Genomic DNA, 57,671 nt, shown 5'->3' with positions numbered 1-57,671 from the left:
GTGATCTTCACGTTCGGCGCATCCATGCGAAGGATGATTCTTCATAGCTTTGCGCAAATCCGCTAACTCGCCTTCCATGTGTCCGCGTTGCCTGTTGTCGAAGGTCTTGCGTTGATCGCGACGACTTAACAAAACTTCTACCTCTTTAATCGAACGACGAAGTCGAGCATATTCAGCAAAATCACCAAGGTGACAGGCTGAATCACGGACCAACTCTTCTATTGCGCTCTCATTTTTTCGAATCTGTCGTGCTAATCCAACAACAGCGCGGTCAGCTTGAAATTGTGCAAATGATGATTCCAGCGATCGACGTGCGCGTTCGCGACCAAACTGTGCAATCAAATTGATTGACATATTGTATGAAGGTGAAAAAGAGGAACGCAACGGATATGTTCGTGTTGATGCTAAGCCTGCCGCCGATGCTGAATCCACAGTTGGTGACCATTGAATAACAGCATTGCCTTCTATGTCGATGCCACGTCGACCTGCTCGTCCAGTTAACTGCGTGTACTCTCCCGGAGTGATTGGAACATGCGCTTCACCATTGAACTTAACAAGCTTTTCTAAAACAACGGTGCGGGCTGGCATGTTGATACCTAAAGCTAGAGTTTCAGTCGCGAAAACAGCCTTTACGAGCCCTCTTTGAAAGAGATCTTCCACTGCTCCTTTAAAACTAGGTAATAAACCCGCGTGATGCGCCGCGATACCGCGCTCTAATGCGGTGAGCCACTCTTTGAAATTTAAGACCTCTAAATCCTCTTCTGCAATATTTTGGGTATATCTCAGTGCAGTGCGCTTAATTTCCTCGCGCTCTTCAGGAGATGTCAGACGCAGTCCTGCATGCAGACATTGCTTCACCGCCGCATCGCAACCAATGCGAGAAAAAATGAAAGTGATTGCAGGTAACAAACTTTCACCCTGCAACTTCTCAATGATGTCAGCACGAGACATTCGGTCACTTGGCTCAGCAAAGCGACCTCTGCGATTTCTCCCTAAAGCTGCACGTCTAGTCATTTCGCGTTCACGATTTAGCACTTCGGGATTGACACGGCCTGGTGCATCGAAGAGATCTAATAAGCGATTTCCAATTAATACATGCTGGAACAAAGGAATAGGCCGAATTTCGCTAACAATTACTTCAGTTTCACCACGAACCTCTCCCAACCATTCACCAAACTCTTCGGCGTTAGAGACAGTTGCAGAAAGCGAAATAACTTGAACGCTCTCCATTAAGTGGATGAGAACTTCCTCCCAGACCGCACCTCTGAATTTGTCAGCTAAGTAATGGACCTCATCCATCACAACACACCCCAAATTAGTGAGCGTGTTTGAACCTGCGTACAACATGTTGCGCAGCACCTCTGTGGTCATGACAAGGATTTCTGCTTCACCGTTAATGCTGGTATCACCAGTAAGTAAACCAACTCTGTCCTCGCCAAATTTAGCTACAAATTCGGAGTACTTTTGATTAGATAAAGCTTTTATTGGCGTTGTATAGAAGCATTTCTTGCCAGCTTGTAATGCGTAATAGGCTGCAAATTCTCCAACAACCGTCTTGCCTGCACCTGTTGGTGCTGCAACGAGAACGCCTTTACCCTCTTCGACAGCGTGGCACGCCGCGATCTGAAATGGATCAAATTCAAATTCGAAGGTAAGCAAAAAATCTGTCGTTATCGGATGTTTACCCCGCAACTTAGCGGCCGCATAACGCTCGGCAGGTGTACTCATGCGACCCACGTTTGTAATGCATTATGAATGCATTCTGCAGCAACCGGTAATTGCCCAATGCGTTCTCCATCGGCATATGCCACAGCCTCTGACTCGATACCTACATATTTACTACGAACGATCTCGACCGCGGGATGTGAAATATGCGTACCTGCGAAAACTTGAGGGAAAACCTTCATGAACTCCAATGTGGAAATGGGATGCAGGACCATAACATCGAAAACTCCGTCATTAATCTTTGCATTTGGACAGACAAGCATTCCCCCACCGTACGATCTACCATTTGATACTGCAATCAACATGGCTTCGGTGGAAATCGTGCGGTCGTCGAGAGTGATTTCATAATGACGTGGCTTAAAGCGCGGCAGTTCCAGCGCTATTGCGGCGTTATATTTCATCGGTCCTTTAGGCCAGTTCATCGTATTGGCTCTTTCATTAACAATTGAATCAAAACCAGTGGACAGAATTGCCCCAAACCATTCTCCATCGACAAGACCTAAATCGACAGGTGAAGGCTTACTAGAAATAACTGCCGACAACTGAGCGTCAAAAGAATCTAAACTCCATCCCAAAGTACGAACAAAATCATTACCGGTGCCGGCAGGAATGATTGTGAATGGTATTTGCGCTGGAACCACAAGCTGGATAATTATGTGCATCAATCCATCTCCGCCCACTGCGATAACACCTTCGCATTGTGGGTTTTTATCGATAAAAACCCGAAGATGATCGCTCAGCGAAGTTGTAGAGTTACCGGTGATAATCGTGAAAGGTGTTTTTTTCTGATTCAAATACCCTGCAACATAAGTTCCGACCGTGGCGCCCATACCCTGACCAGATACAGGATTGATCACTAGCGCCCACATACGCTGACCTTATCGGCTATTCCTTGATAGGTGTTGGTGCCTCAATCGCCATCGAGCCAGTTTCGACCAAGAGCTGTTTCTTGTCTCGTCTTTTGTCGACTAGAACAGCGATACCGCCGGCCATGAAGTAGAGAACAATTAAAGGAGCCGACAACAAAATCATGCTGAGTGGATCTGCTGTTGGGGAAAAAGCAGCGACCACGAGAAAAATTCCAAAAACCCAAGCACGCCACGGTTTAAGAATAGTTTTGCCACGCATGAAACCGATCAGATTAAAAGTTAATAGGAAGATTGGTAATTCAAAAGCCAATCCCACCAGCAGAATCAATCTGAGAACAAAATCCAGATAATCATCAAATCTTACTAAGTTACTAATTGAGTTCGGAGTGAAACCAAAGAGCGCTTTGATAGCAACAGGGAGAATTAAATAACCAAGTGTCGCGCCCATAGCAAAAAATGGAGTAGCAGCAGCGACAAAAAGTACGCTAGTTCTTTTTTCTTTTCTATGAAGGGCTGGAGCGATAAAAGCCCATAATTGATATAACCAAAATGGAGCAGAAACAATTACACCGGTTAGCAAAGCAACCTTTATCTGTAAATCTAATGGTCCTAAAACACCGCTGATATACAAAGCACCACAACTTGCTGACCCTGCTTGTTGCGCGGCTTTTAGATCACATACCGGTTTAGCCAGGGTGGTGATAATCGAATTGTAGAAATACCACCCGCCACCAAAAGCAACCAAAACCGCAATTGCAGAACGAAGAACTCTCTTTCGTAATTCGCGTAAGTGGTCTAGCAGTGGCATCCGTGCTTCATTTGCCGGGGCCATCAATTACTTCTCTGTTTTGTCGTTTTCTTCTATCGCGCCGTCATCAGCTTTCATTTCCTTCATTTCGCTTTTGAAGATACGCATTGAACGACCAAGTGATCGTGCTGAATCAGGTAAGCGCTTCGCGCCAAACAGAACGAGGACAACAATTAAAAGAATAACAATCTCTCTTGGACCTAAATTCATAGTACCTACTCCTTGGCTGATGATTAATCCAAGGCTACACCAGAGGCCTGGTGGTGAAAAGCGGAAATTATGCTTCTTTGTAACGATTCAGCATCAGTCGGGCCTTCTTCGCCACTTCGGCACGAATATCTAAAGGCGTTTCTAGGATTGCCGCCCCACCTGAGGCCATCACCGATCTTTCGATCCACTGTTTCGAATATGAGGAGAGAGCTACGGATGTTCCCATTTGCATGTTAGTGATTGCAAAACGTTCAGCCACATCTCTGGCTGTCTTAAAGATTGTCAAAGAAAAATTGATTTTCTCGGAATCTCGATCTTTGCGTTCAAAGGCACGAGCAACTACCACTGGCGTTGCCTGCACTATTCGATCGATACGAAAATCTCGGTAGTCCAGCGCGGTAAGACAGTATGCCCGCAGGTAATGATTGTTGCCAGATTCATATACATCAACTGGGATGACGGTACGTTCTGTAATCAGATCCTTATACATCGAGTGATAACGGATATCTAATCCTTTATTACTTTGAACCGTTTGTGCGATAACTGCCGATACTGTGCCAGAGGTATTACTCGCAGCCAACAACTTAATGGGTACGTCAACTATTTTTGATAAGCGTTCTCTTAAAGATTTGATTGCGGACAACAAGTCTGTGCGTTCATCCGGTAAAGAGGAAGCAATTAAATCGAGTCCTAACAACAATGCAACACCCTCTTGGAAAGTGATTGTTCGAGGTTTTGACAAAGTTTCGGCGTTCCTAATGCTCACAAATCCAGACTCGAATTCGAGATCCATCAACTCAAGTGGCGTGTAACCCGGTAACCCACACATCCACAAAGTTGTCAGATCGGCGCTCATTTGTGCCGGTGATACATCAAAATGCTTAGCTAATTCCTTAAGAGCTATCCCTTGATGTGTATTTAGAAATGGAACCAAGTCCAATAATCTTGCCGTTCTTTGAAGAGGCGCAGAAACATTTTTACTCATGATTGGCAACCAAAGCTTGCAGCTGTTCCACTATGTACTCGCGCAGATCAGTAGGTTGGTGAACAAATACATCTTCCCCATGCCACAGAATTTCGGCCGCAAGTGTTTGGATCGAATGAATAGGAACTTTGATTTGATCCCACTCCCCCAAATCCTTTGTAGATTCAGAGAGAGTTCTTAGCGCATGACCCTTACCTTTTCGAACATCTATTACAGCTAATCGATTAGGCGCGGTCACATTAACTAGATCAAAGTCAAAGTCAGCTGGAAATTCAAAAGCGCTTTTGTTTTTAAGAACTTCGATAGCACCGATAATTCGATCTAATCTAAATGTACGTACTTCCTGAATCTCTTGATCGACCCCTGATACATACCAGAATCCTGATCTATTTGATAAGGCAATAGGAACTATCGTGCGCTCTTGTGCTTCCAAATTTGGTGATAGGTAATCAAAGTGTAAGAAATTAGAGTGTGCGATCGCATCTGTTACAGCCACTAAATCTGTAGAACTGTTTGAAAGCTTGGGTGATAATCCTGGAATATCTATTGGATCAGCAGGAACACCGGTTGAACTTAATTTGAGAATTGCACTCTGCGCCGCATCTTCAAGTGCTGCACCCTGCCAGGCTTCCGCGGCTAAAGATAAAAGCGAGATCTCTGTTGAGGTGATTTCACCAAGATCAAGTTGATAGTTTTCAGACTTAATTCGGTAGCCAGCTTCATCGCTAAAGAGTGGATCGAAACTGCCTACATCAATTGTTATGCCTAAATTGCGTAAATCATCCTTATCACGTTCAAACATTCTCTCTTTAGTTTCAGCACTACCTTCGTAGCCTTCCACGGTTCTAAAAATTTCAGATTTTGTGAGGTACCTCTTTGTGGCAAGTAGAGCGATTGTTAGGTTGATTAACCGTTCAATCTTCCGAGACACCGTACGCACCTTTCGCTGGACGACGTCGACGTGCAAGCACTTCGACTCCGGGTGCCATGCGTCTGCTTTGAATCAAAAATCCAGTGTGTCCAATCATTCGCTGTTGTGGGCGGACAGCTAAACCTTCGTGGTGCCACCCACGGACCAAGGTTTCAGAACTTTCAGGTTCAGTAAATCGACCATCTTCCTTTAGCGCTTCGGCGGTGGCTGACAATTGTGTAGTCGTTGCCACATACGCTAAGAAAACCCCACCTGGGCGCAGAGCTCTTGCGGCTATATCTACGCATTCCCAAGGTGCCAACATATCTAGAATCACTCGGTCATATTCGGAATCAAAGTCTTGATCTTGCAAATCACCTACGACCAAACTCCAGTTGTCAGGAGCGCTCTCAAAATAAGCGTCAACATTTGAACGAGCGTTGTCTGCAAAGTCTGTACGTCGCTCGACTGAATGAACTTTTCCGGTAGGTCCCGAGGCTCGCAGTAGTGAAATCGTTAATGCTCCGCTACCTACTCCGGCCTCTAGAACTCGAGAACCCGGATAAATATCTGCAACTCCGATGATCATTGCGGCATCTTTTGGATAAACAATTGTTGCTCCGCGTGGCATGGTTAAGACGTAATCAGCTAACAATGGTTTGAAGGCGGTGAACTTTAATCCGGCCGTGGTGCTAACTACTGAACCTTCTGGCATACCAATGAGTTCATCGTGAGTAATCCAACCCTTGTGGGTATGCCACTCTTTGCCTGGCGTAATAGTAAAGCTGTACAACTTTCCCTTTGGATCGGTCAATTGAATGCGATCACCGGCTCCGAAATACCCAAGATTAGACACGGGAGCATCTTAGGCGAAATTAATGTAGCAAGTACGAGTATCTTCAGCCAGGTGAGTAACGAACAGTCTTTGCGGCTATCGCCTAGCGCGGTCAGCGAGTACGAGAACTGTCCCCAGCAATATAAGTACCGCAAGATCGATAAGTTGCCCGAGCCACCTTCTTTAGATGCCGAACGCGGAACATTAGTTCACACAGTTCTGCAAGATCTTTTCGAAATTCCCGCAGCTGGCCGAACTATTGAGTCTGCCGTTGAGCTTTTGCCATCACGATGGGCCGCACAATTGGCGGACAAGCCTGCTCTGCTGGAAATGGTTACTAATGAAAAGGAGTGGTTGGATCGTGCCTCTGCTTTGGTGACCACCTATTTCTCGCTGGAAAATCCGACTTCTTTTGAAGCGACGCATCGAGAGATGCACCTGGAAAATGACTTTGACACAAACATATATTTGCACGGGTACGTAGATCGGTTGGACGTTGCTGCTACCGGTGAAGTGCGCATAGTTGATTACAAGACAGGTAAAGCTCCGAAACCCGGTTGGGAAGAAAAAGCACTCTTCCAATTAAGGGTTTACGCGCTCTTGTACTGGAAAAATAATGGAGTACTCCCCCGTCTGTTGCAGTTAATCTATTTAGGTGATGGCAAAGTTGTTAAGAGCAATCCAACTTTGTCTGAACTAGAAGCTACTGAGAAGGTTTTGCGGCGCGTTGCTAAGGACATTTTTATATCTATCGACAAGGAATACTGGCCACCTAAACCTTCACGTTTGTGTGATTGGTGCTATTTCAAAAGCATCTGTCCTGCGCATAACGACTAAGCTAAATTCAGTCCTCAAATAGCCGTAGCAAAGTTACTTCTTAGTTCACCCAATTTCGCATAAGACATTTGTTCCAAGGATTTAATAACTCGTACCCTTTCAGACTCTTCGATTGAGACCAGATGCGGAACACCGATCAGAAATGCGCCACTTGCTATAGCGGCGCTCATTCCAGTCAACGAATCTTCAAAAATCAAACAGTTTGAAATATTTGAACCCGTGATTGCCGCAGCTTTTAGATAGCCTTCTGGATTCGGCTTGGTGTTAACAACATCATCCGAACTAATTGAGAAAGGAAAGAGTTCGTGTCCTAAATTATCTAGAACGGCATCAACAATATTTCTTGGGCTTGCCGATACCAAAGCGGTTTTTACCCCGTGAGATTGCAGTTCCCGCACGAGTTCAATAGCCCCAGGCATGGTCGGCGTGTTTCCGCGCATCCTTGCCACTTGGGTATCGATGAGAGTTTGAGTAAAGAATTGTGGTGATTCTTGTTGCCCACATTTGTCGTGCATGTATTGGCCAACTTTTGAAAGAGGTCCACCTAAGCAGGCAATTTGATCGGCTTCTAACCACCGATACCCATATGCCGCCGTAACTTCAGTTTCAGATAAAAGCCATTCGGGTTCAGAATCGACCATGAGGCCATCCATATCAAAGAAGACTGCCTCGAAAAAATTATTGGTCATAAAAATTAATTAGCGTTGAAATACTTGGCTTCGGGATGATGAACAATAATTGCTGAGGTTGATTGTTCAGGGTGCAATTGGAACTCTTCTGACAATTCAACTCCTACTCGCGCAGGATCCAATAGTTCGCAGAGTTGAACTTGTTGTTCAAGGTCAGGGCAAGCAGGATAACCGAATGAATAACGTGAACCGCGGTATCCCTGGTCCAGGATCCCTTGTAAATCAGATGAGTCTTCAGCCTTAACTTCTAGCTCTTCTCGCATACGAGCATGCCAGTGTTCGGCAAGAGCTTCAGTTAACTGCACGGATAGCCCATGAAGTTCGAGATATTCACGATAGTTGTTATCTGCAAACAATTTGGCTGAGGCTTCACTAACTGTAGAACCCATAGTCACGATATGAAAAGCAACCACATCAGTTTTACCAGATTCCTTCGAGGCAAAGAAGTCGCTGATGCATAGTCGGCGATCACGACTTTGACGTGGGAAGGTAAAACGAGTTCTTTCTTTGCCCTTGTTCTCGCCTTCGTGATGAAGAATTACTAAATCATTTCCTTCGCTGTAGCAAGGGAAGTATCCATATACAACTGCGGCATTGAGCCAACCTTTTGACTGAACTTCATTGATTAGTGCGCGCAAACGAGGGCGCCCTTCGGCCTCCACCATGGATTCATACTCACCACGGTTTCCCTTAAGTCCCCACTGGCCAACAAAAAGCGCGCGCTCATCCAGCATTCCTGCGTAATCAGATAGTTGAATTCCCTTGATTACACGTGAACCAAAAAATGGCGGATGGGGAATCGAATTGTCAGAGGCAACATCGCTACGACGAGTATCGATGGGAAGCTCCTCTGTCTTGATTCTTGTATTGGCTACGCGTCGCTCGCGTAGGGCAGGTAACGCTGCGCCTTCGTCTCCACGTTTTACCGCCATGATTGCATCCATCAAACGTAAACCTTCAAAGGCATCGCGGGCATAACGAACTTCGCCTGGAAACATAGATGCAAGATCTTGTTCGACATAGGCACGAGTAAGTGCTGCCCCACCTAAGACAATTGGCCAACGTTGATCTAATCCGCGGGCAGTCAACTCTTGAAGGTTTTCTTTCATAATCACTGTCGATTTAACGAGCAAACCGCTCATTCCAATTGCATCTGCATTGCTTTCGGTAGCACCATCAATAATTTGATTGATGGTCTGTTTAATACCGATATTGACAACTCGATAACCGTTATTGGTCAAAATAATATCGACCAGATTTTTTCCGATGTCGTGCACATCTCCGCGAACAGTTGCCAAGAGCATGGTTCCTCGACCGTCATCACCAGTTTTTTCCATGAATGGTTCGAGCATCGCAACAGCAGTCTTCATCACTTCAGCGCTTTGAAGAACGAATGGCAGCTGCATTTCACCCTTACCAAAAAGCTCGCCTACCACCTTCATGCCTTCAAGCAAATGTGAATTGATGATTTCTAAAGGCGGAGTGCCTTGGGCCATAGCAGCCTTGAGATCATCATCGAGGCCAACTTTTTCGCCATCAATTATGCGGCGTTGTAGTCGATCAAACAAAGGTAAAGCCGCTAGCGCTTCTGCTCGGGCATTTTTACTTGTAGCAAGTTCTACCCCATCAAACATCTGTAAGAACTCTTGCAGTGGATCGTATGTACATTCATCACCATCAAATACTCGGCGATCGTAAACAAGATCAAGTGCGACCTGCTTTTGACGCTCATCTATGCGGGCCATCGGCGTGATCTTAGAAGGATGGACAATCGCCGAATCAAGCCCAGCCTGAACGCATTCATGCAAGAAAACAGAGTTAAGAACCACGCGCGCAGCGGGATTGAGACCGAAAGAAACATTACTAACACCTAGCGTTGTTTGAACTTCTGGGAATTCAAGCTTGAGCTTCTTGATCGCCTCGATGGTTTCTATTCCATCGTTACGCGTTTCTTCTTGACCGGTTGCAATTGGGAAGGTTAGGCAATCGATCAAAATATCGCCAATATTCATTCCCCAGTTATCGTGTAAGTCATGTATCAAGCGACGTGCGATACGTAATTTCCATTCAGCGTCTCGGGCCTGACCCTCTTCATCAATGGTTAGCGCAACAACACTTGCCCCGTGTTCTTTCACTAACGGCATAATCTTGGCAAAGCGTGACGTCGGTCCATCTCCGTCTTCGTAATTGACCGAGTTGATAACACATCGTCCACCTAGATGTTCTAGACCAGCCTTCAAAACATTTGGTTCTGTCGAATCAAGCACGATAGGCAACGTGCTTGAAGTTGCAAACCGTGATGCTATTTGACTCATATCTGCTGCGCCATCGCGGCCGACGTAATCAACTGATAAATCCAGCATGTGTGCACCATCGCGGATTTGATCACGCGCAATTTCTACACATTTTTCCCAATCTTCAGCTAAGAGCGCATCACGAAATGCTCGAGAACCGTTGGCATTGGTTCGTTCACCAATTGCTAAATACGTTTTATCTTGTCTAAACGGAACATATTGATAAAGAGAGGAAGCGCCTGGATCAAGGGCTGGCGTGCGAGTTGTAATTTTTCTCTTGCTCAGTTTAGAAACAACCGCGGCCAAATGTGCTGGGGTTGTTCCGCAGCATCCGCCGATTAGTGAGATTCCATAATCAGTAACGAAACCATCCAATGCGGTTGCTAATTCGGCAGGTGCTAATGGGTATGTCGCACCATTGGGACCAAGTTGGGGTAATCCTGCATTAGGCATAACCGAGATTGAAATCTTTGCGTTCTTACTTAAGTAACGAAGATGTTCAGACATCTCTGCAGGTCCAGTTGCACAATTCAAACCAATTAAATCAACCCCCATTGGTTCAAGTGCATTTAGCGCTGCTCCAATTTCAGAGCCCATCAACATTGTTCCGGTTGTTTCTACTGTTACTTGAGCAATCAAAACTATGTCGTTAACCGCTTCAAGGATTGCTTGCCTGCATCCATTTACAGCGGCCTTTACCTGCAACAAATCTTGGGAAGTTTCAACGAGTAAAGCATCGCATCCTGAATCAGCCAGACCTTTTGCGGCGGTGTAGTACGCAACCTTGAGATTGTCATAGGTTGTATGTCCAAGACTTGGCAACTTGGTGCCAGGCCCCAGTGAACCTAAAACGAATCGGGGTTTATCGGGTGTAGAGAATGCATCCGCTGCCTCACGAGCGATCTTTCCACCGGCATAGGCCAACTCGTAGATTCGATCTTCAATTCCATAGTCGGCCAAGTTGGACCAGTTTGCGCCAAAAGTATTTGTTTCAATTGCATCGACTCCGGCAGCGAGATATTCATCATGGACTGATCGAACAATGTCCGGGCGGCTGACATTGAGAATTTCATTGCAGCCTTCATGGTTTTCGAAATCCGCAAGGGAGGGATTTGCCGCTTGAAGCATGGTGCCCATAGCCCCATCGGCAATCACTACACGTTCGGAAAGGGTGCGCCGTAGCAGTCCAGCAGCTTTATTCGGCGTGTTCATCTGACGAAGGTTACCGTAAGGTTGCATTCGTGGAGATTCATAACATACCGCTGCTGCGCGACCCAGTCATGATCGTGGCCTTCACCGGCTGGAACGACGCCGCCGAAGGTGCATCTGGTGCGATTGAGCATTTGCTATCTGCCTGGCGAGAAAAAGATGACGATGTTGTGCCTCAATTAATTGCAGATGTTGAGGCAGAAGAGTTCTACGACTTTCAAGTCAATCGACCACAGGTGTCAATTGATGACTCATTGATTAGAAGTATCACATGGCCAGGCACTCAAGTGTTTGGACTGGTCGTTCCGTCGATGAACCGTGATTTGGTTATTGTTACGGGAGTCGAACCATCGATGCGTTGGAAGAGATTCACATCTGATCTGCTAGATCTTGCTGATGATTTAGAGATTTCGCTTGTAGTAACCCTTGGTTCATTACTTGCAGATTCTCCGCACACTCGTCCAATAACTGTTACAGGTACGGGTGCCCATCCAAACATCGCTGATCGTCTTGGAGTTTCAGTGTCAAAGTACGAAGGACCGACTGGAATCTTAGGAATCATTCAGGATGGCTGTATGCGACGCGGCATAGATGCGATTTCTCTTTGGGCGGCTGTTCCACATTACGCTTCAAATTCACCATCTCCTAAAGCATCATTGGCCCTGATTAATTCACTTGAAGATTTCTTGGACATTTCGATTCCACTAGGGACACTTCACACCGATGCCGAAGAGTGGGAAAAATCGGTGGATCAAATAGCGGCAGAAGATACTGATGTTGCTGAATATGTGAAGGCCCTTGAAGACAGCAAAGACGCAGCTGAGCTGCCCGATGTTTCCGGTGAGCTCATCGCTAAGGAGTTTGAAAGATATCTCCGACGACAAAGTGAGAGCTAAAGTTTAATTCCTAGCAATGCATCTAATGCCTCGACAAGTGGGAGTACTTCCCCACCGCTGGATCCAGATTGTGAATCAACAACCCAATTATTGATACGTTGCAAAATTGCTGGTGTGTCTAGATCATCAGCTAACAAATCAATAATTTGCGTAATCAGTTGTGACGTCGGAGCCACCTGATTGTGTTTAAGCGCTGAACGCAAAGCGGCAATTTCGATTTCAGCTTCGATCAATGACTGCTCGGTCCACATTCGATCCTTGCGATAGTGATCTTTCATGAGGGCCCAACGGATAGCCATGGGATCGCGTCCGGCTGCCACTAACTTTGATACAAAAACCAAATTCCCTTTGCTCTTACTCATCTTTTCACCATCAAGACCGATCATGCCAGCGTGCACATAGTTTCCTGCTAGCGGTTTTCCTGAAAGCACTTGAGCTTGTGCGGCACACATTTCATGGTGAGGAAAGATCAAATCCGACCCTCCCCCTTGAATGTCGATCAATGACATGTCATCAGTAACCGGTTCGAGATACTTGATGGCTATCGCCGTGCATTCGATGTGCCAACCCGGTCTACCAACACCAAAAGGCGAAGACCAGCCAGGCTCATCGGGTCGTTGCGACATCCACACTAGGCAATCCAGTGGATCAGATTTTCCTAAACGATCAGGGTCACCTCCACGTTCGGAAAAAATTTGGATCATTTGTTCTTTCGAAAGATGAGAGCGTTGACCGAATTCTTTATCAGCATAAACAGCGAAATAGAGATCTTTATCAACTTGATAAACACTGTCTTTGTTCATAAGAGCTGTAATCGCATCAGTAACCAACGGAATCGCATCGACTGCACCGATATAGTGAGCCGGAGGGATAACTCGCAAATTCACCATATCGCCGCGGAACAGATCAATTTGCTGGTGTGCTAAGTCGGTCCAATCAACTCCATCTCGCTTGGCACGCTCCAATAATGGGTCATCGATATCCGTAATATTTTGGACATAGCGAACCTCGGAGCCGCTTGCTCGTAGGTATCGATTGATCAGATCGAAGGTTAGATAGGTTGCTGCGTGACCCAGATGCGTTGCATCGTATGGAGTAATTCCACAGACATACATTCGATAAACCTTTTTGCGTGGTACTGATTCCTTGATGCCGGTAGCAGAATTGGTCAACTGTAGTTCTGAGAAATCTACGGTGGAGCGTATGTCAGGGATCGCTACTTCGCTCCAGGAATTCATGTCTGTATCGTAATCGGAAATCAAAAAGCCGGCCATGGGACTGCTGGCCAGTCCGGATTAGGTAAAGGGAATGTTCCATTCTCCAGAAGATCTGCAACTCTGCGTGCGGTCTCTCTAATCTCAACCTCTGTTAAATATGGTGAAAGTCGCTGCCCTAATTCTCCCGCGATATCAGAGTGTGCCCTTTCAAGTAAAGCTATCTCTTTATCAGTGAATGGTTCATTAGCCCATTGCCACAAAACCGTTCGTAACTTGTCCTCGGAGTGGAAAGTAACTCCATGATCGCAACCAAATACGGTTTGATTATTAAGCGGCAACAAATGGCCGATTTTTCGATCGGTATTGTTGATGATTGCATCGAACAACGCCATAGCTCGTAAACGTGGATGATCGGTTGCGAAAAACTTGGCTAAATCAATTCCCTCATCGATATCAACCCATTGTTGGACCATCCCGAATCCATACGGACCATCGCGCAAGATTGTTAATGGCACTAAATCGAAACCCAAATGATTACTCACCAGGTATGCGGCAAATTCTCGGTGGGCCAAACATCCGTCTGCGAAATCCCATAGTGGGCGCTCTCCCGCTATGGGTTTATAGATGCAAATGAGTGATTGATCTTCAAGAGTTACCGTTGCATACAAAGTTGCATTTGATGCATCGACCAAGCGACCCGTTACATTCAGCTCGCCTTCAGAGAGCAGAAGTAAATTATCGTCTGTAGCCATTTGCCCTCGGGCACAAATGGCCGCGTGGATCGATCGGTATTCCGCAGAAAGGACATGGCAATCGCCCTGCATTGACCACAGCTTTTGATCGGCTTGAAAACGCGGCCGCCATGCCAATCGAGATGTTTATTTCTACAACTTCGCCCTCTGAATCTTCTTCATCTTCTTCGAGTTCGTATAACTCTATTGAAATCAAGGCCGACTCTTCATCCCAAGCTAGTGACATTGCCCCTACTTGAAATTCCGCATCTACTGGTGATTCCAATGGAGCGTCATCAAGTGGAAATTTTTCAATGTTAATCAATGGATTAGATTTTCGAATTTCAGAAATCATGACATCTAATCGTGCCGTAATCGCTTGAACTTGGGCTTTTTCGACTGCAACGGAAAACAGCCTGGAGGATGTGCGAACTTGAATATAAAAAGCACGCTCCCCAGGTTCTCCAACCGTTCCAGCGATGAAACGCTCTGGTCGCGAAAATTCGTGTCTCATCGACCTGATCCACCGCCGAGTAAATTTCTCGATCTTTTTGGTTCGACAAGAAGTTCCGTTACAACTGATCGGGAATCGTTGAGAAGCAGAGTACGGGGCTTTATTGTGGAAAAATCCAGAATAGAAATCGACGCAGGGTCGATCACAATCCGTTGAAATTCATCCAGGTGCATGCCAAGGGCTGATGCAACGATGGATTTGATTACATCACCATGACTAACAATTACCGCCGAACCCTTAGCTTTCTTAGAAACCATTTCGTGAACAGATTTCATGGCGCGGGTTTGCATCTGTGCTATCCCTTCTCCACGTGGGAAGTACATACGACTTGGAGATTCTTGAACTGTTTTCCACAACCTATTCTTGTTTAACACTGCTAATTTTTTACCGCTCCACGTGCCGTAATCAACTTCAGTAAGTTCTTGGTCAATTACCGGCTCGAATTTAGGATTACTAGGCAGGAGCACGGAATGCATCCAGGGTGAAATAGTTTCAAAACATCTCTCCATGGGACTGATACGCAGACTCGATACTGGGAATTTTCCCAATCGAAGTGCTAATTGTTCCGATTGCTCTAGTCCTTTTTCGGATAGATGCACATTGGGTAACCGACCTGAAAGTATTCCGGCAGCGTTGGCTTCCGAATGTGCATGTCTAATCAAAACCAATCGCATAAAACAAAGGCTATCGCAGCTTTTGAGTCCCGCTCTTGCTAAGGTCGCCCCATGGAAAAACGCAGAGCAGGCATGAGTGGCTTAGCACTCTCGCGTTTGGGTTTAGGGACTATGACCTGGGGCCGGGATACAGATGAAATCGAGGCCGCTGATCAGTGCCGCGCATTTCTGGATGCGGGTGGTAATTTCATAGACACAGCTTCAACATACGGAGATGGCGACAGTGAGCGGGTAATCGGCGGGCTAATTGGAACCTTATTTAATCGCGCCGAAGTTGTAATAGCTACGAAGGCTGGAATTGGTTTTACAGATGGCGTCAGAAAAGTTGATGCATCAAGGCATTCATTGATTGCAGAGTTGGATCGCTCCCTTTCTCGCCTGGGCACTGATTTCGTCGATGTATGGCACGTTCATGCTTGGGACGATGCAACGCCATTAGATGACACTTTGTCTGCATTGGATTATGCCTACACAACTGGAAGAGCCCGATACGTCGGAATAAGTAACTATTCGGGCTGGCAGATAGCTCGCGCCGCAACTAAACAACAATCTAATTCAATGAAGGCACCGCTAACCACGGTGCAAAATGAATACTCGCTACTAAATCGAGCTGCCGAATCCGAAATTTTGGATGCGGCCGAAGAATGTGGATTAGGATTTTTGGCGTGGGCTCCATTAGCACGGGGAGTTTTGACGGGTAAGTATCGCAAGGGAGTACCTAGTGATTCCCGTGGTGCTGCTCCGCACTTTGCTAAGCACATCGAACCGTATCTGGACGGTCGATCAACACGCATTGTTGAGGCGGTCGTGGTCGCAGCAGAAGGTTTGGGGTATTCACCACTGGAAGTTGCACTCGCCTGGGTTAGAGACGCACCTGGCGTTACAACCTCTTTAATTGGTGCACGCACAGGCGCTCAGTTACGAGGCGTGCTCAAGAGCGAAGAGATCGCCCTACCAGACATTGTTCGCAGTGCACTTAATGATGTAAGCGCTTAAGCATTTTCTAAAAATTCTTTCAAAACGCGTGCACCGAAGGTCAATCCTTCGACAGGAACACGTTCATCGACTCCGTGGAACATAGCCATGAAATTAAAATCTGCTTCAAGTTTGAGTGGTGAGAATCCGTAACCAATAATTCCCAGATCGGCCAAAGCCTTATTATCTGTTCCGCCACTCATAACATATGGAACTGGGATTGCAACTGTGTCCTCTTTAATGAGGGCGTTGCACATGGCCTCCACTAGATCGCCTTCGAACGGCACTTCGAGAGCTTTGTCTCGAGTGATCGTCTCTACCGTTACATGTTCTCCAATTAATGACTTTATAGTTTCATTCAATTCATCTTCAAAACCTGGAATGAATCGCCCATCCACAACAGCACTTGCTGCACCAGGAATAACGTTTGCTTTGTAGCCCGCTTCAAGCATTGTTGGATTGGCTGTGTTCTGAAGTGTTGCGCCGATCATGGTCGCAGCAAAACCGATCTCATTCAACAAAGGACGGAGATCCTCTTCGTTGTATGGCTTGCCTGTTGCATCGGCTATTCGTTGAAAAAACGCCTTAACCGTTTTGCTGTAGCGCTGTGGCCATTCGTACTGACCAATTTTTGCCACGGCCTCGGCCAATCGAGTAACTGCATTTTCTCCATTCATCATAGAGCCATGACCAGCGCGACCTTCAGCCGTTAAGCGCATCCAGTGAATGCCTTTTTCCGCGGTTTCAATTAGATAAAGACGTTTGCCACCAGCAACAGTTACTGAAAAACCACCAACTTCCGAAACTGCTTCGGTGCACCCTGCAAAAACTTCAGGATGATTCTTAACCATGTAATGAGAACCGAAATTGCTGCCTGCTTCTTCATCTGCAAAGAAAGCCAAGACGATGTCACGTTCTGGTACATACCCTGTACGCGCCCAGTCCCGGACCGTAGCAATAATCATTGCATCCATATTCTTCATATCAACAGCGCCACGTCCCCAGATGAAACCATCTTTGATTGCTCCAGAAAATGGATCTACAGACCAATCGGCAGCATTTGCAGGAACAACATCTAGGTGACCATGTACAACTAGGCCAGGTCTGTTTGGGTTGGAACCTTTTATTCTTGCAATTACATTGCAGCGGCCTGGAGCTGACTCGTAAGTTTGTGTCTCTATGCCAGCTTCATTCAATAACTTGACAACATGTGCGGCAACATCTTTCTCATCACCTTTACCTTCACCGAAATTAACACTAGGAATTCTGATTAATTCTTGGCAAATACGAATGGTTTCAAGTTCAAGTTCTGAGTGTGTCGTAGTGGTCATTTCGCTATTCTCGCACCCAATTGCTATTCTTGCCGAACACTTAGTCCGGGTGGCGGAATTGGCAGACGCGCTAGCTTGAGGTGTTAGTTCCCGCAAGGGATTAGGGGTTCAAGTCCCCTCTCGGACACATGAATCTTGATGATGCCTTGTCGCTCATCCGCGAAATACCTGATTACCCAAAAGCGGGTATTCGGTTTCAAGACATCACCCCTCTTCTAGCCAACGGTGAAGCATTCATGGCGGTTACTGATAATTTCGCGGGCTACGCCGATTCTTCAATTGTGATTGCAGGAATCGAAGCACGCGGTTTTATTTTTGCTTCAGCTGTAGCAAATAAACTACATAGCGGGTTCGTGCCGATCCGTAAGGCTGGCAAACTCCCCCATACAACAATTTCGGAATCATATGGTCTTGAATACGGCACGGATACTTTAGAGGTTCATGTTGACGCCGTTGCAAAAGGCATGAAGGTCCTATTGATCGATGATGTTTTGGCGACCGGTGGAACTATTGGGGCGGCAATTGAATTAATGCATCGCTTGGGCGCTGAAGTTGTTCACGTATTGGCCTTACTAGAAATAGATGGTTTGCAAGGCAGGGCACTTCTTTCTGCAAAGTACCCGGACATTCCCATTTCCTCGCTGGTAGTTTCTTAAACGTGCATCTGCCTCAGATACAAGGCCTTCGAGCACTCGCTGCACTATTAGTTGTTTTTTATCACGCCGGATTTATTGATGGCGGCTACATAGGTGTTGACGTGTTTTATGTGATCTCTGGATTTCTAATAACAGGCTTAATCGTCAGAGAAATCGAGCATGCAAAAACCTTTGATTTCAGAGCCTTCTACAAACGTCGCATTATGAGACTTTTGCCCGCATCCTTCTTCATTGCCCTAATCACAGTAATTTTAACCTTTTTTGCTATTGCTCCATCGCTTCGAACACAACTAGCAAAAGAATTCTTGACGGCAAACACATACACTTCAAATTTTCTCTTCGCCTACTGGGACAACGATTACCAAAATCTAGATGCGCAACCGTCAGTATTTCTACATTATTGGTCGTTGGCGGTAGAAGAACAATTCTACTTCGTTTGGCCATTCATGCTGGTGCTGTTCTATAAGATTAAATCATTAGGAATCGGTAAAGGCGTATTGCTTACCGGGTTTGTCTCCTTCGTTATCTCAATCCTGTGCACATATCTCTACCCGGTCTGGGCCTTTTATTCACTTCCTACTCGCGCTTGGGAGTTAGCGGCCGGTGCCCTGTTGGCTATATATTCGAAAGGGTTGTCATCGTTTTCGCAAAGATCTATTCCATATCTGGGAGCCGCGTTACTAATCTTTTCCTCGTTCTATCTGAACAATCAGGATCGTTTCCCTGGTTATAAGGCCTTGCTTCCAGTTCTCGGCACTTTCCTGTTGTTGCTAAGCGTTAATTCGTGGCCATCATCATTGCAGCGCATTTTTACTTCAAGGATCGCGACATGGCTAGGAAATATCTCCTACTCAACCTACCTGTGGCACTGGCCTATATTAGTGTTGCCGGTACTTTACTTAGGACGCGAGCTCAATGCTCCTGAGCTGATTCTCTGTATTGTTCTAACTATCCTGTGTGCACATTGGACAACTAAGTACATTGAAAATCCAATGCGTAGTATGCCCATCAGTCAGATTCGAACAGCGATACTTCTTCTAACATCCATCTTGATTGCATGTGCAGTTTCTCTGTTTATCTCATCTACCAACAATTCACAGATAACTGTTCAGAATTCCTCCTTTTCATTTGATTTTGAAAAAACCATTCGTAAACCTCTGATCAATTCTGATAAGTGTCACGTAACTCATGGTCAATCATTTTCACCAGGCTGTTTATACGGTGATAAAGAAGGTGGAAAGAGTTTGGTTCTCTTCGGTGATTCTCATGCAGGACAATGGTTTCCAGCTTTGGACAATTTTGCAAAAACAAATGGATTTCAATTGTTTAGTTTCACCAAGTCTGCTTGCCCTGCCGCCAATGTAAAGTTGCCCGACAAAGGGGGCTTCAAAGACGCAGAATGTAAAAAATGGCGTCAGTCAATCTTGAAAAGAACCAAAGAGATTGCACCAGCTGCAATAATTATGAGTGGCTTTCAGCATTTCACACCACCCTCTAATGTGACTAGTGCAGAACTATGGTGGAAGAACGGGTTATCGAGTTTGCATAACGAGTTACAAGGTGTTGAGTCTCGTCTTATATACATCGGTGATACTCCTATTCCTATGGTTAATGTTCCGGAATGCTTGGCAAAGAAAAGTATTGCTGAGTGTTCAAAGGTCAAAAAAAGTCCAGAATGGAAGAGCTCAAACTTCCAATTTATAGACCCAACATCATGGCTGTGTAAAATAACTTGTCCAGTGGTTTTGGGCAACATAGTTGCGTATCGGGATAGAAGCCATATTTCTGTAGACATGGCGCTAAGACTTACCGAAAAACTATCTATGGCGCTGTCATCGAGACTATAAGTATTCGTTGTGGCAGGATACCTACATGGCTGAGTTGATCTACTACTGCGGAACTATGGATAGTGGTAAATCCACGCTCGCTTTACAGACTGCACATAACCACCAAAGTCGCGGACGTACGGGATTAATTTTCACAAATAACGATCGCGCTGGTACCGGAGTCATATCTAGTCGCCTTGGTCTTTCAAGCCCCGCAATTGAAGTCACTCCTTCCATGGACTTGCATAAACTCGTAGTGGACCAGTTATCAATGGGTGAACGTATTGATTACATTATTTGCGATGAGGCGCAATTTTACGAAAGTAATCAAATCGAACAATTAGCCCGAATCGTTGATGGTTTAAGTATTGATGTTTATGCCTTCGGAATTTTGGCGGACTTTCGAACAAAACTTTTCCCAGGCTCTGCCCGTTTGGTTGAGTTGGCAGATCGCGTGAATACTCTTCAAGTTGAAGCTCTGTGCTGGTGCGGTTCTCGTGCAACGCACAACGCCCGAACAGTTGGCGGAGTTATGGTTGTTGAGGGCGAGCAGGTAGTAGTTGGAGATGTCTCAACAGGTGCTGAAGTCGCCTACGAAGTTTTGTGCCGCAGACACCACATGCGACAAGTGACCGCCCGCGTCTCGGGTGCGGCACACACCTCATCTATTCCATTGCCCTTCAAAGAATAGATCGATCTCGCCTAAAGAGAATGAACGACCAAAGCCAGCAGAGGAGCAATGGCCAATGCCGGCAAGAGATTTCCAACTGCCACATTTTTTATGTTCAATAATCTAAGCGAGATGCAAAGGAGCATGAGGCCACCAACGACGGTCATCGCATCTACTTGATAGTCGGCAAGTATTTCGCCTAATCCGAAGCCGATGACAGTCCACACCGCTTGATAAATTCCGACTGGAATTGCCGAAACAGCTACTCCCCACCCCAAAGAGGTAGCAAAAGCCATAGCTGCAAAAAAGTCCAAAGTACTTTTCAGAATTAATTGGTCTATACCAGTACCCATGCCATCGCTAATACTTCCCAATATCGCTAATGGTCCGATAGCAAATAGTAATGAGGCTGCAACAAAACCTTCAACAAATGGCGAATCACTAGAGGCCTTGAATTTAACGCGAAGAGTCTCTCCCAATTTGTCTAAGCGATCCTCAAGTTTGAGTGCAGAACCAATCAATCCACCAATTAAAAGCGAACCAAGAATAACTAGTAAGGTCCATCCTTTAGGAAGTGCTTGAACATATCGATCTGACCATAAAGGAATCAATGCCGAGCCAGCTCCTAATAGCGTGACCAACCCCAGCACATCTGTGAGCAAAGTTCTCGTGCGAGAATTCATTCGATTACCCACTAGGACTCCAAGTGAGGCTCCTGAAATAATCGTTAGAACGTTTATGAGGGTGCCAGCGCCAGGAAACATATTCTGATTATACTCATGCAATGTCGAATCCATTTTTGGAATTCTTGCGTCCGCACAAGACGGTTCCACACGCACCATGGACCGCAAGTTCTCGATGGGATCTTGCTCCGCTTCGAACAGTAGTTCTCTTTTTTGGTTTGTTTGTTTTTGGATTGGGTGATTCATTATTGATCCAGAGTGAAATCGGAAACGCCCCATGGTCTGTTTTAGCGCAAGGTATTTCGAATCGTTTAGATATAACGATGGGTTGGGCCACCTTCGGAATTAGCACGCTTGTCTTACTACTTTGGATTCCACTGAAAGAAAAGCCTGGTTTCGGTACGCTGTCAAACATCGCACTGATCGCTATTGCCATTCAAGTTGGCGTCACTATTTTTCCACAGCAAAGTTCTTATACGGTCGGGATCGTTTACTGCTTAGTGGGTATCGCAATGGTCGGCATTGGCTCAAGCTTGTACATAACGTGTGGTTTGGGACCAGGACCTCGCGACGGCTTGATGACCGCCCTTCACCACAAATCTGGTGTGCGCATCGGTCGGGTTCGATTGGGTATCGAGGGCACGGTTTTGATTGCTGGTTGGCTTCTCGGAGGAACGGTTGGGCTCGGAACGCTCCTGTTTGCGACCCTAATTGGGCAATCAATAGCCATTTCCCTGGGAGTCGTTTCCCGAGTTACCTCTAAGTAGCCCATAGGATCGACTCATCTTCCCAGGGCTGTGCGCCCTTTCGCACACGGGGTCGCAAACACCCCCGACAACAAAATTAGAAAGGCATCATTCATGCTGGACTCATATTTTAAAATCTCAGAACGTGGCTCTTCAATCGCCCAAGAAGTTCGAGGCGGATTAGTAACCTTCTTCACGATGGCATACATCGTGGCGCTCAATCCGATCATCTTGGCGTATTCGCCAGATGCAAATGGTCAATTCCTCTTCGGAGGTGATGCTCCAGCTCCAGCGATGGTCGCGGCTACAACCGCACTCGTTGCAGGTGTGCTGACTATCTTGATGGGTTCTGTTGCGAACTATCCGCTTGCACTTGCGACTGGTTTGGGACTTAACACATTCGTAGCAGTCGGAATCGCTTCACAGATGACATGGGCCGCTGCAATGGGCCTCGTTGTTCTGGAAGGTCTGATTATTCTTATTCTAGTGTTGACCGGATTCCGAGTTGCAGTGTTCAAGGCAGTTCCGGCACAGATCAAGATTGCCATCTCTGTTGGAATCGGTCTGTTTATTGCACTTATTGGATTAGTTGACGCAGGTTTCGTTCGACGTACCGCTGCTGGCCCTGTCCCAGTGGGTTTAGGAGTTAACGGAAATCTCGTTGGCTGGCCAACAGTTGTATTCGTATTCGGAACTCTTCTTATCATGGCTTTGATGGTTCGCAAGGTTAAGGGAGCGATTCTTATTGGAATCGCTTCAGCAACTGCATTAGCGATCGGTATACAGCAGGCGTTTAACATCAAGCCTAATTTCACTCCAGGAAATCCACCAACCATCGTTGATGGCGGTTGGCAGCTAGGTATTCCTGCAGTTCCAACAGATATCGTTGCTGTTCCTAAGTTTGATTTCACCGGACAGTTTGATCTCTTTGGTGCTTTCACTCTGGATAATGTCTCTTTAATTGCAGCGATACTTCTTCTATTTACCCTTCTGCTCTCTGACTTCTTCGATACTGTCGGTACAGTTACAGCGATTGGACATGAAGCAGGCCTCGCGGACAAAGATGGCAATGTTGACAACATCCAGAAGATCTTGTTGGTCGACTCAGTAGCAGCAGCCGCAGGTGGTGCCGCTGGTATTTCTTCAAATACTAGCTACATCGAATCCGCAGCCGGCGTGGGAGAAGGCGCACGCACAGGCCTTGCTTCAATCGTTACAGGAATTGCATTCTTGTTGACAACGTTCTTAGCGCCCTTGGTTGCAATCATTCCTTATGAGGCAGCCACACCTGCATTGATCATCGTTGGATTCCTGATGATGTCACAAATCAAGAATATTGATTGGGATGATCTTGGAATAGGAATTCCTGCATTCTTGACAATCATCTTGATGCCATTTACTTACAACATCTCAGTAGGTATTGGTGCTGGTTTCATTACTCACGTAGTGATTCGCCTAGTACAGGGTCGTGGAAAGGAAGTTCATCCACTTCTGCTTCTAGTCTCAGGACTATTTGTGATCTACTTCTTGTCCTCTCCAATCAATGCTTGGATCGGCTAGAAAGTTTTAAAGCGAAAGGCCCTCGGGAAACCGGGGGCCTTTTTCTTGTAACAAACCAGGGTTACCACTGAATGGGTGTCTTTCCGTGGGCTTTTAAAATATTGTTGCAACGAGAAAATGGTCTGGATCCAAAGAAGCCTCGATAGGCAGACAAGGGACTTGGGTGCGCTGATTGGATTCGGTAACCTTCTGGAAAATAGTCCGATAACTCCCCCGCCGTCTTTCCCCACAGAATTGCTACCACCTGTCGCTCTCCAAGCTCTCGCGCAACAGAATCAGTTATTTCATTCCATCCAAGATCTGAGTGTGTGAGCGAAGAACCTGAATCGGTTGTCAAAATGCGATTGATCAACATCACTCCCTGATCAAACCAATCAGACAAATCACCACGATCTCTACTTATTCCGCAATCACTCAATAACTCCCTATAAATATTGCGAAGAGATGCAGGCAGTGGCGAAACACTATTGTCTACTGAAAAAGCTAGGCCATCGGCATGACCTTTGGTTGGATATGGATCTTGCCCGAAGATAACCACCTTCGTTGATCCAATGGCTTGTCCTAATGACCTGAAAACATTGTGAAACTCAGGTGAAATATTTCGGCCAACTAGCCCCTGTTCTATTCGTTCAATAGAACCAGAGTATGGATTTAAAACATCTTTCCAGTCAGGATGTAATTGGTTAAACAGTTGCGCGGGCAAAGAAGCGACCAGATTCTGGTGTGACCGTGATAGACGTGCCAAAGACAGCAGAGACATGATCCGAGGTGATGACCTGATCAATTGGACCCGAAACGGCGATAACACCGTCTTTGAGCAAAATAGCGTGCGTGCTTCCCACAGGAATTTCTTCTATGTGGTGTGTGACAAGAATGGTAGCTGGAGCGGCGGGGTCTGCCGAAAAATTAGCAAAACGATGAAGTAGATCTTCTCGTCCACCAAGATCCAATCCCGCGGCTGGCTCATCCAACAGTAAAAGTTCGGGATCTGTCATGAGAGCACGTGCAATTTGAACCCGTTTCTTTTCGCCTTCGCTGAGTGTTCCGTACAGCCGCTCTCCCAGCTCTCGGACTCCAAATGTAGTTAACAAAGCCATCGCTCGGGACTCATCCCAGAGATCATAATTTTCATTCCAACGCCCGACAATTGCATATGCCGCAGTAAGCACGACATCTTTAACAGTTTCATCATATGGAATATCTTCGGCGACCACTGAGCCGCAGATTCCAATCCGCGTCCGCAATTCGAAAAGATCTATCGAACCCATTTGTTTATCTAACACACGAACAACGCCCTGGGTCGGAAACATTTTTGTCGCAAGAATCTGCAAGAGTGTTGATTTACCAGCACCGTTCGGGCCTAAAACGACCCAACGTTCTCCTTGAGTAATCTGGAAGTTGATCGGCCCCAAAATGACTCGATCGCCTCTGCGAACTAAGACATCACTAAGGCTCAAAACCGTGGTACTCATAGATGCAAAAGATAGTGGTTGTGTGAGCGAACAGGGGTTAATGCCTCACCTTTAAGTGCGGTGATTCACGATAACCTTGCCTTCTTATGACAGAAAACAGCGCACAGACAGAGCAGTTCACCGGGTTAATCCTGCTAACGGGCATTGATAAGCCTGGCATTGCGGCAGCACTCTTTGAAACCCTAGCTCCCTTTGCTGTACATGTGATCGATGTGGAACAAGTGATCAATAACAGCCGCTTAATTTTGACTGTTCTGATCGGTGCTAATCCTGCGCATCAAAAAGCTATCGAAGAAGATCTCAACTTGTGTGCTTCTGCATTAGATGTTGATGTCGCTACCGTATTCGGAACAACGCAAGTTTCACAGATGGCGCTTGGAATACTTACCGCACGTATTACTTCTCCTAAAATGCATCCGCAAGCCATGGCATTAGCTACTCAGGCTATAGCAGCTGCTGGTGGAAACATTCATAGTTTTAGTAGAACATCAGACAATCCGGTGACTATAGCGATAACTATTTCAGGGCTCTCAAAAGAAGCGCTAGAAGCAGCCCTCTTACCTCTGAAATTTGAGGACGCAACCAATATTTCAGTGAGCGATCTCTGAACATATGACATTCGTAAAACGCTTGGTTCAACTTGATGTCGATTCGACTTTCATTCAGCAAGAGGCAATCGAACTGCTAGCCGCAAAAGCTGGCGTGTTGCAAGAAGTTTCTGCCATCACTGAGTCGGCTATGCGAGGCGAATTAGATTTCGAACAGAGTTTGCGTGCACGAGTCAGTCTGCTTAAGGGATTGCCTGTATCCGCTGTTGCTGATGTACAGCATGAAATCACATTAACTGATGGAGCTCAGGATTTAGTCAACACTCTGCACGGGCAGGGTCACAGTGTGGCACTGGTTTCAGGTGGTTTCATCGACATCATTGAACCGATGATTCGATCGCTATCGATCAAGTATTACAAAGCAAACAAGTTGGAATTTCTAGATGGATTTCTGACCGGCAATTTAGTTGGTCCGATTATTGATCGTGCCGCTAAGGCTGCAGCATTGCGTGAGTTTTCGATTGCCAGTGCGGTAATTTTGGAAAATACTGTGGCTATAGGCGATGGTGCAAATGATTTAGACATGATGGAAATTGCAGGTTTGAGCATCGCATTTAATGCAAAGCCCATAGTCGTTGCAGCCGCAGACCGTGCGATCAACGAACCATCTTTACGTTCAGTTATTGATTTGATTGGGTTGGCGTAAAACTACAAACGACAAGCGTGGATATCAGTGACCAGAATTCCACGAGCACCTATCGCCCACAATTCATCCATCACCTGGTTTGTCTCTTTACGCAAGACCATAGCTCGGACTGCAACCCAATCCTGCTTTTGCAAAGGAGAAATCGTTGGAGACTCAAGACCAGGTGTAATCGCACAGGCCTTCTCGACTAGATCTTTCGGGATGTCGTAATCAAGCAATACATATCGTCGTGCTGTGACTACACCTTGTAAACGACGAATCAATATTTCTAATTCCGCGGGAATCGCTGTGTTTCGACCAGCGATTACGACCGCTTCGCTTGTCAGGATCGGATCGCCAAATATCTTCAATCCAGCTTGTCGCAGAGTACTACCAGTACTGACTACATCTGCGATTACATCAGCAACTCCTAAACGCACGCTGCTTTCAACAGCACCATCGAGCCGAACAATCTGTGCCTTAATTCCTAGCGAAGACAGTGAATGTTCGACCAGGCCTGGATAGGCGGTCGCTACTCGCTTGCCGGCGATGTCTTGAACCGACCAATTCTTATCTGTTGGGCCAGCAAAGCGAAAGGTAGATGCGCCAAAATCTAAAGACAAAATCTCATCTGCATCCGCGGCAGAATCAATGAGTAAGTCTCGGCCAGTGATTCCTGCTTCGAGCTCTCCTGATCCCACATAAACCGCAATATCTCGAGGGCGCAAGTAATAAAACTCAACACTGTTGTCATTATCAATCAACACTAAATCACGAGTATCTGTACGTTGGCGATATCCCGCCTCTTTTAGGATCTGCATTGAACTATCAGCTAATGAACCTTTATTCGGTACGGCTATTCTCAACATCATCTTCTCCTAAAGAAATTTGTAAACATCATTGATTGATAGCCCACGTGCAAGCATTAAAGTTTGCAAGTGGTAGATCAGTTGGCTTATCTCCTCAGCTAGTGCTTCATCCGATTCGTGTTCAGCGGCAAGCCATACTTCACCCGCTTCCTCCAGAATTTTCTTACCAATTCCGTGGATTCCAGCATCAAGTGCTGCGACTGTGCCTGAACCCTCTGGGCGAGTTAGGGCTTTCTCGCTTAGTTCTGCCCATAAGGTTTCAAAGGTTTTCATGGCTTAAGTTTACTAGAGAGTCACTTGCTCACGTGGCTAGTTGCGATATTACGTAATGAGACGACCATCGCGGCAGGATCGGGAGCGTTAAAGACCGCACTACCAACTACAAATGTATCGGCACCAGCATCTAAGGCAATTTCGATCGTTTTCATAGAGATTCCACCATCAACTTGCAACCAAATAGGTCTATTCCCAATCAGTTGTCGTGTGCGGCGAACCTTGTCCATCATGTTTTCCATAAAGCTTTGCCCACCAAATCCTGGCTCTACTGTCATGATCAGGAACATATCGACATCATCAATAACAGATTCATAATCAGAAATATCAGTATTTGGCTTGATACCAAGACTGGATCGCGACCCAGCTTTGCGGATGTTTTTTAAGGTTTGAGGAATATCGTTCGTGGCTTCTGCGTGAATCGTGACAGAAGCGCATCCAATTTCAGCATATTGGACAGCGATTTCATCCACATGCGCAACCATCAGATGAGCGTCAACTGCTAGTACTGAACTCTTAATGATTGCCGATGCCGCATCAAAATCAAAAGTAAAATTTGGTACAAATACATCATCCATTACATCTAAGTGAAGCAGATCCGAAACCGCTGCGATTCGTTTAATTTCCTGATCCAACTGAGAAAAATCCGCATTCAAAATACTTGGAGTTATTCGAATATCTCGACTCATGAGTGAATCTTAACCAATGTTCTTTCGGAACAGGGCTAAGTACATCGCATCAGTACCGTGTTTATGAGTCCACAAGGACATTGCTCCGTCACGTGTGGCCTGAAGCAAATTTGGTGGGAGGAATTCATCGACAACGATCTGTTGTACATCCGAATACTTCTTCTTGATGTCTGCGATTTGAATACTTGTTTCAGCCAGATGAGGCGAGCAGGTTGCATACCCTAGAACGCCGCCAGAATTGAGCGCTTGAATAGCTGAGTCAACTAGCTCTCGCTGCAACTGGGTCAATGCACGTAAATCCTGCAATGTTCGACGCCAACGAACTTCTGGGCGTCGACGAAGTGCGCCTAACCCTGTGCAAGGGGCATCAATCAAAATCGCATCAAATTTTTCATTACTTAAACCGATTGTTCGACCATCCGAAACAAGAACACGGTCACCGTGTACCACTTGTTTCACAAGTTCAGCACGTGCTCCTGAAATCTCGTTGGCGATGAAAGTAATGCCGCGTTCTCTAGCAATACTGGACAACAATGCAGCTTTTCCGCCAGGACCAGCGCACAGATCTAACCAGCTAGCACCTGTCGCAACCTGTGAAAAAACTTGCGCAACTAATTGCGAACCTTCATCTTGTACTCCGATTTTTCTCGCCTTGATTAGATCAAGAGCTCCTGGATTGCCTTTCCAATGGGCACCATAAGGCGAAAACTCTGTTGGCGCTCCCCCGATATCCAGTAAATCCTGTTGGCTGGAGAACCCAGGCCACGAAACTAGGGTCGGTGTGGCGGCTTCATTATTAATCTTCAGCGCTGCCTCAACTTCGTACCAATCTTTCAAAAGATCATAATAAGCAGAGACGATCCATTCGGGATGTGAATAAGCGATAGCAAAGCGTTCTACAGGATCTGAAATAGCAGCTAAAGGCGCAAACCAATCATCGATTGCTGTACGTGTAACACTTCGCAACAAGGCGTTCACAAAACTCGCCTTTGATTCTCCGATACGTTTGCGAGCTACTTCCACTGTTGCTGCTACGGCGGCATGATCAGGAATTCTCATTTCATGCAGTTGATGTACACCTAACCGACAGATATCCACGATTCCTGGATCAACTTCTGACCATGGTCGATCACTTATTTGAGCTAAAACCCAATCATGCTTGCCTTGCATTCGTATTGTGCCGTAAAGCAACTCCGTGACCAGCGAACGATCTCGGTCCTCAAGTTTGCTTGCGTTTAAAGCTTGTGGAAGTAACAAATTTGAATAACCTTCATTACGATTTACTTCAGTGAGCAAATCAAATGCTAATAAACGTGCAGCGTCTGGTTTCGGTGACTTGAATGTATTGCGACGCGCCTCAACCAAAGCTTTCACCACCGTTTAGTCGTGCTCCGCGCGCCCAAGCAATCGCATCCATTTCCTTCTTCCCTGCAGGAATAACGCGCAGTAATTGCAATGATCCTGATCCAGTTGATACAAAGACCGCATTATCTGCAACTGATATCTCACCTGGGTGACCAATCTGTGCGCTTATCGATCCTGTGGCACAAATTTTGAAGGGCTCGCCTTTCCATACTGTCCAGGCTCCAGGATCGTAAGTAAAAGCACGTACGCAATTAGAAATGTGCATTGCATCCTGCGCGAAATCGATTTTGGCTTCCGCCTTATCAATCTTAGGAGCTATAGAAACCGAACCAAATTGGAGTTGTGCACTACTTCCATTTTCAATCATTGTGAATGCTCGCTGAACTACTTCAGGCCCAAGATCGGCTAGCTGTTGCAGCAATTCAAAACTTCTCCAAGAGGTATCGATGGCAATCGATTCTTGAGCAAATATAGGACCGGTATCCATGCCTTTATCCAATTGAAATACAGAGACACCCGTAACTGTGTCACCGTTCTGAAGTGCACGTTGAACGGGTGCGGCTCCTCGGTATGCAGGCAGAAGTGAGAAGTGAAGATTCAGAAAACCATTTTTCGGTAGATCCAAAATTGTTTGGGGAAGCAATACTCCATAGGCAATCGTTAACACTAAATCCAACTCTTCGATTTTTCCGACTAATTCCGATGAGTTTTCGGGTTTTATAACTGCTATCTGATGCTCATTAGCCCAGTCACCAACTACCGATTGCTGAAGATTGCGACCACGCCCAGCTGGTCGATCTGGTTGTGTGATGATTAATGCAATTTCATGTTCGGAATGTAATAACCAATTTAGGGTTGGTATTGCTACATCCGGAGTAGCAGCTACTCCGATACGCACTAAGAAATCCGTCCGAAAATTGTATGTGGAGAATCCTTCACCTGGATCGAACGCCCTTGTTCGGCGGCCAGATTGAACCACTCAGATACACGGATTTCTTTCATTGCTAATTTTCGATCTTCGGGTAACAGTTTGTCGATGAACAAGATGCCATCTAGGTGGTCTGTCTCATGCTGAAGGGCGCGTGCTAAAAACTCAGAACCTTCCACGGTGATCGGTTCTCCATACATGTTGAAACCTTTTGCTACAGCTCTCATAGCTCGAGGTGTTTCATATCGAATTTCCGGAAAGGACAGGCATCCTTCTTCGCCATCCTGCATTTCTTCGCTCAACGTCAAGACGGGGTTAATTAAGTGACCTAATTCTTCATCTACATCCCAGACAAAAACACGTAGTGGTACACCTATCTGAGGGGCAGCAAGACCAGCACCAGGGGCGTCAATCATTGTGTCTGTTAAATCTTGTACTAGTACACGCAATTCTTTATCGAAATCGACTACCAAGGCTGCCGGAGTTGTAAGTACCGGATCCCCGAAGAATCGTATTTCTTGAATAGACATGGGTTCAGTCTACCAATTGATCACAGTGAATATGGTTCAACTCTAAGCGTGAAAAGATCCTTCTTTGCAATACTTCTGCGCCGTTGAAGTTCGTGAACAACATCGGTCAATGCTTGCGAGTCCTTTTTGTCAGTATGAATCACAATTTTCACCTGTCCCTTAGATATTTCGGTTGGGCCATAGACATGTGATGATTGAGGTATGCGGCCCTCGGTTAACGCCTTCTTAAGGCCGTTGACAATCTGGATTCCGATTGATTGGTCCATCACCAAAACAATAGAGAAAACTGAAGGCGGGAGATGAAGTTCAGTCCGCTCGCTCAATTCGCGCTTTAACAATGGCGCGACATTCCATCGCGCAATCGCCGATACAACAGGGTGTGAATCTTCTATCACTAAAAGAACTGTGCCATTTGAAGAAATCAATGAGGAAGATTCAAGAAAAAGCTCACGGGCACGCTCTTGTGTACGCAGGTCGGTGTGTGAAAAGAAGCGAGCTCCATCCAAAACTACAACCGCTGCGTAGCCACCTGTGACTTGTGGTTGCGCTCCGGCTGTTGCAAGTACCAAGACTGACTTCGGCTCAATTCGATCTTTAATTACATCTCCTGCAGAAACTATGACTGGAAAATTAGGAAATGCTCGAGAAATTTCTTCAGCTGCTCGCTCGATTCCGCGCCCAGCCAGATATTGTTTACTTCTGTTACAAAAAGAACATTTCCATTCCTTATACGACTTACCGCAATGAACACAGGAAGGTGCTTTGTTTTTCCCCGACACACTTAACCGGCCACCACAATCACAGGAAGCAACGTTACGACAATGAGCACACAGCAGAGCGTTTCCATAGCCTTTTCGGGGTGCGATGAACAAGACTGGCCCTACATTTAGCGCCTTCTTAATCTCTGAAAAAATTCTTCCTGGCAGCAACGCCCCTTCACTTGAGCTGAACGCTTTAACATTTATAGTTTGCCTGGAATTGAGATACTTCATTTCTCGTTCATCAATTAGTTGAGCAACCTCAATCGAAGGGGAAAATCCTGTAAAAATCAACTTAAAGGATTCTGTTCTCGCGCGAATAAGCGCGATAGATCGCGAGTTCCAACCTGGTGAGCGTAGTTCGTAATGATCATACGATGACTCTTTATGAATGATGACGGTCGACAAATTCTTAACTGGTACGAAAATTGCACTTCTAGTTCCTACTACGACGCTGTCCGACCCATGCATCGCCTGCAGATAGTTTCGATATCGTTCTTCTCGAGGCATGGCAGCAGTTAGTTTGAGAACCTTAATAGATGCTGTTTCTAGTGCGGCAATGATCAGATCTACATCTTTTTCATCTGGTGCAATGATCAATACAGAGCCAACCCACTGATTCTCTTTGACCAACGGAACTATTTGCTCATGGGCCTGGATAAATGGTGCGAGAGTTTGAAAGTTTGTTGATTTCTTGCCGCTCACCTGTGGGTCAGGAACGCCAAATGAAACATTCTTGTCAACAGATGCGACTCGAGGTGGAATTGCAGAGCGAATTACATCCCATGGATTACATGCAAAGTGATGAGAAACGGAATCAATCAACTTCAAACTTGCAGTTGTAGCTACTGGCAGAGGCGACAAAACCTTTGTGATGCTCTTGAGATCTCCCGCCCTTTCCGGCTGTAGCAACCGCTCAACTACTATCCCCTCAGTTTCGCGGTTTCCAAATGGCAATTGAACGCGAACACCCGTCTGGATCGAGTCACTGAGTTTTTCGGGAATTACGTAGTCATACAACTGATCTAAATGAAAAACACCTGTATCAACGCGCACTCTTGCGAAGGGCAATACAGAAGCTCTAGGCCCAGAAGCTGTTGGAGCAACTTCAGCCTTTAAACGAAAGAGCTTCGGCGTTGCCACCGACTACTTGATTGCGTTTTGTAGCGCTGACACACGATCGGTTCGTTCCCATGCAAACTCAGGAAGTTCACGACCGAAGTGACCATATGCGCTAGTTAGCGAATAAATCGGGCGAAGTAAATCTAGATCTCTAATGATTGCCGCTGGGCGTAGATCAAAAACCGACAAGACTGCATCTTGAATTTTTGACACAGGAACTGTTTCTGTTCCAAAGGTCTCTACAAAAACTCCTACCGGTTGCGCCTTACCAATTGCGTACGCAACCTGTACTTCGCAACGACGGGCAAGACCTGCTGCAACAACATTCTTTGCCACCCAACGCATTGCATAAGCAGCTGAGCGATCTACCTTTGAAGGGTCTTTACCGCTAAATGCTCCACCACCGTGACGTGCCATTCCCCCATATGTATCAACAATGATTTTACGACCCGTCAAGCCTGCATCTCCCATTGGACCACCAATGACGAAACGACCAGTTGGGTTGATCAATGTGCGTAGATCAGATTTAGGAAGATCAATGCTGGCTAAAATAGGATCAATCACATACTCAATTACCTCTGGTGTTAACTTCTTAACAACATCAACTTCCTCAGCATGTTGGCTGGAGATCACAACAGTATTTAGAGCAATCGCTCGATCACCATCGTATTCGATAGTCACCTGAGTTTTACCATCAGGGCGTAGGTAAGGAAGTGCACCTGATTTGCGAACCTTTGTTAATTGCTGAGCCAGTGCATGCGCTAGCCAAATTGGCAATGGCATTAGCTCTTTGGTGTCATCGCATGCATAACCAAACATCAGCCCTTGATCACCTGCTCCTTGAAGATCTAATGGATCAACTGCTGATGCGACTCGATGCTCATATGCATCATTAACACCTTGCGCGATATCTTGAGACTGCTGTCCAATTGAGATCGAAACACCACAACTATTTCCATCAAAACCTTTGTCAGAGGAGTTGTATCCAATATTCAAAACTGTATCGCGAACTATGCCCATTACATCGGCATAACCATCGGTTGTTACTTCACCCGCTACATGCACCTGTCCTGTAGTGATGAGAGTTTCCACAGCCACTCGGCTCTTCTTGTCTTGCGTAAGTAGCGAATCCAGAACAGCATCTGAAATGGCATCAGCAATCTTGTCTGGATGACCCTCGGTTACTGATTCTGAAGTGAAAAGGCGCTTTGACATATTTTTAACCTAACTGCCGGATGGCTTGATCAAGAAGTAAATTACCGAGAGCGTCTTTGGAGACTTCCTTGACCGCTATATCCGCTTCATTGCGTAGGAGAATGGTACCCATAGTGTGGTCCTGACCAAATATCGCCCCGCCTGATACATCATTAACAAAGATCAGATCTAACCCTTTGGCTTCCATCTTCCTGCGAGCCTCTTGCACATGATCCTTAGTCTCTGCCGCAAAGCCAATAATAATCTGCTCCTTTTTTGAGGCAGACAGAGCGGACAATAGGTCCGGGTTTTCTTCCAATTCGATACTGCCTAAGAGAGCTTTCTTGATTTTCTCCAAGGACATGCTTTTGGGCTTCGCATCGGCAACCGCTGCGCTCATGATCAATAGATCGCACAGTGGAAACTGTTGTGACAATACTTGTTGCATATCAGCGGCGCTCTCGACTTTCGAAATTTGTATTCCCTCTAAGCCCGAGGTATCAAAATTTGCGGCGACTAGATGCACTGTGGCTCCTCGGTCACGGGCTGCAAGAGCTATCGCAATCCCCTGTTTGCCCGATGACTTGTTACCGATAAATCGAACAGGATCTATAGCTTCGCGAGTTCCGCCTGCTGTAACAAGTACGCGTTTACCTTTAAAATCTTGAACATGGCCTGTGACTGCATCAAACTTATCAAGAATTGAAGCTGTTTCAGGGAAACGTCCCGGTCCGCTGTCTTTGCCGGTTAAGCGACCAACTTCTGGCTCCATAACTATAAAACCACGGGACCGAAGTGTCTGTACATTCGCAACCGTTGCTGGATCAAGCCACATTGAAGGATGCATGGCCGGTACTAGCATCTTTGGCGCATCTGAAGCTAAGACCAAATTTGTCAATAGATCATCGGCACGACCTGCCGCAAGACGTGCAATTAAATCCGCTGTTGCGGGAGCAATTAGAAAGAAGTTAGCAGATTCGGCTAAAGCGATGTGAGGAACTGTGTGAACGTTTTCCCAAACCTGCGTATTAACCGGGCGCCCAGATAACGCTTCCCATGTAGCTTTTCCTACAAAGTTTAAAGAGGAAGGTGTTGGAACAACTGTAACTAGATACCCGCGATCTTGAAGACGACGCAGTAACTCGCAAGACTTGTATGCCGCTATTCCACCACCAATGCCGAGTACAACTTCACGGCCAATTAGTGACATAGAAAAAGAACTAAGCTGTTGGCTCGAGATTTTCGATTGTAAGAAGGCCTTCATTGATTTCACGAAGGGCTATCGAAAGTGGCTTTTCATGGACGTGGGTTTCAACAAGTGGCCCTACGTATTCAAGCAAACCTTCTCCGAGCTGTGAGTAATACGCATTGATCTGACGAGCACGCTTAGCAGCGTACAGAACTAAGCTGTACTTAGAACCGCTCTTATCTAGAAGTTCGTCAATCGGTGGATTAGTGATTCCATCCATGGTGTACCCCGCTTCATTGATCAATACTGAATTAATAGCAACTACTAATTATGGGCTAACTCTACCAGTTTTCTGACCACGCTCTCGACCTGGTCATTTGTCAGAACAACATCAAAAAACGCGGCCGCGGCGAGCTCTTCCTGAGCCAATTCCAACCGCTCGGCCCGTCGCTCTGGGCTATCAGTACCTCGTCCTTCCAGCCGAGCAACCAATTCTTCCCACGTAGGAGGTTCGAGGAACACTAAAATCGATTGAGGCAGGTGAGCCTTAACTTGCTTCGCACCTGCAATTTCTATTTCCAGAAGAACATTTCTACCGAGTAACAAAGCATGTTCAACTTGTTCTTGTGGGGTTCCATAGCGATTACCAGCGAATTCGGCCCATTCCAAGAACTCGTCAGCGTTGATCATACGAGTGAACTCTTCATCATCAACAAAGAAATAATCATGCCCATGAACTTCATTACTTCGTGGTTTCCTAGTGGTTGCACTTACGCTAACCCAAAAATCACCAGCTTCACGAACCTTTTGCGCGACGGTGCTTTTACCTACTCCTCCAGGACCAGAGAGAACAATCAGCTTGCCTGGCTTAACTGCGTGTTCTGACTTCATAAACTCCTCACGTAACTGCCTTACTTGCAGACGTCCTAAGCCTTGAATCCTACGTGAGGGTGAGATGTTTAGACGCTCCATTAGTGATTGTGCGCGAACTTTTCCTACACCAGATAAAGACTCTAATAGTTCTTTCACGCGCATTTTTGCAACAGCATCTTCATTCTTAGCAATCTCTAAAATGTCATCTATTGAAAACTCGCCAACTTTCAATCTAGCCTTCACCTCTGCACGACGTTTTCGCGATGAGGAGGCTTTGAGCAGAGCTTGGTGACGCTGCTCTGGTGTCAATTGTGGTGGTAATCCCATATGACAAATCTAGCCTTTAATCTAGAAAAGTTCGGCAGCTATTTCTGCTGCACGCTCGCGCATAGCCAATTCGCCTTGCTTCCAACTATTGGTTATAGGACGTCCGATAACGACCAAGGTAGCACCTATTGAGATAGCCGCTTTGGGAGTCATTGTTCGCACTTGATCATCGATTGTCGCCGAATCTGCCGGCCGAACACCGGGAGTGATGATTATCGGAGAAGGACCTACCGCTGTACGTATTGCTGCAATTTCTAATGGTGAACAAACGATCGCACCGGCTCCAGAAGCAGCAGCCAATTCAGCTAATCCGACAGCTGAATTCAGCGCATTGTTCTTGAACCCAACCTCATTAACGTCATCTTCTGACAATGAGGTCAAAATTGTTACCCCAGTGATGTGTGTTTTGGGCGATGCATCTACTGCAGCTTTTATCATTGCAGAGCCACCTGAAGCATGTACTGTCAAATACTGTGGCGACAGATGTGAAACTGCCTTAGCTGCAGCGCCGACAGTATGTGGAATATCATGTAGCTTCAAATCGAGAAAAATGTCTGAATCGGTTACGTCTTTTATAGCTTTGACGCCGTCACTTCCAAAAGTCAGGAAGAATTCCAAACCAAGTTTGAAAACTGATACATGATCTTGAGTTGCCTTGACCCATTGAATTGCGACATCTAACTCTGGCGTATCAACGGCTAAGACAATTGGTGCTTTACTCATCAGTAAAATCCGTTTCTGGTCGATGCGCATATCCAATAGCTTGCTTGAGAGATGTAAACCCGCGATCTATAAGCAACTGCTTTAATTCATTCTGAATCTTCATGATCGCTGTTGGATTACCAAAACTTGCAGTCCCAATAGATACACCGCTAGCTCCGGCTAAAATCATCTCTAATGCATCTTTACCACTTGCTACACCGCCCATTCCCAAAATTGGAACATGTGGAAGTGCCGCGTGTACTTGATACACGGCACGCACCGCTATAGGTCGAATAGCTGGACCGGAAAGTCCCCCGGTTTTTCCGCCTAAATGAGGTCGCATCGTGTCGACGTTAATCACCATACCTAGAACGGTATTAATCAATGCCAATCCATCAGCGCCAGCATCCACTACACCGCGTGCAATCGAGACCAAGTCAGTCACATCAGGAGACAATTTTACAATTATTGGCAGTTCTCCCCCGATTGTTCGACGAACACCATCTATAACACGACGTGACGCTTCAGGATCGCACGCAAAAACAAGTCCACGATTTTCAACATTGGGGCAAGAGATATTTACTTCTATGGCACTAATACCCGAAATCGCTCTCAACTTTCGAGCTAGGGTTGAATACTCTTCTACCGTTTCACCAGCAATGGAAACAATTATCCGCGCCTTCTGCTCAATAAGATAAGGAATGTCTTTTGCTATGAATGCATCAATTCCAGGACCCTGTAAACCAATCGAATTCAACATTCCACTTGGTGTCTCCGCCATGCGTGGAGTTGCTCTTCCACTTCGAGCTTTCGACATTACCGACTTGGTAACAACTCCGCCCATTTCACGCAAGGGGAAAAATTGAGCCAATTCACGACCGGAACTTGCACAACCGCTAGCTGTAAAGGTTGGGGCAGGAAACCACGTGTTTCCGATAGTGGTAGAAAAGTCTAAAGTGCTCATAATTGTTTTCCAACTTGATTCCATTGGACTGTAGATCCATCCATCACGGGTCCATCAATACAAGAGCGCAACATTGATACGGATCCATCGTCATTTTTCACGGGTAAAACGCAGGTCATGCATACTCCGATACCGCATGCCATTGCCTCTTCTACTGCGCATTGATGGACAACAGACATTGCATCGGTAATTTGTGTGATGGCTGACAACATGGCCATAGGTCCACAAGAGTAAACAACAGCAACATCTAAATCTTTGATAAGTTGCTGGATAGGATCAGTAACTCTTCCTTCCTGTCCCATTGAACCATCTTCTGTGTAAATGCGAATTGAATTCACCGCTCGCTTGCCCTCCATCGGCGCATATATTTTTGATGCGGTACTAGCACCCAACAACATATCCACCCTGCAGCCACGTGCATTCAATACTTCTGCTAAACCGAACAGCGGAGCTGAACCGTATCCACCGCCAACTAGCAAAACGGAAACAGGTGTAGTTGGTATGCCAAAAGCAGTTCCGAGCGGCGCAACAATATCTAGCAGTACGCCTTCACCTTGAGCACACAACCATTTACTACCCTGACCATGCGGCGCAACAATAAGTTCCATAGTTCCGCCAAAGGTAGTGCTTGTAGATACGCGTGAGATTGCAAAAGCGCGTCGTAGAATCATGCTGGACGAACCTCCACCAACATTGATTGCAACAAAATTTCCTGGTTTGCAAGCTCCAGCAAGGTCACCCACATTAACAATAATCTGGTGGTATTGGCCTACCTTTTTATTGCTGACGATTGGCACTAGTAACTGCTGCGCACTCTTATTGATCTGCGACATTTAGGCCAGCCACTCTTGTAATGATTTGATACTTAGTGGGCTACTTTGCAGGAATGCGATCGCATCCACGGCGGCGCTAAATCCAGCGGTTGTCGTTATGCAAGGAATCGATCGCTGTACTGCTGCAGTGCGAATCGCCCAACCATCGGCTCGTGTACCGCGACCGACAGGAGTATTAATGACTAAATCTATTTCACCCGCATTTATGATATCGACGATGGTTTTTTCACCCATAGCGCCAGTTCCTTCAGAGTTCTTACGAACTACAGTGCACTCTATGCCGTGATTTCGCAAGAACAGTGCGGTTCCTTCAGTCGCAAGAATACGGAAGCCTAGGTCGGAGAATCCCATTGTTGGCTCTATCCCAGTTTCCTTATCTTTGTCAGCTAAGGATATGAAAACAATTCCAGATTTAGGTAACGGGCCAAACGCGGCAATCTGACTTTTCGCATAACTTTCACCAAAGGTTGGCGAGATACCCATAACTTCACCAGTAGATCGCATTTCAGGACCCAACACTGCGTCAACTCCTCGCCCATCGGTTCGACGGAAACGATTCCACGGCAGTACTGCTTCTTTGACTGATACTCCCCGAGCGACTCCATCACCCGAGGCTGGAAGTAGACCTTCTTTGCGGAGCTCAGAAATAGTGGCACCAACAGAGATTCTCGCCGCGGCTTTTGCCAATGGCACTCCGGTTGCCTTGCTGACAAATGGAACTGTACGTGAAGCTCGTGGGTTTGCCTCAAGAACATAGAGTGCGTTATCAGCGATTGCAAACTGAATATTGATCAATCCTCGAACATCAACACCACGAGCGATTTTTTCGGTGGCCACTCTTATTTCAATCAGTTGTTCGCCTGTGACTGTCATTGATGGAAGGACACAGGCACTATCACCGCTATGAATACCTGCCTCTTCGATGTGCTCCATAACGCCCCCGAGGAATAATTCGTGTCCATCAAAGAGTGCATCTACATCAATTTCGATAGCGTTATCCAAAAATCTATCAACTAAAACGGGGTGATCTGGTGTGATATCAGTTGCACGAGTGATAAATCCACCAAGCGCGGCATCGTCATAGACAATCTCCATTCCTCTACCGCCAAGAACAAAGGAAGGACGAACCAATACTGGATAGCCTATTTCATGTGCAATTGCCGTTGCTTCAAGTTGAGAGGAAGCCATCCCAAACTGAGGTGCTTTAAGGCCTTGTTCGGCCAATATGTTTCCAAATGCACCACGCTCTTCGGCTAGATTGATTGCATCTGGCGAAGTTCCAAGAATAGTTACTCCATTAGCTTTCAAGCCTGCTGCCAAACCAAGTGGGGTTTGACCACCTAACTGAGTGATGACACCAAGAACAGGTCCTGCCAGTGTTTCTGCGTGGACAACCTCCAAAACATCTTCAAGTGTAAGTGGTTCAAAATACAATCTGTTACTAGTGTCGTAGTCGGTTGAAACAGTTTCGGGATTGCAATTGATCATGATTGTTTCGAAACCGGCATCTCGCAAGGTGAATGAGGCATGAACGCAGGAATAATCAAACTCAATGCCTTGACCGATACGATTCGGTCCACTTCCCAAAATGATTACGGCTGGTGTGCTACGAGGTCGAACCTCAGTTTCTTCTTCATAGCTTGAATAGTGATATGGCGTAAAAGCTTCAAACTCAGCAGCGCAGGTATCGACTGTTTTGTACACGGGACGGATCTCTAAATGATGGCGCGCTCTACGTACTTCCTCTTCACTGACTCCTCGCAAAACCGCGATTTGATTGTCTGAAAATCCCTGTGTCTTAGCGGTGCGCAATAGCTCATGCGATAAGTCACCGGGTTGAGAAATAATAAGCGCCTGTTCATTTATCATTTCAATCTGTCGTAAATACCAACGATCTATTTTCGTCGCTTCATATACCTGATCAATGCTTGCTCCAGCCCACATTGCCTTTTGCACCTGCTGCAGCCTGTATTCAGTGGGAATCTTCATAAGTTGTAAAAGTGTTGACAATTCGGCGGCGCTTATATCTGGCCACGAGAAAACAGCCTCTTTACGCTCCAGGGAACGCAGCGCCTTCATGAGGGCCTCGGAAAAGGACCGACCAATAGCCATTGCTTCGCCAACGCTTTTCATGGTTGTTGTTAAACGCGGATCCGCGTCAGCAAACTTTTCGAAAGCGAAGCGAGGTACTTTCACAACAACATAGTCGAGGGTCGGCTCGAAGGAAGCTGGTGTTACCTGTGTGATGTCATTTTGAATCTCATCCAAGGTATAACCGATCGCCAATTTTGTAGCGATCTTAGCGATAGGAAACCCGGTCGCTTTAGAGGCTAATGCACTGGATCGAGATACACGCGGATTCATTTCAATGACAATGATGCGTCCGGTATCTGGATTGACTGCAAATTGAATGTTACATCCACCAGTCTCAACGCCTACCTCTCGAATAATACCCATCGATAGGTTACGGAGTTTCTGATATTCAACATCAGTCAATGTCATCGCTGGTGCAACAGTAATTGAATCACCGGTATGTACGCCCATGGGATCAAGATTTTCGATAGAGCAAACTATTACAACATTATCCTTATGATCGCGCATTACTTCGAGTTCATACTCTTTCCAACCAATAATAGATTCCTCGAGTAAGACCTCCGATGTTGGACTGTAACGAAGCCCTGCACCAGCAATTTGTCGAAGCTCACCTTCGTTGAATGCAATTCCAGAACCAAGACCACCCATCGTAAATGAGGGCCGAACTACAACTGGATAATTAAGAAGCGCAACCGCTTCTAGGATTTCTTCCATAGTGTGGCAAATCTTAGATTTTGCTGATTCTCCACCTACTTTTTCAACTATGCCCCGAAACAATTCACGATTTTCGCCACGATGAATAGCTTCAACATCGGCACCAATAAGTCGTACTCCATATTTCTGTAACGTTCCACGTTCGTATAAACCAATCGCTGCATTTAATGCTGTCTGACCTCCTAAAGTTGCCAGAACTGCATCGGGTTTTTCATGAGCGATAATTCTTTCGATGATTTCAGGGGTAATCGGCTCAATGTATGTTGCATCTGCAAATTCTGGGTCAGTCATAATGGTTGCAGGATTAGAATTGATAAGGATTACACGGATACCTTCTGCCCGCAAAACACGACATGCTTGAGTTCCTGAGTAATCAAACTCGCAGGCCTGGCCTATAACAATTGGCCCACTGCCAATAACAAGGACGCTTTTAATCGTTGTATCGAGGGCCATTATGTAGTGACCTTCGTTGACATCAGATTTACGAATCGATCAAATAGATATGCAGCATCGTGTGGTCCAGCAGCTGCTTCTGGATGATATTGAACTGAGAATGCTGGTCTATCAAGTAACTGCAAACCTTCTACGACTCCATCATTGAGACATATGTGAGTGACTTCCCCACGACCAAAGACTGTAGCAAACTCAGTATCTGTAGGCGCTTTCACTGCGAACCCATGATTGTGTGCTGTTATCTCAACTTTGCCGGTGTTTTTATCCATCACCGGTTGGTTAATTCCACGGTGACCAAATTGCAGTTTATATGTTTCAAAACCTAAAGCCCGACCAAGAATCTGATGACCAAAGCAAATTCCAAAGATTGGTATCTCATCCAAAAGCAATTCACGAACAACTTCAATCACATCACTCATTGTCGATGGATCGCCGGGGCCATTGGATAGAAAGACTCCATCGGGGTTAATGGCCATAATCTCGGCAACAGATGAATCAAACGGCATGACATGCACTTCGGCGCCACGTTCGGCTAAAGCACGAGGCGTTGCACCCTTAATCCCAAGGTCAAGCGCCGCGACCGTAAACTTCTTAGTGCCGACAGCGGGGACGACGATGGTATTTGGTGTTGATACATCACGAACTAAATAGGAGCCAGCCATCGCTTCAGCTTTGCGAACTTCAATGACCATTTCCTTGCGATTAAGGTCTAATCCAGAAAAAATTCCGACACGCATCGCTCCTCGATCTCGCAAGTGTCGTGTTATCGCTCGTGTATCAACACCTTGAATACCGACTATCCCCTGTGCAATGAGTTCAGTTTCTAAATCGCTCTGCGCCCGCCAATTAGATGTAATCGATGAAGGATTTCGTACAACAAAACCCGCTACCCATATCTTTGCTGATTCATTGTCCGCATCATTGACGCCAGTATTTCCTATATGAGGAGCGGTCATAATTACAACCTGCTTGTGATACGACGGATCTGTCAAAGTCTCTTGGTAGCCGGTCATTCCTGTTTGAAATACCGCTTCTCCAAATGTCTTTCCGGTTGCTGCCCATGACTCACCTTCGAAAATTCGCCCATCGTCGAAAACAAGGTAAGCCACAGTCATTACTTACCTCCCATAGAAGTCACGTCACCATTGCTATATGTAGCCTTGCCGTTAAAAAAGGTATGAGTGATCACACCAGGCAATTCGTGACCATGGTAGGGAGTATTAGATGACTTAGACAGAACTAAATCGCGGTCTACGGTCCATTTTTGGGTTGGATTGATCACAACAAGATTACCAACTGCTCCAACAACCAAGGATCTCCCATGATTTTGATAGCCACCAATCCGGGCTGGCGCAATAGACATGCGATCAGCGACTTGGGACCAATTCATCAAACCAGTATCCACCATCGTTTTTTGTACTATGGACAAAGCAGTTTCCAAACCCAACATCCCAAATGCCGCCTCTTGCCATTCACATTCTTTGGACTCTGTCGGATGCGGTGCATGATCTGTAGCAACAATGTCGATCGTCCCATCGGCCAAAGCTTCACGAAGTGCGTGCGTATCGGCTTCGGTACGCAAAGGTGGGTTTACTTTGTAAACAGGATCATAAGAACTAGTTAAATCATCCGTCAAAAGTAAATGATGCGGTGTTACCTCTGCCGTTACATCTATGCCTCGAGCTTTTGCCCAACGAATTATTTCGACACCACCTGCAGTTGTTAAGTGGCATATATGCAATCTCGATTTCACATGGTCTGCTAGCAGTACATCACGAGCGATGATCGCTTCCTCTGCAACCGCAGGCCAACCCTTGAGACCCAAACGTGCTGACATTTCGCCCTCATTCATTTGAGCACCAATAGTCATTCGAGGATCTTGGGCGTGCTGGGCAATCACTCCCCCGAACTTCTTAATGTATTCAAGGGCACGTCTCATCACTAGAGGATCTGACACACAATTACCATCATCACTGAACACTCGCACACGCGCTACCGAATCGGCCATGGCTCCAATTTCAGAGAGCGCTTCTCCCTTTAAACCCTGAGTCACCGCACCGATTGGAAAAACATCTAACAGGCCTGCCTCTTGACCTAATCTATAAACCTGCTCGACAACTCCAGCAGTATCTGCAACTGGCGATGTGTTTGCCATCGCAGATACGGCCGTGAAGCCACCCTTAGCTCCGGCTCGACTACCACTTAAAACCGTCTCAGCATCTTCGCGACCTGGTTCACGCAAATGTGTATGAAGATCAACCAGACCTGGTAAGACAACACAATCAGTCCCATCAATTACTGTACGAACCTCACCGGTATAACCATTACCAATATATGAGATAGCGCCGTCAGTTAATGTTAAATCTGTCTTTATGCCATCTGGCAGTGAAACGCTTTTGATCAAATAATCAGCAGATGTCATTTAGTTGCTCCCAACTTCTAGCGCTCCACCGGCAAGGAGAACATACAGAATGGCCATGCGCACACTGACGCCGTTGGTAACTTGTTCAGTAATAACCGAACGTGCACTATCTGCAACTTCGGCTGAAATTTCTAATCCGCGATTCATCGGTCCAGGGTGCATCACGATTGCACCCTTTTTCATACTTCCCATGCGCTCAGAATTCAACCCAAAATATCGCGAATATTCCCGTGCATTTGGAAAGAAAAAATCAGACATCCGCTCTTGCTGAACTCGTAACATCATCACAACATCCACATGAGGGAGGACGGAATCAAAATCGTACGAAATAGTTGCGGGCCAGTTGTGGATTCCAACTGGTAGCAAAGTGGGTGGGGCAACCAAAGTTACTTGAGCCCCTAACAATGACAACAAAAGGACATTGGAACGGGCAACACGTGAATGTAAAATGTCTCCAACTATTGCGACACTAATACCGCTTAAATCACCACCGCCAACTCCTAAATGCCTTCGAATTGTGAATGCGTCCAATAATGCTTGACTCGGATGTTCATGAGTTCCATCACCCGCGTTAACAACGCTTCCGGACATCCAATGACAATCTGCCAATCGTTGAGCCGCTCCTGATGCGGAGTGACGTATGACCACTGCGTCCGCCCCCATAGCCTGCAATGTCATCGCCGTGTCTTTCAATGATTCGCCCTTGCTGAGACTAGAACCTTTAGCGGAAAAATTAATCACGTCTGCCGACAATCTTTTCGCGGCCGCCTCGAAAGATATTCTCGTGCGAGTTGAATCTTCGGCAAACAAATTCACAATAGTTCGACCGCGTAATGTGGGGAGTTTCTTAACAGCCCCATCACTAACACGAGCTAGTTCGGTTGCCGTATCAAGTATTGAAATAGCTTCGGATTTGTTCAGGTCAGAAATGGATAGAAGATGTTTCATTATTCTGCACCTTCCTCAATCGTCACTTCATCGCGACCGTCAATTTCACTGAGTAAAACCCTCACTGATTGACTCTTTGAGGTTGGTAGATTCTTCCCAATGAAATCGGCCTTTATAGGAAGTTCTCTATGTCCGCGATCGACTAAGGCCGCTAGTTGAACAGTACGGGGACGACCAATCTCCCCTAATGCATCGAGTGCAGCCCTGATAGTTCTGCCTGAGAACAAAACATCATCGACAAGAATCACATCTTTGCCTTCTATTCCAGATGTAGGAATTTTGGTCGGCATAATTGGGCGAGGCGGCCGCATTCGTAGATCATCTCTAAACAACGTTATATCCAAGGTGCCGGTCGGGACCTCGCTTCCTTCTATCGTCGTGATTATCGAAGAGATGCGAGTTGCTAAATGAGCACCCCTAGTAGGAATGCCTAGTAAGACGATGGTTGCTGAACCTTGATTCTTTTCCAGAATCTCGTGCGAAATACGGGTCAACGCACGTGTGATGTCTTGTGCGGACAGGGCTACGCTCATGTAAATCTCCTTTCCCACCTCTCAGGATGGGTCGTTAAAGGATGCAGAGCAGATACTAGCATCGAGTCACTAGCGCTGTGGATAACGAAATTAGAGGGTGTCGCCACTGCCCTACCTTTACCGCTATGACAACAATTCACGCTCAGATAGAGATCAAAGAACTATACACACGCATGCGCTTGATTCGAGAGGCTCGACATCTCACTCTTGGACAAGCCGCCAAACTCTCTAGCGGTGAAATTTCAGCTATCGCTTTAGGCTCCTACGAACGAGGAGATCGTTCAGTTAGTGCTCGCAAGTTACTAGCCATCGCTCGTCTGTACGAAGTTCCAATATCTGAACTATTTGAAGCACCAAAGAAGTACTTGGCCGAGGAAAGAGTCTGTATCGATATTCGTAAGATTCTGAATACTTCGAATCCGGGGGCACAGAGAGTAACTGCGATTGTTCGAAATATTGCTCGTTTGCGTGGTGATTGGAATGGGGAGGTGATTTCACTCCGAGCGCACGACATCAAAAACTTTGAACTTTTTACAGAGCTAAAGTCAGAGGAGATACAGCAGATTCTACGAGAGTATGAATTTCCTAGATCGAAATAGTGTCTTTGATGCTAGCGATTCGACCCAATACGCCATGGATATATTTTGATGAGTCATCACTCGACAATTCCTTCGCTAAATCTAATGCCTCATCAATTGCAACACTGGTCGGAACCGAGGTAGACCATAAAATCTCGTAGATACCGAGGCGAAGAATATTGCGATCAACTGCCGGTAGACGATCCATGTCCCAACCTTGGGCGTAGGTAGTAATCAATTCATCAATCTTTCGTCGGTTAACCGAAACGCCGTTAACTAACTCGCGTGTGTATTCACGAATAGGGCGTGCATCAGGTCCTTCGGCAGGAATATCTCGTGCTTCTAAAGTTTCAACAAGGTTGGTACCGCGAATATCTGTTTCATACAGTAAATCTAAGGCCTGCTTGCGCGCCTTACTACGAGCAGACACTAGTTAGCGCGACCCTGGTAAGACCCGTCACGTGTATCAACCAGAACAACTTCATCCTGCTTGATGAAAAGTGGAACTTGAATTTCAATTCCTGTTTCAACCGTTGCTGGCTTAGTTCCACCAGAAGATCGATCTCCCTGGATTCCGGGTTCTGTGTAGGTAATTTTTAATGGCACTGAGGCAGCAAGTTCGATGTACAACGGATTGCCTTCATTAACCGCAACGATTGCTTCCGTATTTTCCAACATGTAATTTGCGGCATCTCCGACAGTAGCTGCGCTGATTGTCATTTGGTCATAAGTTTTAGTATCCATAAACACGAAATCGTCACCCTCCTTGTAGAGGTATTGCATTTCACGCTTCTCAAGAATAGCGACGTCAACTTTTACGCCAGCGTTATATGTGCGATCCACGACTTTGCCGCTAAGAACAGACTTTAACTTGGTGCGAACAAATGCCGGACCCTTGCCAGGCTTCACGTGTTGGAATTCAACAACTGTCCACAGTTGGCCTTCGATATCCAACGTCATTCCATTTTTAAGATCATTTGTTGATGCCACAGCTAATCCACCCGCTCTTTATCTCTTTGGTTTAATTCAATAGTAATTGAGGAACTAAGGATACCCGTTCCGATGGGGTGCTTTGTTACTTGGCTTGCAGATTTTGCATTGCGATGATGGCCAATACATACGAATTAGGCCCAAATCCACCAATAGTTCCATTGGCCACACCTGAAATCACCGATGTGTGACGGAACTCTTCACGAGACAAAGGATTCGAAAGATGGACCTCGATTAATGGTGCCTTAACGAGCTCTGCAGCATCTCGTATTGCATAGGAATAATGAGTGAACGCGGCTGGATTAATGATGACCGGAGTATTTGTATCTGCAGCCTCATGTAGCCATTTGATAATCGTTGCTTCATCATCACTTTGCCGAACATCAGCTTCGAAACCGTGCTTACTGCCTGCAATCTCAATCATAGATTTCAATTCGGCGTAATTAAGGTCACCATAAATGGAGGAATCACGGATATCTAAACGGGACAAATTGGGACCGTTAAGCACTAATAACTTCATAAGCTAATTCTCTCATATGCGCTGTCGAGTTCGGCGGAGGTTAAATCTTCAAGTCTAATGGTTGAACCGATCCCATTGAGTGCAACAAATCTGATGGTGTTACCACGAGCTTTCTTATCTAAGGCAAGCAGCGGTGCAAGTTTCTGCCACGCTTGCCTTTCAAAAGTAATAGGCAATCCATACGACAATAAAATACTGCGATGCAGCGATAGTTCAGCTTCAGTTATCAGGCCCCGCATCGCTGCAAGTTCTGCTGCATAAACAAGTCCAATGGAAACCGCTTCACCATGACGAAGTTGAAACTTAGAGTGAATTTCAATTGCATGGCCCAATGTATGACCGTAATTTAGTGCTTCACGCACAAAACTCTCTTTGAAATCCGCTGAAACTACATGCGCCTTAACTGTGACTGCTCGCTGAACTAATTCAGATACCACTGGCGGATTCGTTCGTAGCGATTCGACAGTATGTAAGGCAGCTAGATCAAGGATTGCAGTATCTGCAATGAAGCCACACTTGATGACTTCAGCCATACCTGCGGCAAAATCACGGTCAGAAAGAGTTTTCAAAAATTCTGTGTCAATAACTACTGCTATTGGGGAATGAAAAGCTCCGATCAAATTCTTTCCGTAATCAGAATTAATTCCGGTTTTACCGCCCACTGAGGCGTCAACCATTCCCGCTAGCGATGTTGGTACTGCAACCCAATCAAGACCGCGCAACCAAGAGGCTGCAACAAACCCTGCCACATCAGTTATCGCTCCCCCACCGATACCGACTATTAAGTCCGAACGGGTAAATCCTGCTGCTCCAAGCCAATTCCACAATTTGTGGAGAGTCGCAATATTCTTACCATCTTCTCCATCAGGGACTTGAAAAACATGAATTTCTGATTCCAAATTCATAAGATCTGTTAAATCAGGTGAATATGTTTCCGAAACAATTATTGCGACTCGAACTCTTGCTTCGAGGATCTCTGACAGATCTTTGCGCCAAGTGTCTGTGAACTTGACTTGATATGAATGCTCAGCATTTACCGAAATATTCGTCATGACAAACTCGACTCAATAATCGCGATTATTTCATCCACAGTCATGTCATCAACTTTAATTGATTGCGTCGCAAGTTTCTCGTATATCGGCCTTCTCTGTTCAGATAGCGCCTGCCATTGGGCACGTGGATTGCCTAGTAGTAAAGGTCGATCGCGGTTAAATCCAACTCGCGGAGCAGCGGTTGCTAATGAGACATCCAAAAACACGACGACTGAGTTCGATGACTGCAAAGCAGCTTGAGCACTTTCAGAGATTGGAGCGCCACCGCCGAGACTAATAACGGCGGATTCTTCTCGGAGCACCTCTTGTAAGGCTGCAAATTCTACGGAACGAAAATACTCCTCGCCATTTTCGACAAAAAGATCCGTGATCTTTTTCGATTCCTTTAATTCAATCAAGGCATCTGTGTCGACGAAAGGCCACTGTAGATGCGCTGCCAAGGCAACGCCGACCGTGCTTTTGCCGCTGCCTGGTGCACCTATTAAAACAATACGTGTCATGGCGTTGCAGTTACTTAAAGTTCAGGTTGGCGATGTAGGACTCAAAGTTGCGGCGAGTTTCAGTAACCGAATCCCCACCAAACTTTTCGAGGACAACTTCTGCTAACACCAATGCAACCATAGCTTCGGCAACCACACCTGCGGCTGGAACTGCGCACACATCGGATCTTTGATTAATCGCTTTTGCTGGCTCACCTGTTGCAACATCGATGGTATCTAGAGCCTTAGGAACAGTCGAAATTGGCTTCATTGCCGCACGTACTCGCAGAATTTCACCGTTAGACATTCCACCTTCAGTTCCTCCCGCACGATCAGTGCGACGAACAATCTTTCCAGTTGAATCCTTTTCGATTTCATCGTGCGCAACTGATCCACGACGTGTTGCAGTCCTGAAACCGTCGCCGATTTCTACGCCTTTAATTGCTTGAATTCCCATAACCGCGCCCGCTAATTTTGAATCAAGACGACGATCCCAATGAACATGCGATCCCAATCCAGGTGGCATGTTGAACGCCAAAACTTCTACAACTCCGCCCAAGGTATCGCCATCGCGATGTGCGCTTTCGATTTCTGTAATCATCTTCGCACTTGTCACTGAATCAGCACATCTAACTGGATCTTCATCGATTTTTGTCATGTCGCCAGCTTCTGGCAGGGCAGCATCATCGGCCACGCGGACAGATCCAATTGAAAGTACATGACTAAGAATTGTTATCCCTACCGATTGCTGCAAAAAGTTTCGAGCTACAGCTCCAAGTGCAACACGAGCAGCAGTTTCGCGCGCGCTGGCACGCTCTAAGATTGCCCGAGCATCATCCAAGGCGTATTTTTGCATTCCTACCAAATCTGCATGACCTGGACGCGGGCGAGTCAATGGAGCGTTGCGTGCTAGGTCTTTGATTTCATCATCTGGCACAGGATCGGCTGACATCACTTTTTCCCACTTTGGCCATTCTGAATTACCAACCTGAATTGCAATTGGTCCGCCCTGAGTTAAACCAAGACGCACACCACCGAGAATCGTGACTTTATCTGCTTCAAAATTTTGACGAGCCCCTCGACCCACACCTAAGCGGCGACGCTGTAAATGAAAATCAATATCTGCTGTTGTAACTGAAACCGACGCAGGAATTCCTTCGACAATGGCGCTTAATGCCTGTCCATGAGACTCACCAGCTGTTAGCCAACGCATGTGCATATTGTTGCAGATATCGGCACTACCTCGTTGCCAAATAACTTAAGAAGCCTACGAAAATACTTGGTGCCAAGGGGATTTTCGATGGAATTCCACGACGAAATGCAATTAGTACCACTATGTGAACCATCGCCAATACAAGAATGCTCCCCACAAATTCGATTGCACTATATGGATGCGTGATCAAGATCAGCCCCAGCAGCTTGATGTCACCCATACCTATTCCGAAGACTACGAGGAAAACTAAAACTGCGGACGATGTAACGACATTGGACAAGCGACTAAATCCGAAAATAGTAAGGTGCACCAGTGTTATGTAAGCCAGCAACTTTGTGTAGATATTCGGAATAACGAGTGAGTGCATGTCGGCGATACATATCGGTATCGCAAGCAATAACAGAGCAACATTCACTTCGCCAAGTTACAGCGCTGCGCTCTCAAAAGAATCAGCTGTGGATTAAGAAAGCGCCTGCTCGCCTACCTCGCGCAGAATCTTTGCTAACTGATCTCTTTCTACTGTGAGTGACGTAAAGATCTCTACCTGTGAGATAGCTTGATGTATCAGCAGATCTAGGCCATCAATGCCATAACCACCAGCCAAACGCCAATGTGCTAACAACTGGGTTGGCCAAGGATTGTAAAGAACCTCAAAAAATGTTCCACGTGCTGAATCGATCTTGTCCACAAATTGTGTAGCGGAATCACCTGGAGTTGTGTTGACTACTAAATCGAATTGATCGAAGTTGATCTCTGAATCCCAAGCGATAAAGTCCATACTCAAACTTGGCGCAGCTTGTCTGATGGCTTCTTCTCTTTTCGAGTTGCGATTCACAACGGTTACCGTGGTACTGACTCCATTGCATCCTGCAACAATCGCACGAGCCGTTGCACCAGCGCCAAGTATCAAAACATTCCCTGTGGCATCTCTCTGATTGAACCTTAGTGCCTGTAAAAAGCCTTCAACATCAGTACTGGTCAGATTCCACAAACCCGCAACCTTATGAAGGGTATTTCCGCTTTGAATTCTTCGAGAGACATCTGAAATAGAATTCGCGATTGATATGGCTTCTTCTTTTAAGGGCATTGTCAGAGATAGGCAATTTAAGGCCGACCCATCTGTATCCAGAAAACTTTGTAAATTTCCTGATTGAACTTCAAAGGCCGAATACGATGCATCAACGCCCAAAAACTTATACGCGGCGTTATGCAGCAGCGGACTCAGTGAATGCGATATAGGCGAACCCAAAACACCAGCAGAGATCAATCGAATGCACCTGCCTTTCTGTTCTTTATGTATAGAGCTTTCCACGTATTAAATTCATCATTGGATTTCGTAAAACGTGTATCTCCAGGTGCAACTGTAATGAAATACAGCCAGTCCCCGACTGTGGGTTTCAAGGCTGCTGTCATGGCAGCTACGCCTGGGCTGCCAATAGGTCCTGGTGGCAAGCCATACTTTCTGTAGGTGTTATATGGCGAATTTAATAACGTTGATTTTGAGCTTAAGAAAATTTGCCCGCGAACCCCTTTCACAAAGTGGACAGTTGAATCCATTTGCAGTGGCATTCCAATTTTTAGACGATTGCGAATAACCTGGGATATTTTGGCAAAATCCTTTTCATCTCCTTCTGCCTGGATTATCGACGCAATAGTTAGTAGCTGCAAGGAAGAAAATTCCTTGGTTCCTAACAGCAATTCCTTGGCGATTGATTCAGCCATAAATCGATCAACCATTGCCTGAATAGCTTGAAGCGCAGTCGTACCTTTCGTAAAACTGTATTGAGCAGGAAAGAGCAAGCCTTCAGAATCGTTAAAACCCTTTGGTAGAACGACCGATTTAAATGCCTGAGCTATTTCCGGTCTAGGGAATCCATAATCAAGAAGTTCTGTTGTTACTTCACTCTTCCAGCCACCTTCATAAATTCGAATTAGGTTTGGAATACGATTCGAATCCAGCAACTGTTCGAGTGCTTGTTTAGCCGAAATTTGAAGCGTCAAACGGTGATTTCCGGGTGCTACTGATTCTGATCGCTTGTCGCCTACAGCCACACGAAAATATGACTCTGAGGATTTGATGATCCCTTTTTCAAACAGCAACCGTGCAATCGCTGAACCCGATGAACCTGCAGGAATGTCTATGACAACTTCTGGCTTACCATCAACGGTGGCCATCGTCTCAAAATCTGGTGCGATACTAGGTCCTGATCGAACGACCAAAAAAACGCCGCCCGCCACAATAAGAATCGAAATAACGAGAAGTCTAAATTTCACTTTCTTTTTTCAATCTCAAGTGCGAAATCTAAAATAGCCACCGCCGCCGCCATATCAATTGCGTCTTTGGAATCTCTTGCGTTGCGACCGGCCTCACGCAAATTACGAGCCGCACTCACAGTGCTCATACGCTCATCGATCATTTCGATTGGTACCTGGGTGATGGTGCTCAATACTGCACCGAATTGAGTAGCCTTTTCTGTGGCTGATCCATCATTTCCACTCAACAATGCTGGACGTCCAACATAAATTGCTACTGGTTCGATGTCCGCGAGAATTTCGGAAATCTGCTTAAGCAAACTCTTATCTGTAGCTTTTAGTGTGGTTAGCGGAGATGACAGAATTGAATCGGGATCACTTACCGCCACACCAATACGAACATCACCATAATCAAATGCGATACGACGTCCGCGAAGCATCATCTATCCAATGAGTGCGTTAGAGATCGCAGTCAGAGCTTCTAGTGACTTTGTTGCGTCGGTTCCGCCACCTTGTGCAAAATCATCCTTGCCGCCACCGCCACCGCCAAGAACTGTTGAGCCAATCTTCACCAACGCTCCAGCCTTTACGCCGTTAGCACGTGCGCCTTCACTAGTTGCTACCACTAATACTGGTTTACCTTCGTTAGCACTGATAAGAGCTACTACAGCTTTATCATTACGAGAGCGCAGATCGATCGCAATCTTGCGCAGATCATCTCCAGAAACACCATCCGCAATCACTGAAGAGATGAAGGAAACTCCATTAATGACCGCGGCCGTCTTGGCAAGATCCCCAACTTGTGCCAGAGCCTGAGCAGAACGAACAGCTGCCAACTCCTTCTCAATCTCTTTCATCTTATTGAGTAAGTCAGCAATTCTTTCGGGTAGCTCCTCGGTGCGTGCACCCTTTATCAATTCGGTGAGCGAATTCAACAAGATATGTTCACGAGCCAGGAATTTGTAAGCATCAACACCAACAAGTGCTTCAACGCGTCGAACACCGGCTCCGATTGAGGATTCACTGAGTAACTTGATAACTCCTAATTGTCCGGAGCGTGCTACGTGAGTACCACCGCATAATTCGCGAGCCCAATCGCCAACGCTTACTACCCGAACAACATCGCCATATTTTTCACCAAACAACGCCATAGCGCCGAGTTCTTTCGCTTTTGCTTGACTCATACTTTCGGCGGTTACTTCAAGGTTATCAAGCAAGAGCGTATTCACCCGAGATTCAACCTCATTCAAAACACTTACTGGCACAGAACCGGTTGCAGGGAAATCAAATCTGAAACGACCTGGTGAGTTTTCAGAACCTGCTTGAGTGGCTGTTTCACCAAGAATTTCACGGAATGCTTTGTGAACCATGTGTGTAGCAGTGTGTGCGCGAGAAATCGCATGACGACGTTCGACATCAATTTCAGCAAGAACATCACTGCCTACTTCAACGGATCCGTTAATTACTCGGCCCCGGTGAACTGACAATCCCGGAACTGGTGATTGAACATCTTCAATCTCAACAATCGCGCCGTTACTCAAGGTAACGCGACCGCCATCAGCTAACTGGCCACCACCTTCGGCATAAAATGGTGTTCGGTTAAGAATTAGCTCGACATCATCACCTTCTGATGCAGTAGCAACCCCTATTCCGTCCACAACAATGCCAGTTAACTTAGCTTCAGAACTTTGCTGGGCATATCCAATAAATTCGCTTTTACCACTCTTGTCAGCAATCGCCTTATAAACGGATACATCTGTGTGGCCCGATTTTTTCGCTTTTGCATCTGCTTTCGCGCGATCCTTTTGTTCCTTCATCAATCGGCGGAAACCATCTTCGTCGACTTCAAGGCCCTCTTCGCGTGCCATTTCCAGGGTTAAATCAAATGGGAATCCGTAGGTATCGTGAAGTTTGAAAACTTCATCTCCTGGCAGAACGGTTGCTTTACTCTTTTTTAGAGCAACTGACGCTAGGTCAAAAATCTGTGTTCCACTCTTAAGAGTCTGCAAGAAGCTTTCTTCCTCTGAAACGCTGACCGACACAATGCGCTTCTTGTCCGCAACCAATTCGGGGTACTGAGGTCCCATAGCTGCGATTGCAGAAACCGTTAACTCGGACATGATCGGATCCATAGATCCAAGCAGCCGCATATTACGAATAGTTCTGCGCATCATTCGGCGCAACACATAGCCACGGCCTTCATTTCCGGGCGTAACCCCATCACCAATTAGCATCGCTGATGTGCGCGCATGGTCTGCAATAACGCGTAGCGCAATATCTGATTTCTCGGAAAATCCGTACTTAACACCGGTCAATTCCGATGCACGATTGAGGATCATAATTGTTGTATCTATCTCATAAATATTCTCAACACCTTGTAACAATGCGGCTGTTCGCTCTAGTCCAAGTCCAGTATCAATACTTTTTGCCGGAAGCTCGCCCAAAATCGGATAACTATCTTTTCCGCCACCGGCACCACGTTCGTTCTGCATGAAAACAAGGTTCCAAATCTCCAAATATCTATTCTCATCAGCAATCGGTCCACCTTCAGCGCCATATGCCGGACCACGATCATAATAAATCTCAGAACACGGTCCGCATGGACCAGGTACACCCATCGACCAGAAGTTATCAGCCATATCTCGGCGCTGAATTCGTTCCTTAGGCACACCAATCTTTTTATGCCAAATATCAGCTGCCTCATCATCATCTAGATAAACAGTTACCCACAATTTATCTTCCGGAAAACCATATCCCCCATCCGCGATAGATCGAGTTAAAAGCTCCCACGCAAGTGCAATAGCTCCCTCTTTAAAATAATCTCCAAAAGAAAAATTTCCGCACATTTGAAAAAATGATGCATGCCGCGTGGTTTTTCCAACTTCATCTATGTCCAATGTTCGAACACACTTTTGAACAGATGTGGCGCGTTTGTACGGCGGGGTCACTTCGCCCAAAAAGAATGGCTTGAACGGAACCATGCCAGCATTTACTAACAACAAATTAGGATCATCGGCAATCAAAGATGCCGACGCGACAACTGTATGAGTTAAACCTTGACGGTTATCAGATTCAAAAAAGCGCAGCCAGCGCGAACGGATCTCGGCGGATTCCACTAGTTACGATCACTCAGCCTTCTTCTTCTTTGCACGGCCCTTGTTTATTTGAGCCGCAGACAAGAGTGCGCCAGCCACTTTTACAGCAGAACCATTCTTATTAATAAATCCTGTTGTTGCCTCGTTCACCTTGTCTGATAGATCTTCAATATTCTTGGTGACACGATTAATGCTGTGTAACGGACCATTGACCAAGGTAACAGTGGTGTGAACCTCATCGATTAAAGGTGCAGCTTCATCAGTTATTGCTTTGAGCGAAAGCTTCGCCTCGTCGATTAATCGACCAAATCGGACGACCACATATGCAATAGCCAATGCAATTACAGCTAGTGATGATGCTGCAATTATCGTCGCAATTCCGCCTGGACCCATATCGCTAGCCTACCTGACCCTTAACTTTCCTGAGGTGATTTAGTAGGTGTTGCAGCTGCTTGTGGAACCCAGTCGATTCCGCTCTCTTTTCGTTGAGCAGGAGTGATCGGAGTAGGTGCTCCTGTTAATGGATCTCCACCACTTGCAGTCTTAGGGAATGCAATTACTTCACGGATCGAATCTGATCCAGTCAATAACGCACATACGCGATCTAAACCAAGTGCGATTCCGCCATGTGGAGGAGGTCCATAGTTAAATGCCTCCAACAAGAATCCAAATTTACTGTTTGCCTCTTCATCAGTTAACCCGATTACCGAGAAAACATCCTTTTGAATAGTGCGGTCATGAATACGAATCGATCCACCACCTAATTCAGTTCCATTCAAGACAATGTCATAGGCATAGGCAAGGGCTGATGCTGGATCAGATTTAAATGTGGCAGCAAATTCTGGTTTTGGACCAGTGAATGGGTGATGAACAGCTGTCCAGCCACCGTTATCTGTTGGCTCAAACATTGGCGCATCTACAACCCATAGAAATTCCCATTTACCATCAGGGATTAATCCACAGCGCTTTCCTATTTCTAACCGAACCGCACCTAAAAGATTTAAAGAAGGTGTGCGATCACCAGCTGCAAAGAAAATTGCATCTCCTGATTTGGCACCTGCAGCCTCAACCACTCCTGCTGTTTCTTGCTCTGATAAATTTTTGGAAACTGGGCCACCTAAGGTGCCATCATCATTGACCAGAATGTACGCAAGTC

General features: G+C 46.1%; 59 protein-coding genes, 1 tRNA gene and 1 pseudogene (2 of these 61 cut by a window edge). 12 read left to right on the top strand and 49 right to left on the bottom strand.

Annotated features, from left to right (window positions below; genetic code table 11):
- From AC9UGD_RS01490 to AC9UGD_RS01460, 7 genes and pseudogenes are all read right to left on the bottom strand, one after another.
- Positions 1 to 1,728, bottom strand: the 5' portion of a protein-coding gene (locus tag AC9UGD_RS01490; RefSeq protein WP_509568496.1) for a DEAD/DEAH box helicase. Its footprint begins 648 nt before the window's first position; only the first 1,728 of its 2,376 coding nucleotides appear in the window; the start codon lies at positions 1,726 to 1,728; its stop codon lies off the left edge, out of view.
- Entirely contained in the window at positions 1,725 to 2,594 is an 870-nt protein-coding gene (locus tag AC9UGD_RS01485; protein ID WP_509568493.1) for a diacylglycerol/lipid kinase family protein, read from the bottom strand. Before AC9UGD_RS01485 ends, AC9UGD_RS01490 begins: the two co-directional genes overlap by 4 nt.
- A 16-nt stretch (positions 2,595 to 2,610) precedes the next feature.
- Positions 2,611 to 3,426 (bottom strand): twin-arginine translocase subunit TatC, encoded by an 816-nt coding sequence (gene tatC / locus AC9UGD_RS01480; protein WP_509568490.1) that lies wholly within the window; start codon positions 3,424 to 3,426, stop codon positions 2,611 to 2,613.
- Between the two features lie 24 nt (positions 3,427 to 3,450).
- Positions 3,451 to 3,612 (bottom strand): annotated as a pseudogene (gene tatA, locus AC9UGD_RS01475) (Sec-independent protein translocase subunit TatA); the annotation flags it as partial.
- A 67-nt stretch (positions 3,613 to 3,679) separates the two neighbouring features.
- Positions 3,680 to 4,597 carry a WYL domain-containing transcriptional regulator gene (locus AC9UGD_RS01470; RefSeq protein WP_509568487.1) on the bottom strand — a complete coding sequence of 306 codons (918 nt, stop codon included), beginning with the start codon at positions 4,595 to 4,597 and terminating at the stop codon, positions 3,680 to 3,682.
- Positions 4,590 to 5,528 (bottom strand): helix-turn-helix transcriptional regulator, encoded by a 939-nt coding sequence (locus tag AC9UGD_RS01465; RefSeq protein ID WP_509568484.1) that lies wholly within the window; start codon positions 5,526 to 5,528, stop codon positions 4,590 to 4,592. Before AC9UGD_RS01465 ends, AC9UGD_RS01470 begins: the two co-directional genes overlap by 8 nt.
- Positions 5,512 to 6,363 carry a tRNA (adenine-N1)-methyltransferase gene (locus tag AC9UGD_RS01460; protein ID WP_509568481.1) on the bottom strand — a complete coding sequence of 284 codons (852 nt, stop codon included), beginning with the start codon at positions 6,361 to 6,363 and terminating at the stop codon, positions 5,512 to 5,514. Before AC9UGD_RS01460 ends, AC9UGD_RS01465 begins: the two co-directional genes overlap by 17 nt.
- Positions 6,364 to 6,414: 51 nt before the next feature.
- Between AC9UGD_RS01460 and AC9UGD_RS01455 the strand changes: the two genes are divergently transcribed.
- The gene (locus tag AC9UGD_RS01455; RefSeq protein ID WP_509568478.1) at positions 6,415 to 7,179 is read left to right on the top strand and encodes a RecB family exonuclease; all 765 of its coding nucleotides are present in this window, start codon (positions 6,415 to 6,417) and stop codon (positions 7,177 to 7,179) included.
- 14 nt (positions 7,180 to 7,193) lie between these two features.
- On the opposite strand, the gene AC9UGD_RS01450 is transcribed toward AC9UGD_RS01455, so the two are convergent.
- Both AC9UGD_RS01450 and metH read right to left on the bottom strand, forming a co-directional pair.
- Positions 7,194 to 7,868, bottom strand: coding sequence for an HAD family hydrolase (locus AC9UGD_RS01450; RefSeq protein WP_509568475.1), 675 nt, complete (start codon positions 7,866 to 7,868; stop codon positions 7,194 to 7,196).
- A 5-nt stretch (positions 7,869 to 7,873) separates the two neighbouring features.
- Entirely contained in the window at positions 7,874 to 11,374 is a 3,501-nt protein-coding gene (metH, locus tag AC9UGD_RS01445; RefSeq protein WP_509568472.1) for a methionine synthase, read from the bottom strand.
- 29 nt (positions 11,375 to 11,403) lie between these two features.
- Between metH and AC9UGD_RS01440 the strand changes: the two genes are divergently transcribed.
- Positions 11,404 to 12,267 carry a PAC2 family protein gene (locus tag AC9UGD_RS01440; protein ID WP_509568470.1) on the top strand — a complete coding sequence of 288 codons (864 nt, stop codon included), beginning with the start codon at positions 11,404 to 11,406 and terminating at the stop codon, positions 12,265 to 12,267.
- Here the strand turns inward: AC9UGD_RS01440 and mshC are convergent.
- From mshC to AC9UGD_RS01420, 4 genes are read right to left on the bottom strand one after another with little or no spacing between them, the layout of a single operon-like run.
- The gene (gene mshC, locus AC9UGD_RS01435; protein WP_509568467.1) at positions 12,264 to 13,505 is read right to left on the bottom strand and encodes a cysteine--1-D-myo-inosityl 2-amino-2-deoxy-alpha-D-glucopyranoside ligase; all 1,242 of its coding nucleotides are present in this window, start codon (positions 13,503 to 13,505) and stop codon (positions 12,264 to 12,266) included. The two genes, AC9UGD_RS01440 and mshC, sit on opposite strands and share 4 nt — an antisense overlap.
- A gap of 20 nt (positions 13,506 to 13,525) precedes the next feature.
- On the bottom strand, positions 13,526 to 14,236 hold the full coding sequence (locus AC9UGD_RS01430) for an SCO1664 family protein (protein WP_509568464.1): 711 nt from the start codon (positions 14,234 to 14,236) through the stop codon (positions 13,526 to 13,528).
- Complete coding sequence (locus AC9UGD_RS01425) at positions 14,220 to 14,729, bottom strand: Rv2134c family protein (RefSeq protein WP_509568461.1); 510 nt, start codon at positions 14,727 to 14,729, stop codon at positions 14,220 to 14,222. The genes AC9UGD_RS01430 and AC9UGD_RS01425 overlap by 17 nt, the downstream gene beginning before the upstream one ends.
- Positions 14,726 to 15,403, bottom strand: coding sequence for an Rv2135c family putative phosphatase (locus tag AC9UGD_RS01420; RefSeq protein ID WP_509568458.1), 678 nt, complete (start codon positions 15,401 to 15,403; stop codon positions 14,726 to 14,728). Before AC9UGD_RS01420 ends, AC9UGD_RS01425 begins: the two co-directional genes overlap by 4 nt.
- Before the next feature lie 51 nt (positions 15,404 to 15,454).
- Here AC9UGD_RS01420 and AC9UGD_RS01415 point away from each other — a divergent pair, with 51 nt between their 5' ends.
- Complete coding sequence (locus AC9UGD_RS01415) at positions 15,455 to 16,399, top strand: aldo/keto reductase (protein ID WP_509568455.1); 945 nt, start codon at positions 15,455 to 15,457, stop codon at positions 16,397 to 16,399.
- On the opposite strand, the gene AC9UGD_RS01410 is transcribed toward AC9UGD_RS01415, so the two are convergent.
- Positions 16,396 to 17,709, bottom strand: coding sequence for a M20/M25/M40 family metallo-hydrolase (locus AC9UGD_RS01410; RefSeq protein ID WP_509568452.1), 1,314 nt, complete (start codon positions 17,707 to 17,709; stop codon positions 16,396 to 16,398). The two genes, AC9UGD_RS01415 and AC9UGD_RS01410, sit on opposite strands and share 4 nt — an antisense overlap.
- 43 nt (positions 17,710 to 17,752) lie before the next feature.
- Here AC9UGD_RS01410 and AC9UGD_RS01405 point away from each other — a divergent pair.
- The 4 genes from AC9UGD_RS01405 (at position 17,753) to AC9UGD_RS01390 (ending at position 20,882) form a co-directional block, all read left to right on the top strand.
- Positions 17,753 to 17,836, top strand: a tRNA-Leu gene (locus AC9UGD_RS01405).
- A gap of 1 nt (position 17,837) precedes the next feature.
- Positions 17,838 to 18,365 (top strand): adenine phosphoribosyltransferase, encoded by a 528-nt coding sequence (locus tag AC9UGD_RS01400; protein ID WP_509568449.1) that lies wholly within the window; start codon positions 17,838 to 17,840, stop codon positions 18,363 to 18,365.
- A gap of 2 nt (positions 18,366 to 18,367) precedes the next feature.
- On the top strand, positions 18,368 to 20,212 hold the full coding sequence (locus tag AC9UGD_RS01395; RefSeq protein ID WP_509568446.1) for an acyltransferase family protein: 1,845 nt from the start codon (positions 18,368 to 18,370) through the stop codon (positions 20,210 to 20,212).
- Positions 20,213 to 20,237: 25 nt separating this feature from the next.
- The gene (locus tag AC9UGD_RS01390) at positions 20,238 to 20,882 is read left to right on the top strand and encodes a thymidine kinase (RefSeq protein WP_509568443.1); all 645 of its coding nucleotides are present in this window, start codon (positions 20,238 to 20,240) and stop codon (positions 20,880 to 20,882) included.
- 11 nt (positions 20,883 to 20,893) lie between these two features.
- Here the strand turns inward: AC9UGD_RS01390 and AC9UGD_RS01385 are convergent, their stop codons facing one another.
- Positions 20,894 to 21,625, bottom strand: a complete 732-nt coding sequence (locus tag AC9UGD_RS01385; RefSeq protein WP_509568598.1) for a DUF554 domain-containing protein — start codon at positions 21,623 to 21,625, stop codon at positions 20,894 to 20,896.
- 20 nt (positions 21,626 to 21,645) lie between these two features.
- Here AC9UGD_RS01385 and yczE point away from each other — a divergent pair, with 20 nt between their 5' ends.
- A complete protein-coding gene (gene yczE, locus AC9UGD_RS01380) occupies positions 21,646 to 22,311 on the top strand; it encodes a membrane protein YczE (RefSeq protein ID WP_509568440.1) in 666 nt (221 codons plus the stop codon).
- Positions 22,312 to 22,404: 93 nt separating this feature from the next.
- Entirely contained in the window at positions 22,405 to 23,850 is a 1,446-nt protein-coding gene (locus tag AC9UGD_RS01375; RefSeq protein WP_509568438.1) for an NCS2 family permease, read from the top strand.
- Positions 23,851 to 23,911: 61 nt separating this feature from the next.
- Here the strand turns inward: AC9UGD_RS01375 and AC9UGD_RS01370 are convergent, their stop codons facing one another.
- Together AC9UGD_RS01370 and AC9UGD_RS01365 are read right to left on the bottom strand one after the other, a co-directional pair.
- A complete protein-coding gene (locus tag AC9UGD_RS01370; RefSeq protein WP_509568435.1) occupies positions 23,912 to 24,553 on the bottom strand; it encodes a uracil-DNA glycosylase in 642 nt (213 codons plus the stop codon).
- Positions 24,534 to 25,322, bottom strand: coding sequence for an ABC transporter ATP-binding protein (locus tag AC9UGD_RS01365; RefSeq protein ID WP_509568432.1), 789 nt, complete (start codon positions 25,320 to 25,322; stop codon positions 24,534 to 24,536). Before AC9UGD_RS01365 ends, AC9UGD_RS01370 begins: the two co-directional genes overlap by 20 nt.
- A gap of 86 nt (positions 25,323 to 25,408) precedes the next feature.
- Between AC9UGD_RS01365 and AC9UGD_RS01360 the strand changes: the two genes are divergently transcribed.
- Both AC9UGD_RS01360 and serB read left to right on the top strand, forming a co-directional pair.
- The gene (locus tag AC9UGD_RS01360) at positions 25,409 to 25,930 is read left to right on the top strand and encodes an ACT domain-containing protein (protein ID WP_509568429.1); all 522 of its coding nucleotides are present in this window, start codon (positions 25,409 to 25,411) and stop codon (positions 25,928 to 25,930) included.
- A 4-nt stretch (positions 25,931 to 25,934) separates the two neighbouring features.
- Positions 25,935 to 26,576 (top strand): phosphoserine phosphatase SerB, encoded by a 642-nt coding sequence (gene serB, locus AC9UGD_RS01355; RefSeq protein ID WP_509568426.1) that lies wholly within the window; start codon positions 25,935 to 25,937, stop codon positions 26,574 to 26,576.
- Positions 26,577 to 26,578: 2 nt separating this feature from the next.
- Here serB and hisG read toward each other — a convergent pair whose 3' ends face one another.
- The 19 genes from hisG to pyrR all read right to left on the bottom strand — a co-directional run bounded on the left by hisG (position 26,579) and on the right by pyrR (position 46,335).
- Positions 26,579 to 27,424, bottom strand: coding sequence for an ATP phosphoribosyltransferase (gene hisG / locus AC9UGD_RS01350; protein ID WP_509568423.1), 846 nt, complete (start codon positions 27,422 to 27,424; stop codon positions 26,579 to 26,581).
- Positions 27,425 to 27,433: 9 nt separating this feature from the next.
- Entirely contained in the window at positions 27,434 to 27,697 is a 264-nt protein-coding gene (locus AC9UGD_RS01345) for a phosphoribosyl-ATP diphosphatase (protein ID WP_509568420.1), read from the bottom strand.
- Positions 27,698 to 27,717: 20 nt separating this feature from the next.
- Positions 27,718 to 28,386, bottom strand: coding sequence for a ribulose-phosphate 3-epimerase (rpe, locus tag AC9UGD_RS01340; RefSeq protein ID WP_509568417.1), 669 nt, complete (start codon positions 28,384 to 28,386; stop codon positions 27,718 to 27,720).
- Between the two features lie 9 nt (positions 28,387 to 28,395).
- The gene (locus tag AC9UGD_RS01335) at positions 28,396 to 29,763 is read right to left on the bottom strand and encodes an RsmB/NOP family class I SAM-dependent RNA methyltransferase (protein ID WP_509568414.1); all 1,368 of its coding nucleotides are present in this window, start codon (positions 29,761 to 29,763) and stop codon (positions 28,396 to 28,398) included.
- Positions 29,744 to 30,649: a methionyl-tRNA formyltransferase gene (fmt, locus tag AC9UGD_RS01330; protein ID WP_509568411.1), complete on the bottom strand. Its 906-nt coding sequence runs from the start codon at positions 30,647 to 30,649 to the stop codon at positions 29,744 to 29,746. The genes AC9UGD_RS01335 and fmt overlap by 20 nt, the downstream gene beginning before the upstream one ends.
- Positions 30,649 to 31,209, bottom strand: coding sequence for a peptide deformylase (gene def, locus AC9UGD_RS01325; protein WP_509568408.1), 561 nt, complete (start codon positions 31,207 to 31,209; stop codon positions 30,649 to 30,651). Before def ends, fmt begins: the two co-directional genes overlap by 1 nt.
- A gap of 20 nt (positions 31,210 to 31,229) precedes the next feature.
- Positions 31,230 to 33,023 (bottom strand): primosomal protein N' family DNA-binding protein, encoded by a 1,794-nt coding sequence (locus tag AC9UGD_RS01320; protein WP_509568405.1) that lies wholly within the window; start codon positions 33,021 to 33,023, stop codon positions 31,230 to 31,232.
- Positions 33,024 to 33,113: 90 nt separating this feature from the next.
- Positions 33,114 to 34,304: a methionine adenosyltransferase gene (metK, locus tag AC9UGD_RS01315; RefSeq protein ID WP_509568402.1), complete on the bottom strand. Its 1,191-nt coding sequence runs from the start codon at positions 34,302 to 34,304 to the stop codon at positions 33,114 to 33,116.
- Between the two features lie 4 nt (positions 34,305 to 34,308).
- On the bottom strand, positions 34,309 to 35,493 hold the full coding sequence (gene coaBC / locus AC9UGD_RS01310; protein ID WP_509568399.1) for a bifunctional phosphopantothenoylcysteine decarboxylase/phosphopantothenate--cysteine ligase CoaBC: 1,185 nt from the start codon (positions 35,491 to 35,493) through the stop codon (positions 34,309 to 34,311).
- 10 nt (positions 35,494 to 35,503) lie between these two features.
- A complete protein-coding gene (rpoZ, locus tag AC9UGD_RS01305) occupies positions 35,504 to 35,752 on the bottom strand; it encodes a DNA-directed RNA polymerase subunit omega (protein ID WP_018207237.1) in 249 nt (82 codons plus the stop codon).
- Positions 35,753 to 35,796: 44 nt separating this feature from the next.
- Entirely contained in the window at positions 35,797 to 36,672 is an 876-nt protein-coding gene (gene gmk / locus AC9UGD_RS01300) for a guanylate kinase (RefSeq protein ID WP_509568396.1), read from the bottom strand.
- Positions 36,673 to 36,693: 21 nt separating this feature from the next.
- A complete protein-coding gene (gene pyrF, locus AC9UGD_RS01295) occupies positions 36,694 to 37,395 on the bottom strand; it encodes an orotidine-5'-phosphate decarboxylase (RefSeq protein ID WP_509568393.1) in 702 nt (233 codons plus the stop codon).
- Positions 37,388 to 38,338 (bottom strand): dihydroorotate dehydrogenase, encoded by a 951-nt coding sequence (locus AC9UGD_RS01290; RefSeq protein WP_509568391.1) that lies wholly within the window; start codon positions 38,336 to 38,338, stop codon positions 37,388 to 37,390. The genes pyrF and AC9UGD_RS01290 overlap by 8 nt, the downstream gene beginning before the upstream one ends.
- On the bottom strand, positions 38,335 to 39,171 hold the full coding sequence (locus AC9UGD_RS01285) for a dihydroorotate dehydrogenase electron transfer subunit (RefSeq protein WP_509568388.1): 837 nt from the start codon (positions 39,169 to 39,171) through the stop codon (positions 38,335 to 38,337). The genes AC9UGD_RS01290 and AC9UGD_RS01285 overlap by 4 nt, the downstream gene beginning before the upstream one ends.
- Positions 39,172 to 42,432: a carbamoyl-phosphate synthase large subunit gene (gene carB, locus AC9UGD_RS01280; RefSeq protein ID WP_509568385.1), complete on the bottom strand. Its 3,261-nt coding sequence runs from the start codon at positions 42,430 to 42,432 to the stop codon at positions 39,172 to 39,174.
- Positions 42,432 to 43,547: a glutamine-hydrolyzing carbamoyl-phosphate synthase small subunit gene (gene carA / locus AC9UGD_RS01275; RefSeq protein ID WP_509568384.1), complete on the bottom strand. Its 1,116-nt coding sequence runs from the start codon at positions 43,545 to 43,547 to the stop codon at positions 42,432 to 42,434. The genes carB and carA overlap by 1 nt, the downstream gene beginning before the upstream one ends.
- On the bottom strand, positions 43,547 to 44,854 hold the full coding sequence (locus tag AC9UGD_RS01270) for a dihydroorotase (RefSeq protein ID WP_509568382.1): 1,308 nt from the start codon (positions 44,852 to 44,854) through the stop codon (positions 43,547 to 43,549). The genes carA and AC9UGD_RS01270 overlap by 1 nt, the downstream gene beginning before the upstream one ends.
- Positions 44,855 to 45,802 carry an aspartate carbamoyltransferase catalytic subunit gene (locus AC9UGD_RS01265; protein ID WP_509568380.1) on the bottom strand — a complete coding sequence of 316 codons (948 nt, stop codon included), beginning with the start codon at positions 45,800 to 45,802 and terminating at the stop codon, positions 44,855 to 44,857. It abuts the gene before it with no gap.
- Entirely contained in the window at positions 45,802 to 46,335 is a 534-nt protein-coding gene (gene pyrR, locus AC9UGD_RS01260) for a bifunctional pyr operon transcriptional regulator/uracil phosphoribosyltransferase PyrR (RefSeq protein ID WP_509568378.1), read from the bottom strand. Before pyrR ends, AC9UGD_RS01265 begins: the two co-directional genes overlap by 1 nt.
- A 125-nt stretch (positions 46,336 to 46,460) precedes the next feature.
- On the opposite strand from pyrR, the gene AC9UGD_RS01255 reads away from it, so the two are divergent.
- Positions 46,461 to 46,934: a helix-turn-helix domain-containing protein gene (locus tag AC9UGD_RS01255; RefSeq protein ID WP_509568376.1), complete on the top strand. Its 474-nt coding sequence runs from the start codon at positions 46,461 to 46,463 to the stop codon at positions 46,932 to 46,934.
- Here the strand turns inward: AC9UGD_RS01255 and nusB are convergent.
- The 13 genes from nusB to aspS form a co-directional block, all read right to left on the bottom strand.
- The gene (gene nusB, locus AC9UGD_RS01250; protein ID WP_509568374.1) at positions 46,921 to 47,343 is read right to left on the bottom strand and encodes a transcription antitermination factor NusB; all 423 of its coding nucleotides are present in this window, start codon (positions 47,341 to 47,343) and stop codon (positions 46,921 to 46,923) included. The two genes, AC9UGD_RS01255 and nusB, sit on opposite strands and share 14 nt — an antisense overlap.
- A complete protein-coding gene (efp, locus tag AC9UGD_RS01245) occupies positions 47,343 to 47,903 on the bottom strand; it encodes an elongation factor P (protein WP_509568373.1) in 561 nt (186 codons plus the stop codon). Before efp ends, nusB begins: the two co-directional genes overlap by 1 nt.
- An 85-nt stretch (positions 47,904 to 47,988) precedes the next feature.
- Positions 47,989 to 48,423 carry a type II 3-dehydroquinate dehydratase gene (locus AC9UGD_RS01240; RefSeq protein ID WP_509568371.1) on the bottom strand — a complete coding sequence of 145 codons (435 nt, stop codon included), beginning with the start codon at positions 48,421 to 48,423 and terminating at the stop codon, positions 47,989 to 47,991.
- The gene (gene aroB / locus AC9UGD_RS01235; RefSeq protein WP_509568369.1) at positions 48,420 to 49,475 is read right to left on the bottom strand and encodes a 3-dehydroquinate synthase; all 1,056 of its coding nucleotides are present in this window, start codon (positions 49,473 to 49,475) and stop codon (positions 48,420 to 48,422) included. The genes AC9UGD_RS01240 and aroB overlap by 4 nt, the downstream gene beginning before the upstream one ends.
- Positions 49,472 to 49,975, bottom strand: coding sequence for a shikimate kinase (locus tag AC9UGD_RS01230; protein WP_509568367.1), 504 nt, complete (start codon positions 49,973 to 49,975; stop codon positions 49,472 to 49,474). Before AC9UGD_RS01230 ends, aroB begins: the two co-directional genes overlap by 4 nt.
- Positions 49,976 to 49,985: 10 nt before the next feature.
- On the bottom strand, positions 49,986 to 51,167 hold the full coding sequence (gene aroC / locus AC9UGD_RS01225; RefSeq protein WP_509568365.1) for a chorismate synthase: 1,182 nt from the start codon (positions 51,165 to 51,167) through the stop codon (positions 49,986 to 49,988).
- Between the two features lie 25 nt (positions 51,168 to 51,192).
- A complete protein-coding gene (locus tag AC9UGD_RS01220; protein ID WP_509568364.1) occupies positions 51,193 to 51,582 on the bottom strand; it encodes an A24 family peptidase in 390 nt (129 codons plus the stop codon).
- Between the two features lie 45 nt (positions 51,583 to 51,627).
- Positions 51,628 to 52,434 carry a shikimate dehydrogenase gene (locus AC9UGD_RS01215; protein WP_509568362.1) on the bottom strand — a complete coding sequence of 269 codons (807 nt, stop codon included), beginning with the start codon at positions 52,432 to 52,434 and terminating at the stop codon, positions 51,628 to 51,630.
- Entirely contained in the window at positions 52,431 to 53,441 is a 1,011-nt protein-coding gene (gene mltG, locus AC9UGD_RS01210; protein ID WP_509568360.1) for an endolytic transglycosylase MltG, read from the bottom strand. Before mltG ends, AC9UGD_RS01215 begins: the two co-directional genes overlap by 4 nt.
- Positions 53,438 to 53,863, bottom strand: a complete 426-nt coding sequence (gene ruvX, locus AC9UGD_RS01205) for a Holliday junction resolvase RuvX (RefSeq protein ID WP_509568359.1) — start codon at positions 53,861 to 53,863, stop codon at positions 53,438 to 53,440. Before ruvX ends, mltG begins: the two co-directional genes overlap by 4 nt.
- Entirely contained in the window at positions 53,864 to 56,536 is a 2,673-nt protein-coding gene (gene alaS, locus AC9UGD_RS01200) for an alanine--tRNA ligase (protein ID WP_509568358.1), read from the bottom strand.
- Positions 56,537 to 56,545: 9 nt separating this feature from the next.
- The gene (locus AC9UGD_RS01195) at positions 56,546 to 56,908 is read right to left on the bottom strand and encodes a DUF948 domain-containing protein (RefSeq protein WP_509568356.1); all 363 of its coding nucleotides are present in this window, start codon (positions 56,906 to 56,908) and stop codon (positions 56,546 to 56,548) included.
- Positions 56,909 to 56,928: 20 nt separating this feature from the next.
- A protein-coding gene (gene aspS / locus AC9UGD_RS01190; RefSeq protein ID WP_509568355.1) for an aspartate--tRNA ligase crosses the window boundary here: on the bottom strand, positions 56,929 to 57,671 show its 3' portion. It continues 1,027 nt past the right edge of the window; the window shows 743 of its 1,770 coding nt (coding positions 1,028–1,770); the start codon falls outside the window, past its right edge; the stop codon is at positions 56,929 to 56,931.

The sequence above is a fragment of the Candidatus Planktophila sp. genome (assembly GCF_044232745.1).
GTDB lineage: Bacteria > Actinomycetota > Actinomycetes > Nanopelagicales > Nanopelagicaceae > Planktophila.
The sequence above is the reverse complement of the archived record's forward strand: the minus strand, read 5'-3'. Positions and strand labels throughout refer to the sequence as shown.

Coding starts and splice junctions, on each gene's coding strand:
- AC9UGD_RS01485 (WP_509568493.1), bottom strand. CDS start 2,594: ATGTGGGCGCTAGTGATCAATCCTGTATCTGGTCAGGGTATGGGCGCC.
- tatC (WP_509568490.1), bottom strand. CDS start 3,426: ATGGCCCCGGCAAATGAAGCACGGATGCCACTGCTAGACCACTTACGC.
- AC9UGD_RS01470 (WP_509568487.1), bottom strand. CDS start 4,597: ATGAGTAAAAATGTTTCTGCGCCTCTTCAAAGAACGGCAAGATTATTG.
- AC9UGD_RS01450 (WP_509568475.1), bottom strand. CDS start 7,868: ATGACCAATAATTTTTTCGAGGCAGTCTTCTTTGATATGGATGGCCTC.
- metH (WP_509568472.1), bottom strand. CDS start 11,374: ATGAACACGCCGAATAAAGCTGCTGGACTGCTACGGCGCACCCTTTCC.
- mshC (WP_509568467.1), bottom strand. CDS start 13,505: ATGAATTCCTGGAGCGAAGTAGCGATCCCTGACATACGCTCCACCGTA.
- AC9UGD_RS01430 (WP_509568464.1), bottom strand. CDS start 14,236: ATGGCTACAGACGATAATTTACTTCTGCTCTCTGAAGGCGAGCTGAAT.
- AC9UGD_RS01425 (WP_509568461.1), bottom strand. CDS start 14,729: ATGAGACACGAATTTTCGCGACCAGAGCGTTTCATCGCTGGAACGGTT.
- AC9UGD_RS01420 (WP_509568458.1), bottom strand. CDS start 15,403: ATGCGATTGGTTTTGATTAGACATGCACATTCGGAAGCCAACGCTGCC.
- AC9UGD_RS01415 (WP_509568455.1), top strand. CDS start 15,455: ATGGAAAAACGCAGAGCAGGCATGAGTGGCTTAGCACTCTCGCGTTTG.
- AC9UGD_RS01410 (WP_509568452.1), bottom strand. CDS start 17,709: ATGACCACTACGACACACTCAGAACTTGAACTTGAAACCATTCGTATT.
- AC9UGD_RS01400 (WP_509568449.1), top strand. CDS start 17,838: ATGAATCTTGATGATGCCTTGTCGCTCATCCGCGAAATACCTGATTAC.
- AC9UGD_RS01390 (WP_509568443.1), top strand. CDS start 20,238: ATGGCTGAGTTGATCTACTACTGCGGAACTATGGATAGTGGTAAATCC.
- AC9UGD_RS01385 (WP_509568598.1), bottom strand. CDS start 21,625: ATGTTTCCTGGCGCTGGCACCCTCATAAACGTTCTAACGATTATTTCA.
- yczE (WP_509568440.1), top strand. CDS start 21,646: ATGTCGAATCCATTTTTGGAATTCTTGCGTCCGCACAAGACGGTTCCA.
- AC9UGD_RS01375 (WP_509568438.1), top strand. CDS start 22,405: ATGCTGGACTCATATTTTAAAATCTCAGAACGTGGCTCTTCAATCGCC.
- AC9UGD_RS01365 (WP_509568432.1), bottom strand. CDS start 25,322: ATGAGTACCACGGTTTTGAGCCTTAGTGATGTCTTAGTTCGCAGAGGC.
- AC9UGD_RS01360 (WP_509568429.1), top strand. CDS start 25,409: ATGACAGAAAACAGCGCACAGACAGAGCAGTTCACCGGGTTAATCCTG.
- serB (WP_509568426.1), top strand. CDS start 25,935: ATGACATTCGTAAAACGCTTGGTTCAACTTGATGTCGATTCGACTTTC.
- hisG (WP_509568423.1), bottom strand. CDS start 27,424: ATGTTGAGAATAGCCGTACCGAATAAAGGTTCATTAGCTGATAGTTCA.
- AC9UGD_RS01345 (WP_509568420.1), bottom strand. CDS start 27,697: ATGAAAACCTTTGAAACCTTATGGGCAGAACTAAGCGAGAAAGCCCTA.
- rpe (WP_509568417.1), bottom strand. CDS start 28,386: ATGAGTCGAGATATTCGAATAACTCCAAGTATTTTGAATGCGGATTTT.
- def (WP_509568408.1), bottom strand. CDS start 31,209: ATGTCTATTCAAGAAATACGATTCTTCGGGGATCCGGTACTTACAACT.
- metK (WP_509568402.1), bottom strand. CDS start 34,304: ATGTCAAAGCGCCTTTTCACTTCAGAATCAGTAACCGAGGGTCATCCA.
- coaBC (WP_509568399.1), bottom strand. CDS start 35,493: ATGTCACTAATTGGCCGTGAAGTTGTACTCGGCATTGGTGGTGGAATA.
- rpoZ (WP_018207237.1), bottom strand. CDS start 35,752: ATGGATGGAATCACTAATCCACCGATTGACGAACTTCTAGATAAGAGC.
- gmk (WP_509568396.1), bottom strand. CDS start 36,672: ATGGGATTACCACCACAATTGACACCAGAGCAGCGTCACCAAGCTCTG.
- pyrF (WP_509568393.1), bottom strand. CDS start 37,395: ATGAGTAAAGCACCAATTGTCTTAGCCGTTGATACGCCAGAGTTAGAT.
- AC9UGD_RS01290 (WP_509568391.1), bottom strand. CDS start 38,338: ATGAGCACTTTAGACTTTTCTACCACTATCGGAAACACGTGGTTTCCT.
- AC9UGD_RS01285 (WP_509568388.1), bottom strand. CDS start 39,171: ATGTCGCAGATCAATAAGAGTGCGCAGCAGTTACTAGTGCCAATCGTC.
- carB (WP_509568385.1), bottom strand. CDS start 42,432: ATGGCCCTCGATACAACGATTAAAAGCGTCCTTGTTATTGGCAGTGGG.
- carA (WP_509568384.1), bottom strand. CDS start 43,547: ATGACTGTGGCTTACCTTGTTTTCGACGATGGGCGAATTTTCGAAGGT.
- AC9UGD_RS01270 (WP_509568382.1), bottom strand. CDS start 44,854: ATGACATCTGCTGATTATTTGATCAAAAGCGTTTCACTGCCAGATGGC.
- AC9UGD_RS01265 (WP_509568380.1), bottom strand. CDS start 45,802: ATGAAACATCTTCTATCCATTTCTGACCTGAACAAATCCGAAGCTATT.
- pyrR (WP_509568378.1), bottom strand. CDS start 46,335: ATGAGCGTAGCCCTGTCCGCACAAGACATCACACGTGCGTTGACCCGT.
- AC9UGD_RS01255 (WP_509568376.1), top strand. CDS start 46,461: ATGACAACAATTCACGCTCAGATAGAGATCAAAGAACTATACACACGC.
- AC9UGD_RS01240 (WP_509568371.1), bottom strand. CDS start 48,423: ATGAAGTTATTAGTGCTTAACGGTCCCAATTTGTCCCGTTTAGATATC.
- aroB (WP_509568369.1), bottom strand. CDS start 49,475: ATGACGAATATTTCGGTAAATGCTGAGCATTCATATCAAGTCAAGTTC.
- AC9UGD_RS01230 (WP_509568367.1), bottom strand. CDS start 49,975: ATGACACGTATTGTTTTAATAGGTGCACCAGGCAGCGGCAAAAGCACG.
- aroC (WP_509568365.1), bottom strand. CDS start 51,167: ATGCGTTGGCTAACAGCTGGTGAGTCTCATGGACAGGCATTAAGCGCC.
- ruvX (WP_509568359.1), bottom strand. CDS start 53,863: ATGATGCTTCGCGGACGTCGTATCGCATTTGATTATGGTGATGTTCGT.
- AC9UGD_RS01195 (WP_509568356.1), bottom strand. CDS start 56,908: ATGGGTCCAGGCGGAATTGCGACGATAATTGCAGCATCATCACTAGCT.